The organism is Sulfurimonas sp. (genome assembly GCF_047622445.1).
GTDB lineage: Bacteria > Campylobacterota > Campylobacteria > Campylobacterales > Sulfurimonadaceae > Sulfurimonas.
Genome location: NZ_JBLHOE010000027.1, coordinates 1 through 42,127, shown reverse-complemented (window position 1 = coordinate 42,127; position 42,127 = coordinate 1). Strand labels below are relative to the sequence as shown.

Annotated in this window: 36 protein-coding genes and 1 pseudogene; 23 read left to right on the top strand and 14 right to left on the bottom strand. The window is 32.2% G+C overall.

What is annotated here, in order from left to right:
• Together ACI9TV_RS07835 and ACI9TV_RS07830 are read left to right on the top strand one after the other, a co-directional pair.
• Window positions 1-582: alpha/beta hydrolase (locus ACI9TV_RS07835; protein ID WP_415250222.1), on the top strand; the 582-nt coding region annotated here is incomplete at its 5' end.
• The gene (locus ACI9TV_RS07830) at window positions 579-1,340 is read left to right on the top strand and encodes an ElyC/SanA/YdcF family protein (protein ID WP_415250221.1); all 762 of its coding nucleotides are present in this window, start codon (window positions 579-581) and stop codon (window positions 1,338-1,340) included. The genes ACI9TV_RS07835 and ACI9TV_RS07830, both read left to right, overlap by 4 nt.
• On the opposite strand, the gene ACI9TV_RS07825 is transcribed toward ACI9TV_RS07830, so the two are convergent.
• Genes ACI9TV_RS07825 through murJ form a run of 3 tightly spaced genes read right to left on the bottom strand, consistent with a single transcriptional unit; the run spans window position 1,332 to window position 4,738 of the window.
• Entirely contained in the window at window positions 1,332-2,627 is a 1,296-nt protein-coding gene (locus ACI9TV_RS07825) for an APC family permease (protein WP_415250220.1), read from the bottom strand. The two genes, ACI9TV_RS07830 and ACI9TV_RS07825, sit on opposite strands and share 9 nt — an antisense overlap.
• Window positions 2,624-3,316 (bottom strand): ABC transporter permease, encoded by a 693-nt coding sequence (locus ACI9TV_RS07820; protein WP_415250219.1) that lies wholly within the window; start codon window positions 3,314-3,316, stop codon window positions 2,624-2,626. The genes ACI9TV_RS07825 and ACI9TV_RS07820 overlap by 4 nt, the downstream gene beginning before the upstream one ends.
• A gap of 15 nt (window positions 3,317-3,331) precedes the next feature.
• A complete protein-coding gene (gene murJ, locus ACI9TV_RS07815; protein WP_415250218.1) occupies window positions 3,332-4,738 on the bottom strand; it encodes a murein biosynthesis integral membrane protein MurJ in 1,407 nt (468 codons plus the stop codon).
• Window positions 4,739-4,839: 101 nt separating this feature from the next.
• Between murJ and ACI9TV_RS07810 the strand changes: the two genes are divergently transcribed.
• From ACI9TV_RS07810 to ACI9TV_RS07770, 9 genes are all read left to right on the top strand, one after another.
• On the top strand, window positions 4,840-6,750 hold the full coding sequence (locus ACI9TV_RS07810; protein ID WP_415250217.1) for a flagellar assembly protein A: 1,911 nt from the start codon (window positions 4,840-4,842) through the stop codon (window positions 6,748-6,750).
• Window positions 6,747-7,313, top strand: a complete 567-nt coding sequence (ruvA, locus tag ACI9TV_RS07805; RefSeq protein ID WP_415250216.1) for a Holliday junction branch migration protein RuvA — start codon at window positions 6,747-6,749, stop codon at window positions 7,311-7,313. The genes ACI9TV_RS07810 and ruvA overlap by 4 nt, the downstream gene beginning before the upstream one ends.
• A gap of 91 nt (window positions 7,314-7,404) precedes the next feature.
• Window positions 7,405-8,442 carry a D-alanine--D-alanine ligase gene (locus ACI9TV_RS07800; protein WP_415250215.1) on the top strand — a complete coding sequence of 346 codons (1,038 nt, stop codon included), beginning with the start codon at window positions 7,405-7,407 and terminating at the stop codon, window positions 8,440-8,442.
• Window positions 8,443-8,444: 2 nt separating this feature from the next.
• Window positions 8,445-9,179: an alpha/beta fold hydrolase gene (locus ACI9TV_RS07795; RefSeq protein WP_415250214.1), complete on the top strand. Its 735-nt coding sequence runs from the start codon at window positions 8,445-8,447 to the stop codon at window positions 9,177-9,179.
• 2 nt (window positions 9,180-9,181) lie between these two features.
• Entirely contained in the window at window positions 9,182-10,627 is a 1,446-nt protein-coding gene (locus ACI9TV_RS07790; RefSeq protein ID WP_415250213.1) for a Mur ligase family protein, read from the top strand.
• 15 nt (window positions 10,628-10,642) lie between these two features.
• Window positions 10,643-11,122 (top strand): TRAP transporter small permease subunit, encoded by a 480-nt coding sequence (locus tag ACI9TV_RS07785; RefSeq protein WP_415250212.1) that lies wholly within the window; start codon window positions 10,643-10,645, stop codon window positions 11,120-11,122.
• On the top strand, window positions 11,119-12,402 hold the full coding sequence (locus tag ACI9TV_RS07780) for a TRAP transporter large permease (protein ID WP_415250211.1): 1,284 nt from the start codon (window positions 11,119-11,121) through the stop codon (window positions 12,400-12,402). Before ACI9TV_RS07785 ends, ACI9TV_RS07780 begins: the two co-directional genes overlap by 4 nt.
• A 60-nt stretch (window positions 12,403-12,462) precedes the next feature.
• The gene (locus ACI9TV_RS07775; protein ID WP_415250210.1) at window positions 12,463-12,792 is read left to right on the top strand and encodes a hypothetical protein; all 330 of its coding nucleotides are present in this window, start codon (window positions 12,463-12,465) and stop codon (window positions 12,790-12,792) included.
• 185 nt (window positions 12,793-12,977) lie between these two features.
• Window positions 12,978-14,612 (top strand): diguanylate cyclase, encoded by a 1,635-nt coding sequence (locus ACI9TV_RS07770; protein WP_415250209.1) that lies wholly within the window; start codon window positions 12,978-12,980, stop codon window positions 14,610-14,612.
• A 3-nt stretch (window positions 14,613-14,615) separates the two neighbouring features.
• Here the strand turns inward: ACI9TV_RS07770 and ACI9TV_RS07765 are convergent, their stop codons facing one another.
• Window positions 14,616-14,759 carry a hypothetical protein gene (locus ACI9TV_RS07765; protein WP_415250208.1) on the bottom strand — a complete coding sequence of 48 codons (144 nt, stop codon included), beginning with the start codon at window positions 14,757-14,759 and terminating at the stop codon, window positions 14,616-14,618.
• Window positions 14,760-15,134, bottom strand: coding sequence for a DUF2237 family protein (locus ACI9TV_RS07760; protein ID WP_415250207.1), 375 nt, complete (start codon window positions 15,132-15,134; stop codon window positions 14,760-14,762).
• Window positions 15,135-15,242: 108 nt separating this feature from the next.
• On the opposite strand from ACI9TV_RS07760, the gene ACI9TV_RS07755 reads away from it, so the two are divergent.
• Window positions 15,243-16,307, top strand: coding sequence for an ADP-ribosylglycohydrolase family protein (locus tag ACI9TV_RS07755; protein WP_415250206.1), 1,065 nt, complete (start codon window positions 15,243-15,245; stop codon window positions 16,305-16,307).
• A 40-nt stretch (window positions 16,308-16,347) separates the two neighbouring features.
• On the opposite strand, the gene ACI9TV_RS07750 is transcribed toward ACI9TV_RS07755, so the two are convergent.
• Entirely contained in the window at window positions 16,348-19,533 is a 3,186-nt protein-coding gene (locus ACI9TV_RS07750) for an NAD-glutamate dehydrogenase domain-containing protein (protein ID WP_415250205.1), read from the bottom strand.
• Window positions 19,534-19,844: 311 nt separating this feature from the next.
• Between ACI9TV_RS07750 and ACI9TV_RS07745 the strand changes: the two genes are divergently transcribed.
• The 11 genes and pseudogenes from ACI9TV_RS07745 to ACI9TV_RS07695 form a co-directional block, all read left to right on the top strand.
• The gene (locus ACI9TV_RS07745) at window positions 19,845-20,438 is read left to right on the top strand and encodes a TetR/AcrR family transcriptional regulator (protein WP_415250204.1); all 594 of its coding nucleotides are present in this window, start codon (window positions 19,845-19,847) and stop codon (window positions 20,436-20,438) included.
• A complete protein-coding gene (locus ACI9TV_RS07740) occupies window positions 20,439-21,668 on the top strand; it encodes a TolC family protein (RefSeq protein ID WP_415250203.1) in 1,230 nt (409 codons plus the stop codon).
• Window positions 21,661-22,371 carry an efflux RND transporter periplasmic adaptor subunit gene (locus ACI9TV_RS07735; RefSeq protein ID WP_415250202.1) on the top strand — a complete coding sequence of 237 codons (711 nt, stop codon included), beginning with the start codon at window positions 21,661-21,663 and terminating at the stop codon, window positions 22,369-22,371. The genes ACI9TV_RS07740 and ACI9TV_RS07735 overlap by 8 nt, the downstream gene beginning before the upstream one ends.
• Before the next feature lie 6 nt (window positions 22,372-22,377).
• A complete protein-coding gene (locus ACI9TV_RS07730; RefSeq protein WP_415250201.1) occupies window positions 22,378-25,413 on the top strand; it encodes an efflux RND transporter permease subunit in 3,036 nt (1,011 codons plus the stop codon).
• A 41-nt stretch (window positions 25,414-25,454) separates the two neighbouring features.
• Complete coding sequence (locus tag ACI9TV_RS07725) at window positions 25,455-25,946, top strand: HIT family protein (RefSeq protein ID WP_415250200.1); 492 nt, start codon at window positions 25,455-25,457, stop codon at window positions 25,944-25,946.
• A gap of 127 nt (window positions 25,947-26,073) precedes the next feature.
• Window positions 26,074-27,255, top strand: coding sequence for a M23 family metallopeptidase (locus ACI9TV_RS07720; RefSeq protein WP_415250199.1), 1,182 nt, complete (start codon window positions 26,074-26,076; stop codon window positions 27,253-27,255).
• A 78-nt stretch (window positions 27,256-27,333) separates the two neighbouring features.
• On the top strand, window positions 27,334-28,530 hold the full coding sequence (locus ACI9TV_RS07715; protein WP_415250198.1) for a molybdopterin-dependent oxidoreductase: 1,197 nt from the start codon (window positions 27,334-27,336) through the stop codon (window positions 28,528-28,530).
• A gap of 10 nt (window positions 28,531-28,540) precedes the next feature.
• Window positions 28,541-28,858 (top strand): sulfite:cytochrome C oxidoreductase subunit B, encoded by a 318-nt coding sequence (locus ACI9TV_RS07710; RefSeq protein ID WP_415250197.1) that lies wholly within the window; start codon window positions 28,541-28,543, stop codon window positions 28,856-28,858.
• A 107-nt stretch (window positions 28,859-28,965) separates the two neighbouring features.
• Entirely contained in the window at window positions 28,966-30,354 is a 1,389-nt protein-coding gene (locus tag ACI9TV_RS07705; RefSeq protein ID WP_415250196.1) for a sensor histidine kinase, read from the top strand.
• Between the two features lie 2 nt (window positions 30,355-30,356).
• On the top strand, window positions 30,357-32,063 hold the full coding sequence (locus tag ACI9TV_RS07700; protein ID WP_415250195.1) for an EAL domain-containing protein: 1,707 nt from the start codon (window positions 30,357-30,359) through the stop codon (window positions 32,061-32,063).
• Between the two features lie 1,294 nt (window positions 32,064-33,357).
• A pseudogene (locus ACI9TV_RS07695) lies at window positions 33,358-33,603 on the top strand (methyl-accepting chemotaxis protein); the annotation flags it as partial.
• A 274-nt stretch (window positions 33,604-33,877) separates the two neighbouring features.
• Here ACI9TV_RS07695 and ACI9TV_RS07690 read toward each other — a convergent pair.
• The 8 genes from ACI9TV_RS07690 to ACI9TV_RS07655 form a co-directional block, all read right to left on the bottom strand.
• The gene (locus ACI9TV_RS07690; RefSeq protein ID WP_415250194.1) at window positions 33,878-35,497 is read right to left on the bottom strand and encodes a YcaO-like family protein; all 1,620 of its coding nucleotides are present in this window, start codon (window positions 35,495-35,497) and stop codon (window positions 33,878-33,880) included.
• A 104-nt stretch (window positions 35,498-35,601) separates the two neighbouring features.
• On the bottom strand, window positions 35,602-36,465 hold the full coding sequence (locus tag ACI9TV_RS07685; protein WP_415250193.1) for a nucleotidyltransferase family protein: 864 nt from the start codon (window positions 36,463-36,465) through the stop codon (window positions 35,602-35,604).
• Window positions 36,466-36,836: 371 nt separating this feature from the next.
• Window positions 36,837-38,120, bottom strand: a complete 1,284-nt coding sequence (locus tag ACI9TV_RS07680; RefSeq protein WP_415250192.1) for a diguanylate cyclase — start codon at window positions 38,118-38,120, stop codon at window positions 36,837-36,839.
• Between the two features lie 109 nt (window positions 38,121-38,229).
• On the bottom strand, window positions 38,230-38,727 hold the full coding sequence (locus ACI9TV_RS07675; protein ID WP_415250191.1) for a hypothetical protein: 498 nt from the start codon (window positions 38,725-38,727) through the stop codon (window positions 38,230-38,232).
• A gap of 133 nt (window positions 38,728-38,860) precedes the next feature.
• Entirely contained in the window at window positions 38,861-40,360 is a 1,500-nt protein-coding gene (locus ACI9TV_RS07670) for a lipopolysaccharide biosynthesis protein (protein WP_415250190.1), read from the bottom strand.
• Window positions 40,360-41,487: a glycosyltransferase family 4 protein gene (locus ACI9TV_RS07665; RefSeq protein ID WP_415250189.1), complete on the bottom strand. Its 1,128-nt coding sequence runs from the start codon at window positions 41,485-41,487 to the stop codon at window positions 40,360-40,362. The genes ACI9TV_RS07670 and ACI9TV_RS07665 overlap by 1 nt, the downstream gene beginning before the upstream one ends.
• A gap of 124 nt (window positions 41,488-41,611) precedes the next feature.
• Window positions 41,612-41,944, bottom strand: a complete 333-nt coding sequence (locus ACI9TV_RS07660) for a type II toxin-antitoxin system RelE/ParE family toxin (RefSeq protein WP_415250188.1) — start codon at window positions 41,942-41,944, stop codon at window positions 41,612-41,614.
• Window positions 41,945-42,127 (bottom strand): type II toxin-antitoxin system Phd/YefM family antitoxin (locus ACI9TV_RS07655; protein ID WP_415250187.1); only part of this gene is annotated, 183 nt, incomplete at its 5' end.

Sequence of the window (42,127 nt, the reverse complement as noted above, 5' to 3'; positions counted from 1 at the left end):
CTCTTGTTCTTTGGCGGACGTTCTCATGATGCAGTTGGTTTAATCAAACGATTGTCTATGCTCTACCCAAAGCAAAGAATTGTAACGTTTAATTATCGTTCTTATGGAAAAAGTGGAGGTACTGCAAACGAAAAAAATATTTTTAAAGATGGAGTGCAAGTAGCTAACGCTGTTCAAAAAAACTATGGAAATTTTTACATACTTGGCTTTTCTCTAGGGTCGAGTGTATCAGCATATGTTGCAAGTAAAGTCAAATGTTCAGGCGTATTTTTAGTTGGGTCTTTCGATACCATAGCATCTTTGGCACGAGAAAAATTTGTTGAAAGAAGTATTTTCCCTATGATAGATTTGAGTAATATATTTAGATATAAATTTGATAATAAAAAGCATGTTCAAGGTATTGATGCTCCGACGTATCTTTTTGTAAGTCGTGATGATGAAACTACATATATTCAAAATGCTAGAAAGTTAAAAGAGTGTATTAAAAATCTAATATTCTATAAAGAATATGATGACCTTTCTCATAAAGAGTTACTTTGGGATGAAAATGTAATTAAAAAAATTAATGGAGTGATGAAATGATGGAAGTAGGATTTTTTTTAAAGAAAACTCTCTCGTATTTTCTAGAACCTTTTGGTATGCTTATGTCCATATTTATTATCGGCTTGTATTTTTTATTTACTAAAAGAGAAGGTTTTTCAAAGATATTTCTGAGTTTTGGATTTATGCTGATGTTTTTATACTCTTATCCTCCTTCTTCTAATTTCCTAGTTGCAAATTTGGAAAATCAGTATCCTAAATATGACTATAAAACACATGTTAAATATATCCATGTATTGGGAAGTGCTCACAACACTGATAAAGAACAACCTTTATCTTCTCAAATTGGAAATGCAGGGATTAAAAGAAGTCTTGAAGGCATAATTATTCATTTAAAATGTAAAGATTCAAAAATAATATTTACTGGCTATGAAGGTAAAACCAATACGGCTAATGCTCAAATGAATACTGACTTAGCAATAGCTCTTGGTGTTAACAAAGATAATATTATTACTAATGCAAAGCCAAAAGATACAAGAGAAGAAGCAGAGTTTACCAAAACTATTGTAGGAAAAGAGCCTTTTATATTAGTAACTTCGGCGACACATATGCCAAGAGCTATGATGTTGTTTGAATCATTTGGCTTACATCCAATTCCAGCACCCACAAACTTTTATAAGAGTACATTTAAAAGTTATTTTAGATTGCCAAATGTAGAAAGTTTAAAAAACTCACAAATAGCAATGCATGAGTATATAGGAATTATATGGGGTGAATTAAAAGCTAGTATTTTACTTTAGTTTCGAATAAATCCATGCTCCAAAGGTAAGTAAAAGATATAGACCACCTATAAAATAAAGTTGTTCTACTTGCGTTGTATACTCATAGTATATGATAAGTACCATTCCACTAAAAAGTCCTATCATAGCAATTATAGTTATGCTAAGTGATGCATTAGTCTTTTTATATATACGAAAGTTAGCGTAAGCCATGAGTAATGATACAAGTAAAAATGTTACGCTACTAAATTCTAAGATAACTTTTAAATCGCCAATTAAAATTAATAAAAATGACAAAATGGACATAGTTACAATAGCGTAAATTGGGATGTTGTTTTTTCGTTTTGCTAAAAATGAAGGGAAGTAACCATCGTGTGCTATTACAGACATTTGTCTTGAAGCTCCAAATAATGTTCCACTAATAGCGCTACTTGTTGCAAGTAAAGCTCCAAGAATCACTAAGTCTGTACCCCAATGACCTAAAATTTTATCAGCTCCTGCTGCAAGTGCGTATTCTTGGTTTTGAATAATTGACTCAAAAGGTATAGCTAGTATCGCGCCTAGAGAAAGTACAAAGTAAATTATCATAGCAAGAGTCAAGGAAATATAAATAGACTTAGAAATATTAACATCGGGATCTTCCATCTCATTGACTGCGTTAATCACAAGTTGAAATCCTTCAAAGGCTACAAATGTAAGTGAAGCAACGATAAAAATCGAGATTATACTGGACTCAGAGTTATTCTCTATGAGAGTAGGGAGTGTTGTATTCGCATTGTTTATCAAAACAAAAGAAATAATGCTCAGTATAATGAGTTTTGTATAGACCATAAGGTCTTCAAGTTTTCCCATACCCTTAACACTCCAAATATTTACAAGTGTAAATATCAAAATGATTGAGCCGGCAACAAGTTTACGTATGGTGTCATTATCAGCAAAATCAAACCCACTGATCGCATAGGATGAAAAAGTATAAGCATAGAGAGACAAAGTACTTATATAGCCAAACATAACCCACCATCCAACAAGTGAAGCACTAAAGGGAGAGTTTGGGAAGGTCTTTTTAAAAAAAGAGTAGGTAGCACCTTCATCTTTATAATACACAGCGAGTTTAATGTAAGAATATACGGCTAAAAAAGCTAAACAACCACCAATGAGAAAAGCTAAGGGTGTGTATACCCCTATCATAGACACAGAGATACCTAAAACAGTAAATATTCCACCACCAATCATACCACCAAGGGCAATGGCAACTAACTCTAGAAGACCAAGATTCTTGTTTCGTTTTCTATGAATATTTTTGTTCAATGAATCGCCTTTTTTTGAAAGAGTAGATATAAAATCACGCTTATCCCCGCGCTTCCTAAAATCATAGCCATAATAACTATCTGATATCTTACTGCGATTAATGGACTTACACCAGATAAGATTTGACCTGTCATCATTCCTGGAAGAGAGACTAGCCCAACTGCTAGAAAAGTATTTACCTTAGGAATCAATGAAGTTTTAAAAGATACCTTTCTTGCTTGTTCATAAGAAGAAGTTTTTGACTCTGTCTCAAATCTCTCTGCTGCTATTGCAATGGCATTCATACAGTTGGCATAAATCATACCAGCAATGGGTACTACATACTTTGGTTCGTAAAATTGCGTTAAATCTAAAACGAATTCAATTACGATAATAAGGCTCAAAGTGCCACTAAGAGCAATAGAGACTAAGATACTAAAAAAAGTATGGATATTTTTGTTGTTTATATTTCTAAAGGCTATAAAACTAGACATGATAATCATAATGGAGATAATTAACAAACCAATATACCAATCATTGTTTTCAAAGATATATATTAAAATATATCCAATGACAAGTAATTGAACAATCATCCTGAGTGTGACATATATAATTTCAGTTTTATTATCTGCCCATTTATAGTAAAAATACCACACGATTGCTAAAGGTAATAATATATAAATGATGTTTTGGGCGGGTATGAGTTGCATTTAGTTTATTCCATTTTATATATAAGCGCCAATAAATTCTTTAAAAACCAACAACAACCCAGTAAACAAAACAGCACCTATAACAAGATAAAGTGCATACTTACAACGAACAATATTTAAAAAGTTTTGTATTCCAAAAGCTCTTATAGTCAAACTGAAACTTACAAATCCACCTACAGTACTTGCAAGTGCTAAACCACTCACTCCCATTGGTGAAATGAGTGATAATGCGATAACTATATATGTAGCTAAAGAGTAGGTTGCTATTACAGCAGCTTTACCTTGCATCTCTTTGGCAAATAGCCATAGTACAAAGAGTTTTTGTAAACCAAATGGAATGAGACCTATCATGTACATTTGAAGTACTGCGGTTGTGTTCGCTGTATCGGCACTTGTAAATGCGCCACGTTCAAAGAGAAGCCATGTAATCTCTTTAGCTAATACAATTCCACCTATAGTACTTGCTGTAAGTAAAAATGCTAAGAACCAAAAAGCTTTTGACATAAACTCTTTTGCTTTAGCTTCATCTTTATTCTTTATGTATCTAGCAACTCTTGGAAAAAGTGCTACTGCTGTAGCTATAGCAAAAAGAGCAAGGGGGAGTTGAAAGATACGGTTTGCATAGTAAAGGTAAGAGATAGAGCCTGTAACTAAAAACGAAGCTAAGAAGGTATCTAAAAAGGCACTCACTTGAGCAGTTGAATTTCCCCACATTGCTGGAAAAAACTGTTTGGTAAAGTTACTTGTATCTTTTTTGATGATTTTTGATTTAACTCTTAGGTATTTAAATCCACCAAGTAAAATCTTAGAGAGACCATATTTATATATAGCGAGTATATGTACAAAGAGTTGTAATATACCACCAACCACAACACCCCACGAAAGATAGTAAACTATTTCACCTTGAGTTTTGTCTTGTGAGAAGTATAAGGCTAAGATAAGAGATAAGTTCAGTAGGGCAGTAGAAAAAGCACTTGTAGCAAAATGGTGTTTGTACTGAAGCATAGTACTCAAAAATGTTACAGCAAAAATAAGTGGTAAATACCAAAAGTTTATGGCTACAAATGGCGCAGCTAGTTCTATCGTTTTTTTATCCAAACCTACTGCTATAGCTTGTGTGGCTAAAGAGGGTAGGAGATTTACAAGAAGTGTTAAAAAAAAGATGATGGATAAAAATACTATAAAGATATTTGCAGAGAATACACCCTTGTGTTTAGACTTAGCAAATGCAGGAATAAATACTTGTGTAAAAGCACCCTCAGCAAAGATACGACGAAAAAGATTTGGGAGTTTAAAAGCGATGAAAAATATGTCACTATATATGTTTGCACCAAGGACTGAGGCTGTTAAAAGGTCTCTGAAAAATCCTAGTATTCTTGATACTAAAATTCCAAAACTGTTGGTAAATATTGCTTTAAACATGGGCTTCTTTAAGTTAATAATATAAGTTTTACAAAATTTTAACAAAACTTAGGTTAAAATGTAGACTTTAAAAATTTAAATATTATTTTGGTGAATTACATATGGCATTATTTGGCTCGAGTGAAAAGACAACATCAACATCGTTATCTAAAAAAATTCGTCCTACAGTTATGCGAGTACAAAATGTAGCGAAAGAACTTTTAGCTATTGCCCAATCCAACAACGTAAAAGTTGACACTATTGATTTTAATATTTTAGAAATACAAACATACACTCGTATGAATGATGGTGTGAAAGAGACAGAATGGGAAGAAATCTCTAAAGATGAGATTTATGAACTTGATGATGCCAGTGCCTTACTAAATCCATATTTTCAAATGAAACAGATGTATGAAGTTGAATTTTTCACTAAAAAAGAAAATTCAACTTATGAAAATTTCAGATTAGCCATCGGTGCAAATGCTACCAAATGTAAAGTATATTTAAGCATTAAAGAGGGTTCTGAAATAACGTATAATGATAGACTTTCCAAAGAACTTGAGCTAATGATTAACAAGCACAAAGTCCGTGTTGGAATCTTAATCCATATATTTGATGAGATGCTCGGTGAAGCAATCTCGAAATTTATAGCACAGGTAAGAGTAGAAGAAACTATAAAGTATGATAAAAATGAGACAATTCTTATAGCTGAGTCCTACGAACCAACTTGGACAGTGAATGATAAGCTTATCATGCATTATGATAAAGAGGAAAAAACTGACGATCATCATAAGATAGACTATGCTTCGAGAGGTTTTATTAAAGCAGTTAAAAAGGACGAAATACTTATAGAGTATATAAAAGCACAAACTGGTAAACCTGGACGTAATTGTCGTGGCGAATTTATGGCTCCAAAAGAAGTTGAAGAAGTAAATCTACCAACTTTTACTGTAGATGAAACTATTAGAGAAGACGATACACAAAAATCGATTAAATATATTGCAAATGAAAATGGTTATATCTCTTTTGAAAATAATGTATATGCTATTAAAACTGAAGTGGATATGGGTGAAATTAGTTTTAAAACAACTGGAAACATTACTTCTGGACTAGATTCGGATGTAAATATAAATGTGTCAGAAAAAGATGTAATAAAAGATGCCATTGGAATGGGAATGGAAGTTGAGGTTACCGAGATAGAAATTGAGGGTAACGTAGGTTCTAATGCAAAGTTACGAGCGATTAAAGCAAGTATTAGTGGTCAAACTCATAAAACAGCTGAAATAAGAGCAGATAAGTTAAAAATTAATGTACACAAAGGTAGCGCGTATGGAAAGCAAATTCATATTACGAGACTAGAACATGGTATTGTTGATGGAGATATTGTTAACGTATCTCAAGCACTTGGTGGAGAGATTAGAGCAAAAGAGATAAGCATTGAAATATGTGCTTCTCACGTCAAAGCAACAGCTTCAAAATTTATAGAAATAGCTAAGCTCCAAGGAAGTGAAAATACATTTACCATTGACCCATTGTTAAAGAAGTCAGCCAAAGCAGGTTTGGATGAAAATAAAGATGAAATTAAAAACTTAAAATTTGAAGTTCAAAGTACTAGAAAAGATGTTGAAAAATATACTGACTTAATAAAAGGTGGTACAGCTTCTTTTAACGATATTAAAAAAAGACTTATTTATTACAAAAAAAATGCTATAAAAATGCCTGATAGTTTTGTGAGAAAATATAAACAATTTCAAAAAATGCAAGAACATCTCAAATCACTTGAAGGTGCCCTTAAATTTAAAAAGGGTGAATTAGAAATTTTAAGAAGTAAAACTTCAATATTTCAGGATAATATTATGGACGCGCGTATTATTAATAGAGATAGATGGGTTGGCTACAATGAACTCATTTTTAAAATGATTGAACCAACAGTTGATCTGAGTTATAAGCCAAAAGAAGGTTCAGCAGGTAAAGTATTTGGTCTTGTTAAAGTAGATGAAGGCGAGTTCGAAATACAGGTTTTAGACGATTGATAGTTGGTCTAAATGGTACGCTAAAGTATAAAGAACCAGCTTTTGTTCATATTGAAGTAAGTGGAGTAGTCTATGAAGTTTTTATATCGCTTCAAACATTTTCTGCCATAGAAAACGATAAAGTGAGTTTGTATATAACGCAGATTATTCGTGAGGATGCACAGCTTCTTTTTGGGTTTTTAGAGATGAGTGAAAAGAAAATGTTTCAAAGACTCATAAAAATTAATGGAGTAGGACCAAAGGTCGCAATGGCGATTTGTTCTACATATACGCCAGCTCAGTTTGCAGTAGTCATAAACAACAAAGACATGAATGGAGTTAAGAAAGTTCCAGGAATAGGTCCCAAGAGTGCAGGACGTATTTTGGTTGAACTAGCTGGTTTTGATATTGAACTTGTTGGGTCAACTGAAGCTCCTGTCTCTCAAGCCTTTGCACAAGCGAGTGAGGCGTTGGAATCACTCGGCTTTACAAAAGCAAAAACATCAAAAGCTCTTAGCTCATGTAGTGGTAAAGATACCGCTTCATTGGTCAAAGAAGCTTTGAAATTATTACAAACAATCTAGTCTCAAGCTTACGCTTGTAGCTTTAGTGCAAGGAATTTGAAAGGGACTTGTCCATTTCAAAGGAAACAAACAACTTATATAAGGAAATATATTGAAATTAACTATTTTATTTGGGGGTGCAAGTTTTGAGCACGAAATTAGTATTGTAAGTGCTATTACGCTCAAAGCTAAGCTTCAAAATTTTGATTTAAGTTTTATCTTTTGTGATCAAGATCATTCATTTTATTCTATTGACACATCAAAAATGAAAGCAACAACTTTCTCAAAAGGCGAGCATAAAAAGATGCCTCGCCTTAGTATAAGTAATGGTGCATTTCTAGAAAAAAAGATGTTCTCCACTGTAGAACATAAGGGGACAGTATTAAACCTTATCCATGGAGCTGATGGTGAAGATGGAACTATTGCATCACTGCTTGATTTCTTTTCTATAAAATACATTGGACCACGGGTAAATGCAAGTGTATTTTCTTATGATAAAAAATATACAAAATGGCTTTGTGAAGCAAAAAAAATTAAAAGTGTTGCTTATGAAATGTTTTGCTCAAATGAACATAAAAATATAGATATGTCTTATCCTGTAATAGTAAAACCAGCAAGTTTAGGAAGCTCTATAGGAGTAAGTATAGTTAAAGATGAAAGTGAACTTGATTACGCTTTAGATGTAGCCTATGAGTATGATAAATCTATTTTAGTGGAGCCATTTATAGAAGATGTAAAAGAGTATAACCTTGCTGGATATATGGCGAATGGGAAAATTGTATATTCTATTGTCGAAGAACCTCAAAAAGAAGAATTTCTAGATTTTGAAAAAAAATATATGGATTTTTCAAGAAGTGAACAAGTTTTAAAAGCGGACATCTCTGAAGAGTTAGAACTAAAACTAAGAAATACTTTTGATAAAGTATATAAAAATATGTTTGAAGGTGCACTTATCCGATGTGACTTTTTTGTTGTAAATGGTGAAGTACTTTTAAATGAAATTAATCCTATTCCTGGATCTATGGCGAATTATCTTTTTGAAGATTTTGAAGGTGGCTTAGAAGCTCTTGCCTCTTCATTACCTCATGGTAAACGTGCATCCGTGAACTATGAATACATTCATTCTATTTCATCCGCAAAAGGTAAATAGTAATGGCTGTTAAATCACTTCAATATAAGCAAAATACTTTTGATATTAGCTATGAAGTTGTAAATCCAGAGGCAAAAGTAGATTTAATTGTTCTTCATGGATGGGGTTCAAATAAGAACCTTATGAAACAATCCTTTGCCCCTCATATGAGAGGGTTCCGTCATATCTATATAGATCTTCCTGGATTTGGAAAAAGTACATGTTGTTTAGCTCTTACTACTGCTGATATAGCAAGAATTGTTGAGATGTTTATGGTACTTATAAATGCTTCAAAAGATGTAATATTAGGACACTCTTTTGGTGGGAAGGTAGCACTTTTACTTGATCCTAAAGTACTCGTTCTTGTAGCAAGTGCAGGAATATACATCAATAAACCTATAAAAATTAAACTAAAAATCGCACTTTTTAAACTAGTGAAAATTTTTGGATTTGCAAAATTACGTTCTTTTTTTGTTGCTAAAGATGCACAGAAATTAAGTGAACCAATGTATCAAACTTTTAAAAATGTAGTAGATGAAAACTTTTCTGATAAATTTGCAGATTATGCAGGAAAAGCACTTATATGTTGGGGCAGAGAGGATACCGCGACACCTTTGTTCGCGGGTGAAAAAATTCATTCTCTTATAAAAGATTCTCGAATGAAAGTATATGATGGTGATCATTATTTCTTTTTAAAGCAATCAGGTGTAGTAGCTAAAGAGGTAGAAAGTACTTTTTTAGAAACTTTGGGTAACTAACTATGGATAACTATGAGATACTCGTTGCTTTTGTTACGAATGCATTACTTGTAACACTTCTAGGTTGGTACTTAATTACAAACCTGCAATGGTACGACTATAAACTTTCACGTGTTATTTTAAAACATCATAAAGCACATTGGCATGTACTCTACTTTATTATCCCTTTTATTGCGTACCATACAACGGGACAGTACTTTATAATCTTTTTTTATTTTGCAGTTGTTCCCTCTATACTTATTTGGTATAAAAAGCTTGATAAAAAACTTGTTTTGACATGGCGTGTTAAAAGATTTTTGATCCTTGTTATCTCTTTAGTTCTTTTTCAAAATGTTCTTTGTACTTTAAAGGATGCATGTGAAACATATGGTGTATTTATGCCTTTAGCACTTGCTTACATTGGTAGTACTATGATGGAAAAATTTCTTTTTCTTACGTATAAAAAAGAAGCAAAGAAGAAACTCTCAGAGATGAAAGACTTACAAATTGTAGCAATTACAGGTAGCTACGGAAAAACAAGTATCAAAAATTTTGTAGCACAGATTTTAAGTAAAAAGTTTAATGTGTATGCAACGCCAAGAAGTGTAAATACACTTGGTGGAATTATGGGTGATGTAAATAACTCTTTACCCGAAGATACAGAGATTTATGTATGTGAAGCAGGAGCACGAGAGCGTGGAGATATTTATGACATCACTACTTTTGTGGAACCTCAAACAGTTGTAGTTGGAAAAGTCGGCGCGGCACATATAGAGTACTTTAAATCCTTACAAAATATCATCGCAACAAAGTTAGAAATTATGCAGTCTCCAAAGTTAGAAAAGGCTTTTATTCATACTTCTGTAACAGATGAACCTCATGACAAAGTTACTTTTTTTGGAAATGACATTTCCAATATAGAGGCTACTCTTAAGGGAATAGATTTTGATTTAGAACTTAATGGTGAAGTCCTTAAACTTCATACTGATATATTAGGCGAATTTCAAACGATGAATATTGCTGTAGCTGCAAGAATTGCAAATAGCTTCGGTATGAGTAATGAAGAAATCATTAAAGCTGTTTCAAGATTAGAACCAGTAGAACATAGACTACAGATGATAAAAGCTGGCGGAAAAATCATTTTAGATGATGGTTACAATGGAAACATCGATGGAATGCTTGAAGGTGTAAGACTTTGTTCTTTACATGAGGGTAGAAAAGTTATAGTTACTCCTGGCCTTGTTGAGAGTAGTGATGAGCTAAACTTAAAACTAATAGATGCAATCAACGAAGTATTTGATATTGTGATTGTAACAGGCGCACTTAATGCACAGCTTTTTGAGAAAAACCTAAAAGTACATAACAAAATCATGCTAGCAAATAAAGCGGTACTTACAGAAGTACTAGGAAGTCAAACCAGGGCAGGAGATATTATTCTTTTTGCGAATGATGCTCCTAATTTTATATAAGTTCAAATCTATAAAATGATAGATAAACTCATAAAATACCTAGGCTACTTTACCGCTATTATAGTAGCAGTATTGGTACTCTTAGTAGTGTACGATGCAACTGCCCGCTATCTTTTTTCAACTGGTTCTATTGCGCTTCAAGAGTTAGAGTGGCATCTTTTTGATGTTATCATTCTTTTTGGAATTGCCTATACTTTAAGAGAAAATGCACATGTTCGTGTAGATATATTTTACGCTTCTTATAGCCAAAAAACTAAAGCACTTTTAAACATTATCTCTTCACTTTTTTTCATTCTTCCTTTTTCTGTTTTGATTATATATATAGGTATTGACTTTGTTGCAATGAGTTTTACTCAAAATGAAGCGTCTTCAAATCCCGGTGGTTTAGAGTATCGCTATTTGGTAAAAGCTCTTCTTCCTTTATCTTTTTTATTTTTATCACTTCAAGCTTTGAGTGATGCTAAAACAAACTTCACCACTTGGAAATCATTATGATAGCCTTGTTTATGTTTGCTGTGGTTTTAGTTCTTCTTCTTGTTGGGATTCCTGTTGCTTTTGTATTTGGAACTGTTTCTATTGCTTTTGCATTTTTGATTCCTGAGCTTGGGTTTGAAGTTTTTGAAGTGCTTCCTTTTAGAATATTTGGAATTATGTCAAACACTACTCTTATGGCTGTTCCTCTTTTTATAGCGATGGGTTTAGTCTTAGAAAAATCAAAAATGGCAGAACGGCTTTTGATTTCGATGAGTGCACTTTTTCGTAATGTGAGAGGTGGTCTAGCAGTAAGTGTAGTTCTGGTTGGTGCAATGCTAGCGGCCTCAACAGGAATAGCTTCTGCAACTGTTGTAATGATGAGTGTTATTGCACTTCCCTTAATGTTAAAAGCTGGCTACGATAAAAGTTTGGCATCAGGAACAGTAGCAGCGAGTGGAACACTTGGGTTAATTATTCCACCTTCAATTATTTTAATTATTCTCGGTGATGTCATGAGTGTGAGTGTTGGAGATTTATTTAAAGCTGCTGTTTTACCTGGACTTGTATTGGTTGGTTTATATATAGCTTATATTTTGATAACAGCCTATCTAAACCCAAATGTAGCTCCAATTGCTAAAGATATTAAAGATGTGAGTATGAAAGAAATTCTTATTTCTATAGTACCTCCCTTACTTCTTATGCTCTGTGTATTAGGAAGTATTTTTGCTGGGATTGCATCACCCACTGAATCGGCCGCTTTTGGAGTTGTGGGTGGATTGTTATTGTCTTCTTTAAATAAGTCACTTTCATTTGAGATGGTAAAGTATGTAACGCAAGAGACGGTGAAATTAAGTGGAATGATTTTCATGATTCTAATTGGTGCGACTGCATTTTCACTTGTCTTTAATGAACTTGGTGGAAGTGATTTAATCCTAGAATTTTTCAGCGAAGATATTGGTAATGTTTGGATGTTTATAGGAATTGCTATGTTGAGTATATTTATACTTGGTTTTTTTATAGATTTTATAGAAATTTCATTTATAATCGTTCCAATTTTAGTTCCAGTAATGAATGCTTTTGGGATAGATCCTCTCTGGTTTGCAGTGTTGATTGCGCTAAATCTTCAAGCATCCTTTTTAACGCCACCATTTGGTTTGTCTCTCTTTTTCTTAAAGGGTGCAGCTGGAGATACGATAAAAACACTTGAAATCTATAAAGGGATTGTTCCTTTTATATTTTTACAGCTTTTGGCTCTTGGACTTGTTGTACTTTTTCCAGACTTAGTATTTGCATTTTTATAATTGGAATTCTCATAATGAAATAAGGTATACTTCTAAAAACTTAATACAAGGAATAAATATATGAAATCTCTACTAATACTAGGCTTAGTATTTACTTTTTCTACTGCGGATTATATAAGCAAAAAATCTTTAGCTTGTACAAGCATGCAGGCAATAAAACAAGCGCCAAGAAGCGAAGGGGAAAGTGGATTAGATATAACATTATATGCTATTGCACATGATTGTGTAATAATTTCTAAAAAAGATAAAATCACAGTTGTAGATTATGAACTCGGATCGAAGGCTCTATTTCAGTCTATTATATATAAAAAAACTGGACAAAAACTATATATTATGAGAAACAACCTAGTTATTGAACAAGCTGGAAAAAATAATATTTTTAAGTTTTAGTTAGAAGTTAGCCATTAGTATTTAAGGTACTTGAATACTTGTATAAGATAAGAAAATATTGACTATAGTTTAATTTTATACTAAATTAATGTCAATAATGCTATTTTAAATAATATATATATAGCTTCTTTCATTATATTAGTGTGATATAATTGTTATATACGAAATATTAATGAGGTTTGGTAATGGTAGAATCAAATAAAACAAATGTAATTAAGCCCATAATTATTGCAACGGTAGCTATGCTATCACTTTTGTTTTTTTACATTCCATATATTACCGATAAGAATTCGATTGAAACTGTTACGGCAAATAGTCTCAATTCTGTTAAACAGATTAAATTAACGAGAGAATATTATGTTGAAAATGTCGTAGAAGATATAAAAAAATATGCTCCCGATAAAATCAAGTTTAGTTATGAGCATCAGGGTGTTAATGGGGTTATACCTTTACCTACTACTACAATTCATGATTTAAGTAAAATTTTTAGTGAGAATACAGGGATACAGTATAATCTTTACAGTGATTATCCATTTAATAATAGAAAAGAAAGGGTCTTAACTGAGTACCAAAAAGAGGCTTTACTATATTCTAGTCAGAATCCCGAAGGGATTTATATAAAAAGAGACAGTATTGATGGAAAAGAAGTTTTAAGAGTAGCTGTGACAGACTATATGACGCAAGACTCCTGTGTTAAGTGTCACAATACACACCCTGAAAGAACTTGGGAGAAAAATAAATGGAAACTAGGAGATAAGAGAGGGGTTATAGAAGTTATTACACCCTTAGATAAAGAGATCGCTGCAAACAACTTAGTGAAGTACTCTATTTTAGCACTTATATCTCTTGCAATAGTTTTTTTACTAGGATACTTCTTTTTTATATTTTTTAGACGAGAAAAGGTACTTGAACAAACAATTGATGATACAAATGTAGCACTGGAAAATGAGATAGAGGTGTCAGATACTCAAAGGTCTCTTCTTGAAGAACATAAAAAAGCTATTGATTTATCTGCGATAGTTTCAAAAACTGATATTGATGGCAAAATCAGTTATGTAAATGATAAATTTTGTAAAATAACTGGCTATAAAAGGGAAGAGGTTTTAGGAAAAACACATGCCATTATAAATCATGAAACTAATCCCAGAAAAGAGTTTAAAAAATTATGGAATATTATATTATCTAAAAGAGTTTATAAGGGCACGCTTAAAAACTCTTCAAAAAATGGAACAGATTACTATATTGATATTACAATTGTACCAATACTAGATAAAAAAGATAATATATTGGAGTTTTTAGCCCTAAGTTATGATGTTACGGAACATGTTCAGGCTTTAAATTATGCGTACACAGACCAACTCACAGGTATTGCCAATAGACATAAATTTGAAGAAGTATTTATATATCAATTAAAACAAGTAAAAAGAACAAAAAAATCTTTTTGTCTTGCTATTTTAGATATTGATTATTTTAAGAAAGTGAATGATACCTTTGGTCATCTTGAGGGAGATAAGGTTCTTGGTAGTATAGTAAATAGTATTTTAATGGATATAAGAGAGACTGATGCTTTTGCTAGATGGGGAGGGGAAGAGTTTATTATACTTTTTGATAATGCTGACATTGCAAATGCAGAAAGAGCTTGTGAGAAATTTCGACTAATTATTGAAAATCTTGATTTAGGAATAGTAGGAAATGTAACTGCTAGCTTCGGAGTTACACAGTATAAAGAAAATGATCTTTTAGATGAGATGATACAAAGAGCAGATACAGCACTTTATAAAGCAAAAGACAGTGGACGAAACTGTGTACAAGTTAACTAAAAGTTAGTAACCAATAAACTCACTCTCTATGTAGTTTATGGCTTCTTTAAGAGCTTGCAAGGCAGTGGTATTGTCTTTATCTAAGTTCTCTGTTGCAATGATCTTTATTTTCTCTAGGTAAAATTTCAGTTTTTCTTCTTCACTCATCTATAAATCGATTGCACACTTCTTCAGTGTTTCTAAGTCTACAAGTTTAAGTATGTTTTTATGTGTAGAGTGTATAAAGATTTTTACATCAACACCTTCACTTAATGCTCTTAAAAAACTAGGACCATTTAAACACCAACTCTGGCCAGTTTTGACTCCAGGGAAATTATACTGAGGCATTGGTGTAGATAAATCATTTCCTGCTTTTTTAGAATATGCTAAAAATTCTTCTGTTGCGTAAATACATACTGTATGAACACCTTCATCTTTTGGTCCACATTGACATGAACCTGTACGAAAATAACCTGTCATTGGGTCAAGGCTACATGGTTCTAAAATACCGCCAACTGCATTAAGCTCTGTCATTTCTTTCATTGTATAGTGTACCTTTAAATTTTTCTATGATTTTAACCAATAGCGTTTAACTTAAAATAAATATATACTTAGCACGCTAAAATCAAGAAAAAATATAAGGCTATATATATGAATACTATTTCAAAGAACGATGCAATAAAAGGTGCTTTTTATGGAGCTATAGTTGGAGATGCCCTATGTTTAGGTTCTCACTATGAATATGATGCTCAAAAAATTTACGCAGCATATGGAAATAAGCCTATAGAAAAGTTTATGTCTCCTGGTGAAATGATGGGTGGATCAACACACGGAATAGGTTGGGGCGAGAGAAATTATCATCCTGGGAAGAAAGCAGGAGGTACTACAGACTATGGCGATTACAATATTTTAGTTTTAGAACATCTTGCACAAATTGCCGAACCTGCCAGAGCTTTTGAAGTTCAAGCTATTCTTCCTCATTGGATGAATAGATTTGAAAATAATTGGGGTTCATGGATTTGTACTATGACTAAAGAGACGTATGCTCAAGTAAAAGAGGGTCGTCCTGTTACAAGTATTGGTGGTATTTCAAATGCAATGGCAATTCGTCATGTTGCCGGACATGCATACTACGAAAGCGAAGAAGAGATAGCAGACTTAGCTAGAAAAACAATGTTTACACATAGAAGTGAAGAAGCGCTTAGTGGCGGAGAGTTCTTTGCTCGTGTTACGCATAGAGTGATTAACGGAGAACATCCTCGTGACGCGATTCAAAACGTTGCTGTACATATGAGTGAGTTTATTCAAGGTAAAGTTGCTCAAGCTATTGCAAAGGTTACTGAAGTAGAAGATGAAAACTCAGCACTTTCAAAAGAAAAGTTTGCTGATGATTTAGCTGTTACTTCTATGGCACGACTTTGGGACATTGGAAGAAGTGAACCTATACGTGTTGGTAAAGCAAGCCCGACTGAAGGAACGCTTCCATCTTCAGTATATTTTATACTTAAATATGTAGATAAAGAAGATGGACTAAATAGGGCAATACAAGCAAATGCAATGGTAGGTGGAGACAATGCGTCTCGTTCTATTGCAATTGGTATGGTTCTTGGTGCATATAGCGGAGTAAACGCGATTCGAAAAGATTGGTTAGAGAGTTTAGAACAGTATGAATACTGTGAAAATTTACTCTCGAAGTTACCATTGTTGAAAAGCTAATTAATTAGCTTTTCAATCTTATTTTTCAGGTCTAGTCTCATTAAATGAGAGATGTCATAATTTGATTAACTATGATATTAATCTCATTAATATCTTTTGCATCTTTGCTCATAAATGTATCTATTTGATTTTTTATTTGAGTAAACGATTCTTTTTGATTTTCCAAGTAGTTCTCAAAAGCAATTTGTGGAGACTCATCGACTCTTTGAAATGTAAGCACCTGTTCCGTATAATGAACGACAATATACTCAATATACTGTAATATTTGATAACGAAGAGTTTTTTCATTTTCTACTGATATCTCAATACTATCTAATGATGTTATCATCTCTAAAATTTTAAACTCGTTAACAACAATATAAAAAAGTCGAGCAACATTATCAAAGGAGTGGGATGATGTTTCTTTAACCATGATTGCTGCTACAGCAAATCGCAAATATTCTATAGCAGAAAAGAAAAGATTAAACTTATGGTTATCTGGTAATATTTTAACAAAATCAAATTCGTGAATCTTACTAAGAATATCGAAGAGACTCTCTTTATAATCAAGAATATGGTTTACATCCACTTGATGCTTGTTTAGATATTTTAGCATCCACCTTGTAGAAAAGCTAAGTGTTCTCTCTATCTCAGATAGTAACTTATACTGCTGCTTTATATCCATGGAAAGATCGTTTCTAAATATTTCATACCGTATATCATTTGCACCAAATAGTTCATTTGTGATTAGGTATGATTTTATTTTTAATAAAAATTTATCTTGATGTTTCTCTTCATAGTTTGCTATAAAAGTTGTACCTTGAAGGTTGATAACAACATCTGCGATAACAGTAGCTATAATTTCACGACGAAGCGGGTGATGAGATATTTCGTGCTCATACGCACCAACAAAGGTTCTTGGAAAATATTTAAATAGATACTGTATTGCAAAAGTCTCATCTATGAGAGTTGATTCTAAGAGTATGTTTTTTATAAATATTTTAGAGTATGAGACTAATGAGCTTATCACAGGTCTTACAATCGAACCCATTGGGCATAACACCTCATTTATATTTTCGTTTTTAGGTATGTGAAAATCTTTTCTGCTAAAACTAGGAAGATTGTTTTCAAGAACCTCTATAGTAGATAAAAAATCAGCTAAGTAAGTTTTACTCATTTTTGCATCTTTAGATATAACTAATGTTTGATGATAGTTATTCCATAAAACGAGGTTCACTACCTGTTCTGTTAAATTTTGCAGAGTTTTATCGGCATCTTCTTCATTTAAAAGATTTTTTGATTTTATTATATTGAGAAGTATTTTTAGATTAACTTCATGATCAGATGTATTTACACCGGCTGCATTGTCAATACCGTCAATATTTATTTCACCACCACCTCTAGCATACTCAATACGAGCTTTTTGAGTGAATCCTAAATTTCCTCCTTCACAAACTACTTTTGCCTGAAGTTCATGTGCATCAAGTCTAACTGCCTCATTTTGTTTATCACCTAAATCTAAGTTGCTCTCATCAATACTTTTAACATAAGTTCCTACTCCTCCGTTAAAGAGCATATCAACTTTCATCATGAGTAATTTTTTAGCTAACTCTTCTCCACTGAAAGCTTTTTTTGTGCTTCCTATCATCTTCTTTATCTCAGGACTTGGTTCTATGCTTTTTGTAGAGCGAAAAAATACACCGCCACCTTTAGAAATCAGCTCTTTTTTGTAAGCACTCCAGCTCCCGTCTTTAGCAGTAAAAAGTCGTAAACGCTCTTCATAGCTTTTAAGTGGATCTGGATCAGGGTCTATAAATATTTCCTTATGTGAAATCGCAGCTATAAGTTTAAACTGTTTTGAGTAGAGTAGTCCATTTCCAAATACATCGCCTTTCATACTTCCGATTCCGACAATTGAGATTGGGGTTCGTTGAATATCAATACCTTTTTCAATAAAAAACCTCTCTGTTGAGATGAGTGCACCCCGAGCAGTAATTCCCAACTCTTTGTGTCCAAAGCCATTACTTCCTCCACTTGCAAAAGCATCTCCAAGCCAGTATCCTCTTTCTATTGCTATGCTATTTGCAACATCACTCATACTTGCAGTACCTTTATCCGCAGCTACCACAAAATACGCATCATCACCATCATAGGCTACAATTTTCTCATTCCTAAGTATTTCTCCATCTACCATATTGTCTACAAGGTCAAGCATGTTATTTATAAAGGTACTGTAAATAGTTTTGAAAATATCTTTAGTAATTTCAGATTTATCTTTGTGGATAACGAATCCACCTTTTGCACCATCCGGGATAATAATAGAGTTTTTACCCTCTTGCGTAATCATAAGTGACTTTATCTCTTGGCGATAATCTTCATGTCTCTCACTCCACCTCAGTCCACCACGACTAATCTTACTCATTCTAAGATGAAGACCGCTAAAATCAGGGTGGTATACAAATGCTTCTATATTTGGCTGAAGTCCTCTTAAGTTTTCCGAGTAGGTTTTAGTGTCTATTTTGAATGAAATAGCTTTAGAATATAAAAAGTAGTTTGTTCTTAGGAGGTTTTGTATCAATGCATAAGTCAATTTCAGGATTTTATCGTCCATAATATTTGGAACTTCTTTAATCTTTTCCTCTATACTGACCTCAAAATCCTTCAGTGTCTTTTCACGCTTAGAAAGCTTGGGATTAAATTTTGCAAGAAAGTACTCAACAAAGAGTTTGGAGATTTTTGAATACGATGTAATAGTCTGAAGTATAGTGCTGCTACTTAGTTCAGGTACTGATTGATCTATATACTCAATAAATGCGCGAAGAAGCATTATCTTTCGTATAGAAAGATTCTCATTATATACGAGTGAAAAAAGCTGACATCTCGAAATTATTGTTCCATTTAAAGAATCAGATATAACCTGTTCTATATTACATTTTGATTTACTAATATTCTTATTATCTTCAATCTTGATATTGAAACGGTTTATGTAAATATCTTGTTTATTCTTAAGTAGTTTATATGCAATTTCATCTATGATATTAAAACCAAAATCATGTAATATTGGAACAATAGAAGATAGATAAAGTTGAGAGGTTGCATATATATTTATAGAGGGTTGTTTTATATCTTCTGAGATTTTGGTAATGATGTTATCTTTTATTACCCTTTGGAAAAGTTCATCATCAATGTTCAAATCATCTGTTGAGAGCAGTTCTGAACAGACTGCATTAAGGGAAGAAGAGGGCATGTTAATCCTTTTATATTGATATCTACTGAGATTGTACCATTATAATAAATAAAATGTTATTTAAAAATGTTATTTAAAATAAATTTGTTTCAGCTCCTTTACTCGAGAAGCTTATTGTGGAGGTAATGAAGCATTTTTTGTGTTACTTTCATATCTTGATTATTTATATGTAACTCCCATAACTGCTCAGATAGATTATGGATACCCTATTATTAAATTTTATTATTTCATAATTAATCAAAAATTAAGCTATTCTCATATAAACTTTTATAAATGACCGATGGTCAGTCATTTATAAAAAAGGTAAAACGATGGCAATAATTGTAGACAAAGTACAAAAACGACAAGATATAGCACTCTCGTGTAAAGCTCTTGTGCTAGAAAATGGGATGAAGAATTTAACAATTGCTCAACTTGCTAAAACGGCGGGTGTGGGGAAGGGTACTATATATGATTATTTTAAGAATAAAGAAGATTTAATTTTTGAGATAGTTTACTTTCTAATGCAAAAGCATTCTGAAAAATTAGAAAAGGAGATAGTTCTTGCAGTATCCACTAAAGATAAGATAAAAGCTTTCGCTCGTTTTTTCTATGATGAAAATGAGTATGAACTTAGAGGATTTTATAAAGAGTTTATGTCTATAGCTTTATCTTCACCAAATGAAGAGATGCTAGAGTTTAATGCTCAATGCTCAACTCGTTATCAACTTTGGTTTGGCGAGATTATCCAAGATGGAATTGATAAAAATGAAATTATTCCACATGCAAGAAAGTTACTCAAAGGTTTGTTTGCATTTGCTGGTGGAATGTTTCTCGATGGATCTGCAACAAATAATCTAGATACTTTAGAACAAGATCTAAATGAGTTTATAGATGCTATTTTTATATTAATAGAGGTGAAGTAGATGTTGAAATTTATTGTATTGGTTCTACCAGTTTTTATATATGCAGAGGGTTTAAAGTCACTCTTAGATTACGCACATCAAAATAATCAACTGGTATCTTCAAAAGAACTTACCCAACAATCAAAACTTCGAGAAGTTGATTCAAAGAAAAGTGCTTATTATCCTACCGTTGATGTTGGTGGGTTTTATCAAAACTTGAATGAAAAAACTACTGGCTTAGCAGGCGATACATATAGTGGTTTTGCAAAAGTTGGAGTTGATTTATATGATGGTGGAAGTAAGTCAGCACTACTAAAGCAAAAGAGAGATGAGTATAAAGCATCTTCACATGATGTGTCGGATATGAAAAAAAGTATCTCTTTGTCAGTAATGCAAAACTTTTTTGGTATTAAAAGTTTAGAGGCGACACTTAGTTCAAGAGAGGAAGCTCATAAATCCCTTAAAGCACAGCTAGATAGAATGAATGCATTTTATGATGCTGCTTTAGCAACAAAAGATGATGTTGACAGACTCCAGGCTGCATATGACACAAATGTATATGAGATGGAATCGGTGAAGTTGCAAATTTTATCTTCGAAGTTAAACTTATCTTTACAAGTTGGTAAGAAAATTACGAGTTTAGACAAATCATCATTTAATGAAAACATAGAAAATAATCTTGAAGTAATGGATGCTATACAATCATTAGAATACTCAAAACAAGCGTTGCATAATTATTCAGAGTCTATAGATAGTGCTTATTATCCACAGATTCGTTTAGAAGATACATATAGTTTATATAGTTACTCAGATACAGATACATTCCACCCAAAAGGTGTTGATAATCAAAATAAACTCATGGTAAGTCTCAATCTTCGTCTTTATGATAATGCAACCTTGAAAAGTTCAAAACAAGCCGTTGCTATTAGTTCTCAAGCCCTCTCTGCGCAAATAGAATATAAAACACTAGAGCAAGAAATGTTACACGAATTAGCATTAGCAAGAATCAATACGAATAAAATAAAAATTAAAAGTGCTTTATCTGCGTTAGAAGCGGCAAAAAGTGCCTTTCATACGATAGAGCAAAAGTATACGGCAGGAATAGTTGATAATGTAGCCTATCTTGATGCTTTGACTTCAAAAACTAGCGCGATGTCTTTATATGAGACATCATTAAATGATGCTCAAATAGCGTATGGACAGTATTACTACTATGCAGGAAAAAATTTAGAGGAGTTTATAAATGACTAAGGTTTTATTAGGATTACTAAGTGTAATCATGACACTCAGTGCAGGTGAAATATACGCAACATTTACAGTTGCACCTGAGCAAAAGGCAATGCTTGCATTTGATGCAAGTGGGATTACAGATAGGGTAAATTATGATGTATCTGACAGTGTTAAAAAAGGTCAAGTTTTAGCTTCACTCAATAACCGTGATTTTAGAGCTTCATTAGAGATGGCAAAAACGGCACTTAAGTTTGCTAAAAAAGATTATGAAAGACAACTAAAAGTTCAAAATCTCATTGATGCTGGAAAATTTGATACATATGCATTTAAGTATGAAAATGCAAAAAATGAAGTGGCATACGCACAAGCAAAATACAACAAAACTTTTTTAAGAGCTCCTTTTAATGGGGTAATATATGAAAAAGATATTGAGATTGGAGATACTGTAAGTGGTATGATGCTCAAAACTGTATTTAAAGTTCAGAGTAAGAGTAAAAGAAAACTCATACTTGGTTTTGATCAAAAGTATCATCAAAGTGTAAAAGTAGGGCAAGTCTTTAAATATGGAGTTGACGGAGATTCTAAAATATATGAAGGTGTAATCTCTAAAATATATCCATTTGCAAATAGCTCAAACAGAAAGATAAAAGCAGAAGTAAAAGCGAAAGATTTTGTTGTTGGTCTTTTTGGTGAAGGGTATATACAAATACCCGATGCTAAGTAGGGCACAATGTATAAATTAGCTATAAACAAACCAATATCTACACTTATGTATGTAATAACATTGGTTATATTTGGATATATGAGTTTCAAGTCAATGCCATCAGCATTATTTCCAAATGTTGATTTTCCTATGGTTACTGTACAAACGAGTTATCCTGGTGCTGAATCTAGTACTATAGAATCTCAAGTTACAGATAAGATTGAAGAAGCAATCTCACGCATCGGTGGAGTGGACAGTATCACTTCAACAAGTAGTGAGGGTATGAGTGTTGTTATGGTGAAGTTCTTTCTTGAGCGAGAGATTAGTGAAGCTACTAATGATGTAAGAGATAAAGTTTCAGCAGTTATTTTACCAAGTAATGCAAAGACTCCCCTTGTAAGTAAACTAGATATTGGTGGGGCATCAGTTATCAATATATTTTTAACGTCTAAAGACAATGATATAAAAAACTTGATGCTCTTTGCAGATGAAAAAGTAAAACCAAAACTACAAAAGATTAATGGTGTTGGGGCAATTAATATTATTGGATATAAAGATAGAGAGATAAAAATATTTCCAGATCCAAAGCTTTTAAATAAGTTTGATATTTCTGTATCTGAGCTCAACTCCATAGTATCAGATGAGAATGTAAAAATTGGCGGTGGGAAGCTCATCGCAAAAACAAAAGAGTTTATTTTAAAAACTAAAGCAGATGCTCTTAGTGTTGAAGAACTTAAAAATATAAAGATAAAAGATCATATTAAGTTAAAAGATATAGCAAGAGTAGAAGATGCCCTTAGTGATGCAAAAAGTTATGCTTCGTACAATGGAGTAGAAGGGGTAATGCTCGAAGTTCAAAAAATCTCTGGAACGAATACGATAGACATTGTACAAAAGGTAAAGGAAACAGTTCCATTACTTAAAACAATGGCAGCAGATAAATACAATGTAGAAGTACTTAACGATACTTCACCGTATATTATTGATTCGCTTAAACATGTACAATTTGATTTAATTTATGGTTCTTTCTTGGCGGTTGTGATTATATTTGTGTTTTTAAGAAATATAACTATTACTCTTGTATCAGCCTTATCCATTCCATCTTCAATTTTTGGTACCTTTGCTTTGATGGATTATATGGGATTTGATTTAAATAAAATGACTCTTATTGGTCTTACTTTAGCAATTGGTATTATCATTGATGATGCGATTGTTGTCATTGAAAATATTTACAAGAAGATGGAATCTGGTATGGAAAAATACGAGGCTGCATTTGAGGGTACCAAAGAGATGGCATTTACTATCTTAGCAATCTCTGCAATGCTTTTAGCTGTTTTTGTTCCAGTATCTTTTATGAGTGGTATCGTTGGTAAATTCTTTGAGAGTTTTGCTATGACTGTTGGTTTTGCTGTTATTATCTCGTATACCGTAGCACTTAGTTTCATCCCGAGTTTGAGTGCTAGAACACTGCAAAAAGGTGAAAGTAAATTTTACAACAAGACAGAGCCTATATTTAAATTTATAGAGAGAGTATATGACAGAATTCTGAAGTTTGTTTTACGCTTTAAGTTGATAACTCTCATCGCTATTTTTGCAACATTTTTTTGGAGCTTAAGTCTTTTTCCTCAAATCGGAATGGACTTTATCCCAAAAGAAGATAAAGCAGAATTTGAGATAAAAATCAAAGCAGATGCAAGTGTATCTTTAGAAGAGATGATAAAAAAATCTAAAGTGATAGAGAACTTAGTAAGAAAAGATAAAGACGTACTTTATACAACTCTGAGTGTTGGGTACAACACAGCACAAGAAAAACATAAGTCGATGATTTACGTAAAGTTAAGTGAAAAGACACAAAGAAGTCAAAACCAAGAAGAAATAATTCAAGGATTTAGAAAACAACTAAAACCTTATCAAGAAGATATGTTTATAACAGCTGCCGCAATTCCTGATATTAAAGGGACTGGGGTTACTGTTCCGTATCAAATAGTTTTAAAGTCGGACTCATTTGAGGACTTGAAAGTCTCTTCTGCGAATTTAATAGAGCATCTGAAAAGCAAAGAAGGTTTTGTGGATGTAGATACAAATCTTGATGATGGAAAACCTCAGATTGATATAAATATTATGAGAGGAAGTGCAAACAGAATTGGAGTCTCTGCTAGTCAAATTGCTCAAGCAATAGCAACTGCATTTTCTAGTGACTTGGAGATTTCGTATCTCGAAGAAGATGGGAAGCAGTACAACATTACCTTGCGTTTTGATGATGAAAATCGTATAGGAATTGAAGATATTAAAAAAATTCAACTTCGTGATATGCATGGAAAACTTGTGTACTTAGATGGTTTAGTTACTTTTTCGCAGAGTAAGGCACTAGCAACTATTAATCACTTTGACAGACAAAGACAAGTTACGGTTTCTTCTGATTTGTTTGGACTTGATTTAGGTGGTGCGGTAAACTATACAAGAGAAAGTATTGATTCTCTTTTACTTGATGGTGTTAGTTATAGATTTACCGGATTTGCTGAAGAGATGGAAAAAACAGGAGCAGCTTTTGGTGTGGCTATTGGTCTTTCTGTAATTTTGATGTTTATTATCTTAGCTATTTTGTATGAGTCATTGATTCAGCCCATAATTATTATGATGGCATTGCCTTTAAGTATTATCGGTGTGATGATTGCTCTTTATGTAAGTGGACTACAGTTCAGTTTGTTTGTGATGATTGGATTTATGCTTCTTATGGGAATGGTTGGTAAAAATGCTGTTTTACTTGTTGATTTTGCCAATGAAGCAATGTCTAAAGGAAAAAGTGCAGATGAGGCACTTTTAGAAGCTGGTGAAAAAAGATTGAGACCTATTTTAATGACAACTATTGCTATGGTATTTGCAATGCTTCCACTAGCACTTGGGGAAGGTTCAGGAAGCGAAACAAAAGCTCCGATGGCTATCTCTGTTATAGGGGGTTTACTTAGTTCAATGGTTTTAACCTTGCTAATAGTACCTGTTATGTATAAACTTATAAATCCTTTTGATAGATGGTTGAGAAAATTTTATGAAAATAAAGCCTGATTAGGATAATATAATAAAAAATTTTAAAGAGGGGATTTGTGATGGAAGATATTTTATATGCACCTTGGCGAGATGAATACATAACAAAGGGTAGAATTGAGGGTTGTGTTTTTTGTCATGCAAGTACACATGCCCAAGATGATGAAAAGCTAGGTATACTTTATCGAGATGAACACTGTATAATGATTATGAATAAGTATCCGTATACTCCTGGACACTTTATGATTATCCCTCACATGCATACTGATAAGCTTGAAGATTTAGATTCTGTAACTTGGTTACATATGAGTGCCTTAGCACAAAAAGGTGTAGCACTTTTAAAAGATGCAGTTCATGCGCAGGGCGTTAACATTGGTATGAACCTAGGTAAGGCTGGTGGAGCAGGAATAGCTGAGCATATTCATATGCATTTAGTTCCACGCTGGGAGCGAGATACAAACTTCGCTAGCTCTATTGCAGGTGTACGTATCTACTCAACTGATTTTGAAAAGATATATAAACAAATAAAGAGCGTGTTACCTAAGTATATCTAGTATGCTAAAGTATCTCTCTTTTTTTCTCCTTATAAGTGTTTGTGTAGCTGAGGAGCTTCCTAAAACATTTTATAAACTCTCAACCCCCTTATATAATTCAGCCCCTACCATAAAAAAACTCTCGGACATGAAAAGTATTGAAGATACTTCTGCATATATCAAAGAACTCTCCCAAGTGAAAAAGTGTGCATACGAAGTGGATAAGAAAAGAGATACAAAAAATACTAAAGAGTATTTATATAAACTACGAAAACTTCAAAAAAATTATAAGCTTATACTCTACAAAATTCATAAAAATATTTCTAAGTCTGTTGATGAAAATGATTATGGCTCTTTTATAAAGTTGACTGAGTATCCATTTGATGGTTTACTTAAAAGTACAGCTTTATATTGTAAGTCATTGGAGTTTTACAAAAAAAATAAAATAAAGAAAAAAATCGATTTTTTTGAAAAGAAGATGAAGTATGAAAAAATAGAAGAGCAAACTACACAAGAATTTTTTAATCTTGCCACTACATCCTTATATAAGTCTAATGATACAAAGAAAAATTCTAAAAATAAAGTACAAATAGAGGCAAAGGACACAGGTAAATATACAGCGATATTTATAGAGAACTTGAATCCATTTACAATTACTCTTAAAGTAAAAGATTCAATAAAAAATTTTGATTATGATAAAAATATTAAAAAAGAATTTACCTTGAAGACTGGAGAAAAAAAAGAGTATGTAAGACTTTTTAAACAAAGAGAAAAATTTAACTTCTCCTATAGCTTTTCTTACACTTGGATTATTGGCTCTATCGACGCGGTACATGATGATAGCTATATCTATAGACTACCATTTGCAAAAGGAACTTCACATAGGGTTACGCAAGGTTATAATGGAAAATATACACATAAGGGACATAGTCAGTATGCTATAGACTTTGGTATGAGTATTGGAACGAAAATATTTGCAGTGAGAGAGGGTGTTGTGGTGAAGTTAAAGGAAAACTCTAACAAGGGTGGGGTTGGGAGAGAGTTTTCTAAGTATGGTAACTATGTAACTATTGAACATAGTGATGCTACGTTTGCTACGTATTATCATCTTAAGAAAAATGGGGTTTTACCTAAGCTTACTCAAAAAATAAAAAGAGGGCAGTTCATAGCGTACTCTGGAAACACTGGTTACTCTAGTGGTCCGCATCTTCACTTATCCATTTTTAAAGCAAGTAGTGCAAGTCGAACCAAGACTATTCCTATAAAGCTTTTAGGTAAAAATGGAATTATCAAGATACCTAAGAAAGGTGTATCCTATACAGCAAAGTGATAAAAAAGTCTCTGGTTAATCTTTATGTGATATTTTTTTGATAAAATACTCTTATAATTATTATAGCTAAGGATTAAGATGCAAAGAAGAGATTTTTTAAAAATGTCACTTGCTGCTTCTGCTGTCGCCGTGAGCACATCAGTAAGTGCAGGTGTAACAACCCAACCAATAGATAACAGAAAAGTATCTCGTATAGCTTTTCCTGAAAAAAAACCACTTATAACATATTCAGATAGACCACCATTACTTGAAACTCCAAGAGACGTATTCTCTAAAGCTATTACTCCAAATGATGAATTTTTTGTACGATGGCATTTACCTGAAATTCCTACGTATATAGACACAGAGACATATACTCTTAATATCAATGGACTTGTTGAAAAAGAGATTCATTTAACACTTAAAGATTTAAAAGAGAATTTTGAACAAGTTGAAGTTACTGCGGTACTTCAATGTGGTGGTAATAGTCGTTCAGCATACCATCCAATGGCTGGTGGAATTCAGTGGGGTAGTGGAGCTATGGGTTGCGCTAAATGGAAAGGAGTGAGACTACGTGACATTTTAAATCGTGCAGGGCTTCAAAAAGATGCACATTGGATTGGATTTAACGGTAAGGATAATGCAGCGTATTATGAGTCTCCAAGTTTCATACGTGAGTTAGAGATTTCTGAGCTTGATGATCATGTTATTGTTGCGTATGAGATGAACGGTGAAGACTTACCATATCTTAATGGTTTTCCACTTCGTTTAGTTATTCCCGGATACTACTCAGATTCTTGGGTAAAAATGCTCTCAAATGTAACAGTTACAAAAGAGTACAAAAATCTTTTCTTTATGGATGTAGCGTATAGAGTTCCAGATAATGAATGTGAATGTGAAGACCCAAATGATAAAGCGAAAAAAACAAAACCAATTACACATATGAATGTAAAATCAGTTATAGGCTACCCAACAAATGAGACGGTAGTTCACCATAACTCGCATGTAGTTGTACGTGGAGTTGCTTGGGATGATGGACATGGAATTAAAGATGTTCTTGTATCTACTGATCAAGGTAAGACATGGGAAGCATCTGTACTTAATGAAAGTGCTGGAAGATATGCTTTTAAAGAGTTCAGGTTCTCTTATAAACCAACGAATTATGGACAAGCAACAGTTATGGCAAAAGCGGTAAATAGACTAGGACAAGAACAACCTCTTGCTAAAGATATTCAGTGGAACCATGGTGGTTATAAATATAACGGTATAGATACTGTTACATTTGAAGTGGTATAAGGATTAAAGAATGATGAAACATTTAACATTATTAGCATTGTTAACAGCATCTACTATGTTTGCACAAGTAAATAAAGGTGAAAATATCGCAGTGCCATATATAGCATACGACATTAAGATGGGTAAAGGATTTGCTGAAGTTCAAGCAAATTGTTTAACATGTCACTCTTTTGGATATATGATTAATCAAGGTCCTCAATCTCGTGAACATTGGCATAAAAAAACAATGAAAATGATTACACACTTTAAAGCACCAATAAATGAAAAAGATATAAAAATTATTACAAATTATTTTTTTGAACATTATGGGAATGGTAAACTAAATTAATTAGTAGAATAAATAAGAAATATTTATATAAAAATTTCTTATTTATCAAGAAAATATGATATTATTCTACTTACTATGTAAATAAATATTCTATATAAGGTTAAATGATGATGGATGCATCTTTGAATTCTCTTAAACCAATTCTTGGGATAGGGAATACAGAATCAGATACCGAAGATGTTAAACGTCAGCATGGATTTCTCATATATATGGGACTCTTGATGAGCATAGGAGGTATAATATGGGGAGTATTGTGTCTTTTTAATGATCTCTATCTTGCAGCTATTGTTCCATTTACCTATGTATTTATAACGTTCTTTAATTTTTTATATCTTTATAAAAGTAAAAACTTTACTTTTTCTATGAATTTACAAATTTTCATATCGTTAATCTTACCTTTTGTCTTTCAGTTTTTTTTGGGAGGCTTCATTGCGAGTGGAGGTAATGTTCTATGGTCTGTAATAGCTGTTTTTGGTAGTTTTACACAACGTAATAAACGTGCTAGTCTTATCTGGCTTCTTCAGTTTATAATAATAATGATACTTAGTGGTATAATTGATCCATATGCAAAACAGTATGATATGGAGCTTGCTGAATCGTACAACATAGCTTTTTTTGTTCTTAACTTCATTCTAACCATTAGTATAATTTTCTCACTTTTTTACTATTTTGTAAATAGTGAAGAAAATGCAAGAAATAATTTACAAGATAGTTTAGAACTGCTTGAAATTGCACAAGAGCAACTTATTGATTCTGAGAAGATGGCATCACTTGGTACTTTGGTATCGGGGATTTCACATGAGATAAATACGCCTCTTGGAGTTGGTCTCACAGGAATTTCTCAGATAGATCATGAAGTGAGAGAGATTGAGTCAAATTACGCTTCAGAAAACTTAACTGAAGAAGCATTACTCGGTTCTATATCTACTATAAAGCAGCTAACTCAAACAATTCGGGATCGTTTAAGTAATGCTGTTTCTTTAGTCAAGTCATTCAAAAGTATTTCGGTGGACCAACACTTTGAAGATAGAAGAGAATTTATGCTAAGAAAATATATTGATGATCTTATTTTAAGTCTTAAAGCCCCTTTAAAAAGTAAAAACGTAACTATAATAAATGATATCGATGCAGAACTTGAATTTGATAGTTATCCTGGGATTTATTCACAAATTATTTCTAATTTAATTTTAAACTCTATCAAGCATGGCTTTGAAGAAGGAGAGGAAAATGTTATTAAAATTTCTCTTACCCGTGAACTTACAAGAATAATATTGCATTATGAAGATAATGGATGTGGGGTTAGTGATGAAGTGGAAAAGAGAATGTTTGACCCATTTTTTACAACGAAAAGAGGACAAGGTGGTAGCGGATTGGGTATGAATATAGTATATAATCTTGTTACACAAAAACTTGATTCTCATATAAAGATGGTCAAAATATTTCCTCATGGACTAAGATTTGATATCTCACTAAACAGTTTACACATAAGGAAATAAAGATGGCAAATATAAATTTTGCAAAGAATAATGTAGCTCAGGTTAAGATTGATAAAATAGTCCATAAGATTTTAATTATTGATGATGATCAATCAATACATGACATTAGTAATATTGCCATTAAAGGGATGAACTTTAGAGATTTTCATATTGAAATACTTTCCGCATATAGTGCGAAAGAGGCAAAAGAAATTTTACGTAATGAATCTGATATAGCATTAGCCCTTGTAGATGTTGTAATGGAAACACCTGAAGCAGGTCTAGATTTAGTTAATTATATTCGAAATACACTTGAAAATAAACTTATAAGACTTATAATTCGTACTGGTCAAGCAAATGACTTTCCACAAATGCAAGTGATTCAGCAGTATGATATTAATGATTTTAAAGAAAAAACCGAATTGACTCTGGAGAGGTTATATACAACAATTCGTTCTTCTATTAAACAATATGAACAATTGATAGAGTTAAACAATAAGTATGAAGCTACATACAAGCAGATGACTACAAACCAGTTAACTAAATTGCCAAACCGTATAAAATTAATTGAAGATTTTTCAAAACAATCACATCAAACTCTTATCCTTATAGACATTATAGGATTTAGTATTATTAATGATACACACGGGTATGATGTTGGGGATTTTGTTTTAACAGAAGTTGCTGGGTTTTTGGCTTCCATGTATAGTAAAAGATTTCATGTATACCATCTTAACAATGACCTTTTTGCATTAGTAACAACGAATGAATATTTAGAAGACTTAGTAAAAATTGTTGAAGAAATCAAAGAAGACATTGCAAAATTAAATATTATTACTAATAATTTTAATAATACAATTGAGACTACTATTGGAGTTGCTTACCAAACTGAAGATGATGTTTTGAAAAAAGCGGAACTTGCTCTTAAAGAAGCACGTAACAGTGGAAAGAACCAAATTAAATACTACTCAAATGATTTAAAAATAATCCAACAAATAAGTAACACAAACCATTGGGCACCTATCATTAAGGATGCTTTTGAAAATGGAGAATTCATTGCATATGCACAACCCATTTACAATATAAAAGAAGAAAGAATTGAGAAATACGAGTTGTTAGTTCGTTTAGAACATCAAGGCACTATATATTCACCATTTCAATTTCTTGATGCAGCTAATCATAGTGGAAATCTCTATAACATCTTTAAATTTATGTTTAAAGAAGGATGTCGCTTGGCTGCATCTACTGGTTATTGTTATAGTATAAATATTAGTGATTGTGAGTTTCATCATTTAGATTTAGTGGATTTCATTAGAGCAACTATTGAGGAGCATAGTGTTAATCCTAAGCTTCTCTCACTTGAAATACTTGAATACAATGCAATTACACACTCTGATGAAATAAAAGAGATGATTATGCAAATAGATGCTCTTGGGATAGAATTTGTTATAGATGATTTTGGTGTTCAATGCTCTAATTTCGCACAAACAGAATTCCTACCAATTACAACTCTCAAAATCGATGGTTCTTTTATTAAAAATATAAATGAATCTAGAAGCAGTCAAATTATTACAAAAACGATTCAAACTTTTGCAAAAGAAAAAGGACTTAAACTTGTGGCAGAATTTGTTTGTGATGAAAAGGTATACAACAAAATTAAAGAACTTGGAATTGAATATGCACAGGGCTATTATCTAGGTAAACCAGTAAATTCTTTAGAGTTGAAATAACTATTATTATTAATAATTGTGTGTATTTGTAACAATATGAAGAATTTGTTTATTCCTTCAATGCATTTTATTCATAGCAAGTAGTTCCAGACTATACTTATAATATTATTTAATATATCTAAAGTGAGAGAAAATGAACTTAGCTACAAAAATCCGTCTTGGATTTGGTATTATCTTTATTGGCATGATAGTTCAGTCTATTGTAACGTATGCGAATGTATCTTCGATAGGTTCAGAATTAGAAGAGATATCGGAGTGTCAAGTTCCATTAAATAGTTTAGTTATGGAACTTGAAAAAGATATACTTCAAGAAGAAGTTCTAACATATAAGTTGTTTATGTATGCAAAAGACATTCATTCACAAAAATTTCTAGATCTACAAAAATCTTTAGAACACTTAGAACAAGAGACAGATAAAGTGTTAAAAGAGGTTCTTATTGCAATAGATGCGGCTATAGCTAATACTCATGAAGTAGAGATTAAAGTTAAATACCAAGAGATTAAGAAGATATTTGAAAAACTGAAAAAACATCAAAGTCAATTTGAAGATGTATTGAAAAAATTAGAACATAACTTTGTGAACGCTAAACATTCAGAGACCCAAGAACATAAAGATAAATTAGAACACATAGTGCATGATATGGAGCTAGAGATAGTGAAGATTGCCTCTATTATGGAACATCTCTTGGAAGCATCAACACATCAAGCTTTGGAAGACGAACATGCTGTGATTAACATCATATTCGGAGCAAATATCGTGGTGTTTATTTTGATTAACCTCATTGCATTTTATATTGTGTCAAATTTTAAAAAAAGAATTGGAAAAATCGATGAGTTTATTGCTTACATTATGAAAAGCCAAGATTTAAGTACTCAGCTGAATATTGAGGCAAATGATGAAATTGGGAGAATGTCTAAAAATATCAACCTCTTATTTATTTCATTACGTGATTTAATTAATACTACCAAACAGTCTTCTTCTGAGAATGCATCCATTTCTCATGAACTTTCAACTACAGCTTTATCTGTTGGTAAAAATGTTGAGAACTCTGTTGTAATTATTGAAAAAGCAACACATAAAGCCCAAGCACTTCAAAAAAAGATACTAGTCTCTATAGAGGATGCTAACAGATCTAAAGACGATATATGTTCAGCAAATAGTACTCTTGTAGATGCAAGAGATGATATTGTAAATTTGACAAATAAGGTACTAAGAACAGCAGAAATAGAAGGTGATATGGCTGAGAATATGAACACTTTGTCAAATGATGCAAATGAGGTGAAGAATGTTTTAACAATTATCTCAGATATCGCTGATCAAACGAACTTACTTGCTTTAAATGCAGCAATAGAAGCTGCTCGAGCTGGTGAACATGGTCGTGGGTTTGCTGTTGTTGCTGATGAAGTACGTAAACTTGCAGAGAGAACACAAAAAACATTAGCAGAAATCAATGCTACGATTAACATAGTTGTACAATCAATTGGTGATGCATCCACAAAAATGGGTGCTAATGCACAGGATATGCAAGAACTTTCAAACCTTGCACAAAGTGTTGAAGGAAAAATTAATTCTACAGTTGATATCGTACAAGAAGCTTCTCAAGCTAGCGATAAGACAGTGGTTGATTTTTCTAAAACTGGTGAAGATGTTAATGAAATAGTTTTAGAAGTAAATGAAATCAACTCTATCTCTTCTACGAATGCTAGAAGTGTAGAAGAAATATCCGCAGCGACAGATCATCTAAATAGACTTACTTCTAATTTGAATCAAAAATTAGAAGAGTTTCGTACATAATAGAGTTTGAATAAAGTCTTTAAGTCTTTTTCAACTTCTTTACCTCAAGCTTATCGTACATTTCTAGCATATTCTTATAATCTTGGTGAAGTGACACATCTAGAAAAAAATCATTACCGCTCAGAATATTACGTGCTTTTTGTACTTTTTCTTTTGTAAAGATATTGTTTAACCCATCTTCATAGTCTAATATATTAATATTTAAATCTTCCATCCGAGCTAGTTCGACGATAATATGTCCGAACTTATTATCTCCATACTCTAAAAGCTCAAGTGCCTCTTCATGGTTCCCTAGTATTAAAAGGATATGTGCTTTGAACTCTCGCATGTTGAAATTATTTTCAAATATAACTCCAATGTAGAGTTCAATATTCAGAGAATCTTCAAGAGATTCGATTTCTATTAAAATATCTTGGGCATCGTAGTTTTTAAAGTTGAGAACCATATCTCTTATCAACTTTCCATTGTTTTTATTGTTATAAATAAGGTCTTGCATAGGATAGACTTCTGATAGGCTTGGTACTATCATTTGGCATGAATAAAACCCAAGATAGTCGTACTCTCTTATATAACTTTCTTTATTCATACGGTCTAATATGTTCGTGAGAAAGTTGTACTCATCTTCGCTATTTTTGCCATTGTAAGTAAATACAGAGTATTCAAAACTTTTTTTAGAATTTAAAAATCCAAATCCTAGTTTTCCATTTGAATCTATAAAGTGAGATTCTAGATTAAAACTATCGGCAACTAAACTCATGTCAAATGTAGGTGTTTCAAAACTATCAAGATTCTCTAATGAGCGACCCTGCATAAGTTCTGTCATAGTTCTCTCAAGTGAGACTTCTAATATGGGATGTGCTCCAAATGAGACAAAAAGAGTTGCATTCTCAGGGTTAATAAGAGAGATCGCCGTAACAGGGAACTTTCCTCCCAGTGAAGCATCTAGGACCTCCACAATGTAACCGAGTTCTCTCAGCTTGAGTACATCACAATTTAGTCTTGAAAATGATGCTACAAGTGTTTGAGGAAATTTTGGAAGTGCATAGCCATTTTTTATAATCTCTATTTTTGCATAGCGTTCAAAGATCTCACTTAAAGCTTGCACTTTTGCTTCTAAGGGAGTGTTTCCTGTTGCTAGACCATTACTTACGTACAAATTACTTAAAATGTTGATTGGAAAGTATATTTTTTCCCCAGTTGATTGTTTTATAAAAGGTAGTGAAACTACTTTATCTTCATAGTCACTGTTAAAATCAACTAAATCTTCACCAGCTAATTCTTTTGTCGGGTTGTAAATTTCGAGTAGTTCATCATTTAAGTAATTACCATCAAGTTCAAAAGCAACTTCATCAGGATAGTATTTTCTGTTTGGTAAATTAAAATCTATAAAAAAGTTGTTTGTTTGAAGTCTCTCTATATATTCGCCCAAAGCACTTGCAACAGAGGCATCTGAGAGTATACCTTTACCGTTAGAGTATATATGTCTTGGAGCTTCAAGGGAACTAAGGTTTACAGAATAACAACTTTCAAGAGGATGTTTTTCGAACGAAAACTTTGTTTTACACCCCACATCGTTTAAAACCGCTTTCATTGTTTTTATAGATTCTTCGAGTGGAGCATTTTTTGACAGTAAATCCATGATAATATATCCTAAAATAATATGTTATGGAATCATACCTTTATATTCGTAATTTAACATATATATTACATAAATATTAGAAGGGTTTAATACCTGATTTATTTTCATCCTATTTTTGAAGACTCATAGTTGTAGTTTTTAATATTTGAGTTATACATATAAGTTTCAGTTATGTCATAGTTGAATTGTAATCCATCTTTTGAGAATTTTAGATTATTTATTTCATTGTTGAGTGCCATTAAATTAGCATGATAGTAATCATTAATAGTTCCAATATCAATCCATTGGAATGGAATATTTAACCCATATAAAGCAACATTTTCTTGAACAAGTTTAGGAAATAAATCAGCACCAATGTCGTAGTTTGCTGTTTGAGGTATATAAGATAATATCTCTGGTTCAAAAATATAAATCCCAGTATTTACTAAATTTGAAAGTGCTTCTTCTCTCTTTGGTTTTTCTTGAAATGAAACGACCTTATTTAATGTGTCTAATTCAACTACCCCATATTTATGTACAGATTCATAAGGAACTTCTTTTAAGAGCATAGAAGCTATCCCACCTCGTTGTTTATGAGACTTTACAGCTTTTCTTAAATCTGCATCAATGATAGCATCTCCACAAATCACTAAAAAGGTATCATCGAAAAAAGATGTTTCTTTTTGAATTTTTTGCATTCCTGCGGCAGAACCTATTGCTTTACCATGACGTACTCCATCTAAAATATGACCTTCAAAAGAATAACGTATAGAAACTCCAAGTTGTGAGCCATCTTGAAAATAGTCTTCTATCGCCTCAGACAAATAACTTGTGTTAATCACAATTTCATTAAATCCATTTTCTCTCAATCTTAGTATTATAAGTTCCAAAACAGGAACATCTAAAATCGGTAACATAGGCTTTGGTAAAGTGTTTGTTAAAGGTTGAACCCGTGTTCCTTTACCTGCTGCTAAAATCATAGCTTTCATAGTCTATCCTTTTCTTTATTTTATGTATTATTCCAAGTATGAATGCAGATACTTTGCAACCAAGTACATACGCTAGCTATAGGTACTATGGATGTATAATTATTTTGCTTTCTTTTGCGTATGTTTGATTGAAATGGTTTATCTTCTTAAGAATGTAGCAGTCTTTATAGGTAGTACGATTACTCTTAATTAAGTCAGCAATGAGAAGAATCGACAGGCTAAAAGCAATTATTACAGATGGATTTGAACGAAAATAGCAAGCCTCATTTGTTAGCTTCTTTAATGGTTAATGTTAATAGGATTTTGAAATTTATTGAACGGTTGAATTTAGAGATAAAATCTTTATCTGAAATAATATAATTATAATTTTTCTACACTAACTCAACTCTATTCCTTCCCTTACTTTTTGCTACATATAATGCATCATCACATCTTTTAAGCATAGATTTTAAGTTGTCCTCTTGAATATAATGGGTTACACCAAAACTTGCTGTAATACGACCAGCTATAGGATGGTTAAGCCTTTGGATACCATCTTTTAACTTGCTACATGCAATAACAGCATCATCAGCTGATGTATCTATAAATAATAATACAAATTCTTCCCCACCCCATCTCGCAAAAATATCAGTGTCTCTTACATTTTCATTTACATTTTGTGCCATCATAGTTAAAACTTCATCACCTATTAGATGCCCGTAAGTATCATTAAAGTTTTTGAACTTATCAATATCTATAATCGTTACTGATAACTGAGTCTTATACCTTTCACTTCTTTTGAGTTCTTTTTCAAATATTTCATTAAATTTATTACGATTATTAACTCCTGTTAATGCATCAATATAAGCTTTTTTCTCAGTCTCTTTATAGAGCTTTTGTACTTTTTCTAAAAGTACCTTAAATCTCTTTGAAAGGATTCCTATTTCATCATTTGAATTTATTGCAGGTGTTTGAGATGTATCTATGTTTTTAAAGTCTTGTTCCATAAATATTGAGAGTTTATTGAGTGGGTCTATGATCTTTTTTGAAAGTATGTTGAGCACTAATATTGAAATAATAAGTGCTATTAATGATTCTATAATTAAGTTTTTAATTATTTGGTACTTAATATCATTAATCTCTGATATATCAAATACCATTGACACCATTCCTGAATTTTTGTTATTTGTTTCTAATGTTAAATACAGTAGATTTGATTGAAAATCTAAAAGGTGAGAATTATTTGATATTTTTGAACTATAATTATTATTTGCCTCTTTGGATAAGTTAATATTTGTGTTGTATTGATTAAGAGCATCTTTAGCCCTTTGAATTAAGAAGTTTAACTTAACTTTATCAGCTAAAGGATCATTCAACTTTGAAGTAAACCTTTTTAATTTTTTTTCTATTCTATTTTTAAAATCTATTGGATATATATTTCTATAAAGAGACTGATGTTTTTTATCGTATACTGCACTGAATTTTTTACTTGAGTAATCACTTATTCCAGATATCTTTAAATATAAAAGTTTTTCGTTAATTGTTAGCTCTTTTATAAAACTAGGAAGTTGAATGTTTCCATAATTTTTACCTGATATTGCCAGTGATGCTGTTGAGATTATTGATGTAGAAGAATTTTTGTAAAAATTTATTAGATTGTTTGTGTAATTATCCAAAGAATTTATATAATGCTTATAGGATAAACCAAGAAGAAGAATTATTATTAAAAATAGATGGGATATAAATATCTTACTTTTAATTGATAATAACAAATTGTACTTCAGTCTATTTTTTAAATGTATCTATAACCGGAACTGAACATGTGCCATTTACACATATATCAGCATAGTCTTCATGGCATTTATAGCATGTAGCTACATTTAAAGATGGATGGGACTTACTTATATCATTGCCTTCTCTATCAAAGGTTCCATACATTGGTTCACCTTCAAAATGTTCTGTAACAAATACAATCCCTTGGTCTTCATAAATTGCGATAGCTGTTAAGCCATCAGGGTAAGGACCATGTGTTTTATAAAGTTCTACTTTTTCTTTAGGAACATATATGTTAAGCTTTGTCCCTTTCCCATCATTTATCCAGTTATACATTGAAACAGTTTGTTGAACAAAGAGAGGTGTTTCTTTTGGTAAAACAACATCTTTACCTGGTATCATACTTTCTTTTACAAGAACCATACCTTTCAACTCTTTTAGGTGGTCCGCAAGAGAATTTGATAATAACATACTTGATAGTCCACAAACTAATACTAATATTTTGAACACTTTATTCCTTTGATAAATATTCTTTTATTATATAATATTTAAAATTAAAAACACCACCATTAACAAATTCGACTTAATTAACATAAATGGGTGTGGAGCGGTAACTTAAATTCATACTAATATTCTTCTATCTTTAAGAAGCTATTTCCTTAGTTAGTTCTTTTTTAAAAGCCAACAAGGCATAACATGAGGTGAAAAGTGTCAAAATGATAAAGCCATTGAACAATAGTTTTATAATTGTGTCCGGTACAATAGTGTCTTGTAGTAATATACCAATAACAAAGGCAAAGATAAATGATGTAAAAAGAGGGAGTATGTATTCTTTAAGGTAGGTGTAAAAGCTAGTGGAAGAATACTTAAGAGCTTGAGGGATATTGTAAAAAAGTGCAAGGAGTATATTTGGTACAAGTGTTCCTATCGCTGCTCCAATCATTCCGTACTCTCTTACAAGTATAATGCTCAAAATTACGTTGATTAATGCTTCGAGTAGTCCTACTTTCATGAGTTGTATGTGTAAACCATTCATAAGAAGGACTTGCACCATAGAGCTTCTAAATACAACAAGTATATACATAGAGACAAGAAGAATTTTTGCACAATAGATTGTTTGAATGTCTTGTAGTTCTAACCATATAAATAGAAGAGGTTCGATTAAAATAAATGAAGGTATAAACAAGAGTGTTGCAATGGCAGAGACGATTTTGTTAGATTGTATGAGAAGTTTTGAAAGTTCTTCTTTGTCATCTGTTTGGTGAAGCATAGCCGCTTTAGTTCCAAGACTCTCATGAAATTGTGTTGCAAACTGACGAAAAAGTTCTGAGATTCTTGAAGCTATTTGGTAGAGACCAGTAAAGGATACTCCCGCAATTGCTGAGATGACTATCTGATCAGTTCTAAAGATAATAATGTTACTAAACATAACGAGGTAGGCACTTAATGAAAACTGCATTGAGCTTCGTACATCCGAAAGGTTTATAAGTTTTACTTGTATTTTTAAGTCAGGTACATTGAATTTTAAAACAAAGAAAAAAGCTAGGTTATTTAAAAACTGAACACCAACAGCGACAAGAGCAAAAACATACATCTCCTGAGCCCATACGATACATTGCCATAACAAAATGGCATTTAGGAGTACAAAAAAAGTATTTATATAGTTTCTTATTTTAAGAAGGTGAAGACCTCTTAAAATCTCTACGCTAAAACCAAGTGCGAATGATGCAGCACTTCCTAAGCCAAAAACTAAAAGTGCGAGGCTATATTCTTCGAGTCTTTTTATGTCTGTAATTAGGAAAAAAGATTCTAAATTCCAGCTAAGAATAAGAGTAGTAAAAGCAATAAGTAAAGCAATCATGAGATACACAACTAAGTAGGTAGAGAAAAGTGAGCTAAGCTCTCCCAAGTTATTAGAAGCCTTGTACTCGGCACTTTTCTTTTGAATGGTAACACCTAACCCAAACTCTAAAAGAACAGAATAACCAAATATACTCCATAAAAGTGCCCAAAATCCATACGTTTCTTGGGGCATCCCTAAAAAGAGAATTCGTACAAGAATGAGAGAAGCAACAATCTTAATTATAAGGTGAATATAATTAGAAAGAGTAGCACTTAACATGGTCTTTTTATCGACACACATTAAGCAACTCCTGCAATGTCTTGAAGAAGATTCTCTACCTTAGATTTTACGTTTACAATAGAATAATTTTTTGATACATGCGCATACGCATTCTCTTGAATTTTGTTGAGAAGCTGTCTATCAAAATAAAGTTTTTCTACGTTGAGGAACAAGTCATTATGGCTTTCTATATCAAATAAAAGTCCATTTTCCTTATGTTGGATAATCTCAGCGGGTCCGTATGCATTTGTAGCAATAACAGCACATTTATATGCCATCGCTTCAATAATGACTAGACCAAAAGGTTCTCGCATTCTTGTGGGCATAAGGAGTATGGAAGCATCTGTATAGATTTGTTTTTTTGACGCTACTTTTCCTTTAAAGTGAACTTTTGATTTTATAGGTTGGGCAAGTGCCTTACAGCGTTCTATATAACTCTTTTCACCACTTCCATATATATCAAAAGTAAAAGGACTGTCTGGATACTTATTTGCAAACTCATTTAATGCGCTAATAGCTATGTCAAGACCTTTTTCTTCATCAAGTCTACCACTGAAAATAAACTTTATATGTTTGTTATTTCGTGATGTAACGTGAGGAATGAGGGTTGCATTTGGAAACATGTACGTATCTTGTGAATGATAAACTTCATGCATCTCTTCTTTTAACCACTCAGATACACAAATAGCCGGACTAATTTGTATATTTTTATTACCTAAAAATGGAATCAAAGATTTTATTTTTTGTTTGATACTCGGTTGCATATATCCATACATCCAAAAGTCACCAATTTCAAATACTTTGGCAATGTTTTGTTCTTCTACAGCTTTAATAACATTGATACCAATGCCACGAAGAGACCAAAAATAAACAAGGTCTGGTTTGATAACTTTTATAGTGTTAGACAGAGTTTTATAGTTTTGATATTCAGCTATTTTCTTTTGAATTCTTGAAGTCTTGTTGTAATTAACAAGCTGCATATTACGAAGTACATACTCTTCATCATCGTGACTATGGAGATAATCAGAGGTTAAAACTATAACTTCATGTCCTTTACTTTTTAAAAAGTCCATGGTTTCTTTACAAGCTATTTCATAACCCCCAATAAAATAAGGTGGATAGTAGTTTGTTACAGTTAAGATTCGCATAATAACTCCCTTTAGAAAAGAATTTCTCTATGGAATGATTATATAAAATGAAGTGCCAGAAAGATTGCAGGAATGATTATATTCCAAAATAGGGATAGAAAGACATAACAATGACTAGTATTTACTATCTGGCCCCTAAAAGTTTTTGTAAAAGTAGTTCTTCAACATTTTGTCTAGAGTCTATAATGGCCATAATATATACAGTGTCATTTCCTACTTTATATATAATGCGCCAAGGTGAAGTGATGACTTCTCGATAAAGAGTAATCCCTTCTTTTTGTAGTTCTGGAACCACTCGACCTTTTAATGGAAAGAAGTTTGATGATTGCGCTTGTTTTTTAATTTTAAGATAAATCTCTTTTGCAATTGATGGACTGTCTCTTTTTATATACTCGACAATATTTAATAAGTCACTTTTCGCATTTTGTGTCCATTTTAGTTTATAGGTTTTTAACATTTATTTTAACAACTCATCAACAGATGCAAAAACATCTTCTTCATCCAACAAGTTATCATTTTTGATATCTTCTTCTGCAAATGAAAGTAGTTTTAATAAACTAATAGCATTTCGCATATCTTCATAACTTTTTGGATCTTGAATAACTGCTTTGGCTTCACCATTTTGTGTGATAATCATAGG

What these genes read in the sequence shown, in the direction of transcription:
- ACI9TV_RS07830 (WP_415250221.1), top strand. Translation starts at nt 579, where the DNA reads ATGATGGAAGTAGGATTTTTTTTAAAGAAAACTCTCTCGTATTTTCTA.
- ACI9TV_RS07820 (WP_415250219.1), bottom strand. Translation starts at nt 3,316, where the DNA reads ATGCAACTCATACCCGCCCAAAACATCATTTATATATTATTACCTTTA.
- murJ (WP_415250218.1), bottom strand. Translation starts at nt 4,738, where the DNA reads ATGTTTAAAGCAATATTTACCAACAGTTTTGGAATTTTAGTATCAAGA.
- ACI9TV_RS07810 (WP_415250217.1), top strand. Translation starts at nt 4,840, where the DNA reads ATGGCATTATTTGGCTCGAGTGAAAAGACAACATCAACATCGTTATCT.
- ACI9TV_RS07795 (WP_415250214.1), top strand. Translation starts at nt 8,445, where the DNA reads ATGGCTGTTAAATCACTTCAATATAAGCAAAATACTTTTGATATTAGC.
- ACI9TV_RS07790 (WP_415250213.1), top strand. Translation starts at nt 9,182, where the DNA reads ATGGATAACTATGAGATACTCGTTGCTTTTGTTACGAATGCATTACTT.
- ACI9TV_RS07785 (WP_415250212.1), top strand. Translation starts at nt 10,643, where the DNA reads ATGATAGATAAACTCATAAAATACCTAGGCTACTTTACCGCTATTATA.
- ACI9TV_RS07780 (WP_415250211.1), top strand. Translation starts at nt 11,119, where the DNA reads ATGATAGCCTTGTTTATGTTTGCTGTGGTTTTAGTTCTTCTTCTTGTT.
- ACI9TV_RS07775 (WP_415250210.1), top strand. Translation starts at nt 12,463, where the DNA reads ATGAAATCTCTACTAATACTAGGCTTAGTATTTACTTTTTCTACTGCG.
- ACI9TV_RS07770 (WP_415250209.1), top strand. Translation starts at nt 12,978, where the DNA reads ATGGTAGAATCAAATAAAACAAATGTAATTAAGCCCATAATTATTGCA.
- ACI9TV_RS07765 (WP_415250208.1), bottom strand. Translation starts at nt 14,759, where the DNA reads ATGAGTGAAGAAGAAAAACTGAAATTTTACCTAGAGAAAATAAAGATC.
- ACI9TV_RS07760 (WP_415250207.1), bottom strand. Translation starts at nt 15,134, where the DNA reads ATGAAAGAAATGACAGAGCTTAATGCAGTTGGCGGTATTTTAGAACCA.
- ACI9TV_RS07755 (WP_415250206.1), top strand. Translation starts at nt 15,243, where the DNA reads ATGAATACTATTTCAAAGAACGATGCAATAAAAGGTGCTTTTTATGGA.
- ACI9TV_RS07750 (WP_415250205.1), bottom strand. Translation starts at nt 19,533, where the DNA reads ATGCCCTCTTCTTCCCTTAATGCAGTCTGTTCAGAACTGCTCTCAACA.
- ACI9TV_RS07745 (WP_415250204.1), top strand. Translation starts at nt 19,845, where the DNA reads ATGGCAATAATTGTAGACAAAGTACAAAAACGACAAGATATAGCACTC.
- ACI9TV_RS07740 (WP_415250203.1), top strand. Translation starts at nt 20,439, where the DNA reads ATGTTGAAATTTATTGTATTGGTTCTACCAGTTTTTATATATGCAGAG.
- ACI9TV_RS07735 (WP_415250202.1), top strand. Translation starts at nt 21,661, where the DNA reads ATGACTAAGGTTTTATTAGGATTACTAAGTGTAATCATGACACTCAGT.
- ACI9TV_RS07730 (WP_415250201.1), top strand. Translation starts at nt 22,378, where the DNA reads ATGTATAAATTAGCTATAAACAAACCAATATCTACACTTATGTATGTA.
- ACI9TV_RS07725 (WP_415250200.1), top strand. Translation starts at nt 25,455, where the DNA reads ATGGAAGATATTTTATATGCACCTTGGCGAGATGAATACATAACAAAG.
- ACI9TV_RS07720 (WP_415250199.1), top strand. Translation starts at nt 26,074, where the DNA reads ATGAAAAGTATTGAAGATACTTCTGCATATATCAAAGAACTCTCCCAA.
- ACI9TV_RS07715 (WP_415250198.1), top strand. Translation starts at nt 27,334, where the DNA reads ATGCAAAGAAGAGATTTTTTAAAAATGTCACTTGCTGCTTCTGCTGTC.
- ACI9TV_RS07710 (WP_415250197.1), top strand. Translation starts at nt 28,541, where the DNA reads ATGATGAAACATTTAACATTATTAGCATTGTTAACAGCATCTACTATG.
- ACI9TV_RS07705 (WP_415250196.1), top strand. Translation starts at nt 28,966, where the DNA reads ATGATGGATGCATCTTTGAATTCTCTTAAACCAATTCTTGGGATAGGG.
- ACI9TV_RS07700 (WP_415250195.1), top strand. Translation starts at nt 30,357, where the DNA reads ATGGCAAATATAAATTTTGCAAAGAATAATGTAGCTCAGGTTAAGATT.
- ACI9TV_RS07690 (WP_415250194.1), bottom strand. Translation starts at nt 35,497, where the DNA reads ATGGATTTACTGTCAAAAAATGCTCCACTCGAAGAATCTATAAAAACA.
- ACI9TV_RS07685 (WP_415250193.1), bottom strand. Translation starts at nt 36,465, where the DNA reads ATGAAAGCTATGATTTTAGCAGCAGGTAAAGGAACACGGGTTCAACCT.
- ACI9TV_RS07670 (WP_415250190.1), bottom strand. Translation starts at nt 40,360, where the DNA reads ATGTGTGTCGATAAAAAGACCATGTTAAGTGCTACTCTTTCTAATTAT.
- ACI9TV_RS07665 (WP_415250189.1), bottom strand. Translation starts at nt 41,487, where the DNA reads ATGCGAATCTTAACTGTAACAAACTACTATCCACCTTATTTTATTGGG.
- ACI9TV_RS07660 (WP_415250188.1), bottom strand. Translation starts at nt 41,944, where the DNA reads ATGTTAAAAACCTATAAACTAAAATGGACACAAAATGCGAAAAGTGAC.